Source organism: Acidovorax sp. SRB_24, from assembly GCF_012931925.1.
Genome location: NZ_MWOM01000018.1, coordinates 30259 through 75021 on the forward strand (window position 1 = coordinate 30259; position 44763 = coordinate 75021).

Genomic DNA, 44763 nt, shown 5'->3' on the forward strand with positions numbered 1-44763 from the left:
CCACTGGAACAGGTGCGTGCTTTGCGAGCGCGCATACAGCGGGTCGTAGTGCAGCGCCACCAGCTCGGCAAACAGCGGCGCCAGCGCGCGCGCGTGTGCCCAGGCCTGCCAGCGCTCGATCACCTGCGTGCCGTGCAGCTCGCGCAGCGTGCCGAGCTGGCGCGCCAACTGCTCTGGGTCGTCGCCGAGGTTGGCATAGTCGCGCAGCAAATAGTCCAGCCGCGCCGCGCTGCTCGCCTGGATCTCGATGCAGGGGCTGGCGCGCAGGCGCTGCACCAGCGGCTGCGGCACGGCCAGTCGGCCGATCTTGCTGCTTTCGGCCTCGACATAGATGGGGCGCTGCCGGTCGAGCGGCTCCAGCGCCTGCACCAGCAGGGTTTCAAACGCGGTCTGCGAGGGTTGCGCCACGCCCGGCCAGGCACCCAGCACCGAGCCGCGGTGCCGCGCGCAGGCTTCCAGGTCGAGCACCTGCGCGCCGCGCGCGGCCAGCGCCTGCAGCACGCGCGTCTTGGCGCTGCCGGTGGGGCCGCACAGTACGCGCAGGTCCAGCTGCGGCGCCATGGCCTCGATCTGGTCGATGACGTGGCGACGCCAGCCCTTGTAGCCGCCGGCGAGTTGCTGCGCGTCCCAGCCCACCAGGCGCAGCCAGGTCACCATCGAGCCGCTGCGCATGCCGCCGCGCCAGCAATAGACCAGGGGCTTCCAGGTCGCCGGGCGGTCGGCCAGCACGCCGCGCAGATGCCGCGCCAGGTTCGCCGCCACCATGGCGCCGCCCACGCGCCGCGCCTCGAATGCGCCCTGCTGCTTGTAGAGCGTGCCGACCGTGTGGCGCTCCTCGTCGTCGAGCACGGGGCAGTTGATGGCGCCGGGGATGTGGTCGAGCGCGAATTCGGCGGGTGAGCGGGCATCGATGAGGGTGTCGAAGGCGTGGCGCTCGTGCACGCGCACGGGGCTGCGGTGGCTCATGGGAGGTGGGTTCCAGTGGGTGGTTGGGAAGGGCGTGCGCAAAGGCCGCGGACGGGAGAACGAGGGCGTGGCTGGCACAATGCCCGCCACCATGACCGCATCCACACCTGTTGATTCCAAGACCATCCAGCTCACCCAGTTCGCCCATGGCGGAGGGTGCGGCTGCAAGATTGCGCCCGGCTTGCTGCGCGAGATTTTGGCACGGGCGCCGCAGGGCCTCGTACCGCCCGAGCTGCTGGTGGGCACCGAGACCGCCGACGACGCCGCCGTCTACAGCTTGAACGACCAGCAGGCGCTGGTCGCCACCACCGACTTCTTTACCCCGATCGTCGACGATCCGTACGACTTTGGCCGCATTGCCGCGACCAACGCGCTGTCGGACATCTATGCGATGGGTGGCACACCCATCATGGCGCTGGCGCTGGTCGGCATGCCCATTGCCAAGCTGCCGCCCGAGGTGATTGGCCGCGTGCTCGAAGGCGGCGCCGCCGTCTGCCGCGAGGCCGGCATCCCGATTGCCGGCGGCCACAGCATCGACGTGCTCGAACCCATCTACGGCCTGGTCGGCCTGGGCCTGGTGCACCCCGAGCGCGTGCGCCGGAACGCCGATGCCGAGGCGGGCGACGTGCTGGTGCTGGGCAAGCCGCTGGGCGTGGGCGTGCTTTCGGCCGCCCTCAAAAAGGGCGTGCTGGGCGCGGAGGGCTACGCCGAGATGCTGCGCCACACCACGCAGCTCAACCGCGTGGGCATCGCGCTGGCGCAACTCGGTGGCGTGCACGCCATGACCGACGTCACCGGCTTTGGCCTGGCGGGGCACCTGCTGGAAGTCTGCCGGGGCTCGGGCCTGTCCGCCCGCGTGGACCTGGCCCAGGTGCCCCTGATCGCCAGCGCGGTCGAATTCGCCGAGCAGGGCATGGCCACCGGCGCATCGGCCCGCAACTGGGCCGCCTATGGCGGCGAGGTGCTGTGGCCCGCCGGCGCGCCCGCATGGCAGCGCACGCTGCTGACCGACCCGCAGACCAGCGGCGGCCTGCTCGTGAGCTGCAGTGCCGATGCCTTGGACGCCGTCTTGCAAGCCTTCCGCAGCGCGGGCTTTGACAGTGCCGCCGTGGTGGGCGCCATGCAGGCGCAAGAGGCGGGGCAGGGCAGCCGCCTGGTCTGCACCTGAGTCACAGCCGTGCCTTGGGTGGATTCAGCCCTCGGCTGAGGGCGCACCGTTTTCAGAACCGGTCGCGCCCCGGCACCCGCGCCAGCACCCGCAGGTCCGGCCCCACGCGCTCCACGCCTGTGAACTCCAGTGCCTGGCCCTGCGCCAGTGCCTGCAGCGGGCCGATGTGGGCCATGCCCAGGCCCGAGCCCAGCAGCTTGGGCGCCAGGTACACCAGCAGCTCGTCCACCAGCCCCTCGCGCAGCAGCGAGCCGTTGAGCTTGTGGCCGGCCTCCACGTGCAGCTCGTTCACACCGCGCTGCGCCAGGTCGCGCAGCATGGCAGGCAAATCCACCTTGCCATGGGGACCGGGCACCGTCACCACGGTGGCGCCGCGCGCTTCGAGCGCCGATTTTTTGGCGTCATTTTGGACCGCCGCGTAGATGTAGCAAGCGCGCCCAGCTATGAAAAGCTGAGCATCCGGCGGCGTCAGCAACTGGCTGTCCACCACCGTCATATGCGGCTGGCGTGGCGTGTCCCATTCGCGCACGTCCAGGCGCGGGTTGTCTTCGAGCACCGTGCCAATGCCGGTCAGCACCGCGCAGGCGCGCGCGCGCCAGGCATGGCCATCGGCACGCGCCGCGGGCGAGGTGATCCATTGGCTGGTGCCGTTGTGCAGCGCCGTGGTGCCGTCTAGCGATGCCGCCAGTTTCATGCGCACCCAGGGCATGCCCCGCACCATGCGGCTGAAGAAACCGATGTTGAGTTCGCGCGACTCAGCGCCGCCGGGGCCAACCTCGACCTCCACGCCCGCTGCGCGCAGCCGCGCAAATCCCTGTCCGCCCACGAGCGGATTGGGATCGGCAATGGACGCCACCACCTTGCCAATGCCCGCCGCCACCAACGCATCGCAGCATGGCCCCGTGCGTCCCTGGTGCGCGCAGGGCTCCAGCGTCACATAGGCCGTGGCGCCGTTCGTATCAAAGCCCGCGGCCGCCGCGTCGCGCAGCGCCATCACCTCGGCGTGCGCGCCGCCGGCCTGCTGGGTGAAGCCCTGGCCGATCACGCGGCCATCGGGCGCCACCAGCACGCAGCCCACGCGCGGGTTGGGATTGGAAAGAAAAAGCGCCTGGGCTGCGAGCCCAAGCGCTTGGTTCATGAAGAGCGCCGTTGTTGTCATTGCGCTCGGGATGGTACCGCAGCGGTTACTTGCCCCAGCACTCGGTGACTATGGCTCCCGTGGTGACGCCTTTGGCCCCTCGCAGCCCCGTATTGGTCAGAGTGTAGTTGCCGCACTTGTCGCCCGTTTGCGCTCCCTTGGGCGTTGCCGTGAGTGTGAAGGCCGAATTCGTGTTCCCCGCAGCAAAGGCAATGTCATAACGCTTGGTGGCGTCTCCTGACCATGCCAACGCGGCTGGCAGTGTGGTGGGATAGACACCGGTGGCGGTAGCAGCCCTCTCGAGCCACTGCTGTGCCTGCAATAGTCCGGCCCGCGCATCTGCCCGATGCCCGCGCCGGATGTATTCGTTGTAGCTGGGCAAGGCAATGGCCGAGAGGATGCCGATGATGGCGACCACGATCATGACCTCTATGAGCGTAAAGCCCTGGTGTGGATGTTTCATAAAACAGTGTGCTCCTGCTAGCGGTGGGTTAGCGCAGTTGGCGCCAGCTCGGACGCATGGATTGCTCGGGCATGCGGTTCAGGGTGTCCCGGGTACCCCCACCCCCGGTGAGATCCACAATGCGATCGCGTTTTGTGATCAGAACCGGCGTACCGGTCTTCACGGGCGCCCGGGCCACTTTCATGTCGGCGGCGTTGTAGATGCCATTGTTGTCGTAGTCCACCAGTTGGACCGAGGGGAGCTTGCCATCCATGATGTTGACCAGCGTGCGGAACTGGCTGCCGGCGCTGGTGTCCACCTTCACCGGCACGCAGCTCTCGTTGATATTGTCGCTCTCGCTGTTCTTGGTGCCCGAGGGCGATTCGGTATACACCGCAAGAATATTGCTGCCATCAAAGAACTGCATGGGTTTGAGCAGGCGCTCGCCGGTAAACGGCAAGTCCAGGTACCAGCCCTTGTAGTCCTTCCAGGTTTCCTTTTTCAGCTCCTGGGTGGCATTCACGGTGGCGAAGTCGCCGGACACGGTCGTGATGGTCTGCTTGGCCAGGGGCTTGCCATCGTTGGCCATGGTGCCCAGGGGCGTGGGGGCGGGCACGCAGGTGGCGGGCGCTGTGGCGCAATCACCCGATCCTGGATGGACTTCCAGGGAGGTCTTGTCAGACTTCATGCGATAGCGCGTGTTGTCCAGCACGGAATACAGCGTTTGCACGTTCTGCGTGATGTCGGTGCGGCGGTCGTTCGCGGTGAGGTTGCGGCCAGTGCCGAAGGCAACCATCATGCCGCCGATGGATACGGTCTTGGCACTGTCGCCGGTACCCACCGTCATGGTGCGATCATTGGCGCGCACGATGGGCGGGGCCGTGATCGGTTGCACCTTGTCCCGCGTCGTGCTGGTCAGCGCGATGGGGCCGCGCGTGGTGAACAGCGGCTTGTTGTTGCCAAAGGCCACGTCCCATTTGGTCTCGTCGGTACTGGTCAGGTCGAACTTCCAGAGGTTGCCCAGGTTGTCACCTGCATAAATCACATCGGTCTTGCCATCGCCATCAAGATCCACCAGCGCGGGCGATGCTAGACCGTTGTCATTGGCATTGCCGGTGCCTACGGCATCAGTGGAGGCCGGGATGCGCTTGAGCGCCTTGTCGCCATCGAGATACTGCACGAGCAGCACCGGACGTTGATTGTTGCTGTTGTAGCCATTGCCCATCACCACCGCCCAGCGACCGTTGTTCAGGCGCGTGATCTGCGTGGCCTCTTGCAGGTTGGCAGGGTTGCGCCCCGGCTGGGCGACGATGTTGCCAATGTCTTTGTTTTCGTCCACGGCTGTGTTGCAGGAGGTTTGTGCCGCGCCCGAGAGCGCGCTGCAGTTGGGGGCGGCCTCGCTGTTGCTGCGGGTGCGATCCAGCGACACCAGATCGGACGCACTGGCGGTGCCGAAGCCGGCAGGATTGGTGACGTCCAGCACGAAGTAGCCCTTGCCACCGGCACCCAGTGCGCCCACCAGCAGGGTCTTCCAGGCGGTGCCATCGCGCACGTCGCCCGTCATTGGCGAGCCGTCGACGTAGTAGCGGTGCTGGTAGTCCTTGTCGGTCAGGCCTTTTAGCCCACCTACCACGCCACGCGGTACATAGGCGATCAACTCTTTACCGTCGGTCGCCGAGAACCCGTGCAGCATGCCGTCGTTACCACCGACGTACAGAATGGGTGTGCGGTTTTTCTGGGCCGTCACGAAGGTCGAATAGCCCATCGCGTAGTTGCCGGACGGGCGACCGGTGTACCAGATTTCGGAGTTGACCACGTCGCCCTGCCGGCTGTAGCGCACGCGCAGCGGTTTGTCTGTCGTGGTGCCTTCCAGCGAGCGGTCGCCTCGGATGTAGTTGACGATGTTTTGTCCCTGGGTCTTCAAGGGATCCTGGCTGGTGTCGCCCGAAGTTACACCGAGCAGCGCCAGCTTCTGCGCAGTGCTGTAGCCGCTAGTTCCGTTGATATTGGCCCACTTGAACGGGAGGCCTTTGCTGGTGTCGTCGCTCCAGCTCAGCACCAGCCGGTTGTCTACAGAGGCCAGTTCGTCAAGCCGATCTGCCGTGGACTTGCCTTCCCATCCGGCGATGGTGTCGGGAAAACGAATGCACTTGACAGCCGCGTCGTCCTTTGTGGGGCAGGCATATTCTTCGGGTTCAATAGCACGCGTGGCGGTAATAGAGCCACTCCAACCTCTTTTGGGACTATAGATCGATGCAAAAATGCCAGCATTGCTTTGCGAAACGTTGTAGCCGCTGGTGCTGCCGCCCCCGGCGATTTCGTCGGGCAGGGGTGCGCTTTCCTCGTTGATCTTGCCGATGATTTCGCGGAACGCGTTCTCCAATTCGGCGCCTTGTTGTATGGCGTAGAAACGGCCACGTCCATTCAAGGCCGCGTGCCAAAGATCTAGAGCATTTCTACTTTCTGTAGATGCTGTTAAGTCTGGCCAGGTTGTTGTGCCTTTTGCCAACGCTGGGAGGCTACCATCGTATCCAAAAGGCGCCATTTGCGTCGGTTTTGTAATTTGACTGTAGTCCCATTCATACGCCATCTGACTGAAACCAATCGTATAGGTGACCATGTGCGGCCACGTGGCTGGATTGTATTTTGGGTTCCAGAATTTCTTGAGTGTTACTTGATTGGTGCCGGTCCCAAAGACCTCAGTATCTGGCGCTTGATCGTAGACGAGTGATGGCTTGAGCTTGTCCGCGTCTTTCAGGGCGGTGACGGACTGAAGCGGATTGGCCCAGCTATAAAAAGCCCAGTCGGCCAACGTGGTGCCTGCGGATGTATCCCGGTATAACGCGGAATCGGTCCCGGAATAGGTGGCTTTGCCTCCTCCAATGGACAAGTTGGTCGCATTATCTCGTTTAGTGAGATCGGGGACAGCTGTGGCCGTGCCGTTCCAGCGGCCGTCGGTCATCATGATATGGTAATTGCGGCGACAACCCAGGTATTCGGTACCCTTGCTGCCAGTTCCCCCGGGATCAGTCGACCAGGGACTTTTATTATTATTTGGTGAAAGACGCATATAGCCGTCTGCCTGGCTGAACATGCGATGTGACGGCGTCCCGTTCTTTGCGCTAAGCGTGTCAACAAAGTCAAGAAAATTCTTTCGATGAGTGTTTGCTGTTGTAGCGCTTCCCTGTAGGGGTCTCATGGAGTTCACGCCCAAAGTGGCGCTGTTGACACTACTGGCGCCGGCCTTGATGTTGCCACTGGCTGAGCCTACTCCTGGTGATCCTCCATTGTTCCACATGGCTTGCCACGCCAAACGTATTTTCCCGTCTGGAATTAATTCGCTATCGTTGAAAACTTTACTTAAAGAGTATTTAAGAACATTAATTCGGCGGCTTGTGGCTGGCCAGGAGCCATTGGTAGGTGTTTTTTCTTCTGTGGCGCCAATCCAGATGGAGCAATTATTATTGGAATCGAGTTTATATGTCGTGCCAGAGCACTTGTATGGTTTGTTCTGAGTCCCACTTCCGGTTCTGACACTGTTGTCAGTTTTTATCAAAATACATTCTGTATCATCTTCGGCATTGGAGCAGAAATCCATACTCCCGGAGTCATCCACCGAAATAATGACATTCGGTGCCACGAAAGCCGATTTGGACGTGGGCAGCGGCGGTTCCTGCACTAAGTCCAGCGCCCAGGCGGGGGTCAACGCGGCACCAATGGCGATGGCCAGCAGATTCTTCTGGAAGGGTAGGTGGTTGGTGCGGGGCATGGAGTGCTCCTTGAGGGAATTCAGAAAAAAAGTAAAAATGGCTTGAAATGCTTGGGTGGCGAGTGCTGAAAGCTATCGATTGCATAGTTATTCAGCGCGGAATTTCAGTCTTTTGTCCGTTGGCGGGCATAGGTTTCCTGCAGCACGACTGTGGTACCGGGCCTGAGCCCAACGGCCATCGCTGTGATGCGGAAGACGACGTAAACATCGAGGTTCAGCGGTAATTGGCTGGTGGTGGAGTCCACGATCAGGTTGGCGCTTTTGGCTTTGTCGCTGTAGCGCATAATTTCGATCCAGTACCAGCCGCCCTGCTCAGCGGCGGTTTGGGTCAGGATCGGGTTGAGCGGGCCGGCGGTGGGAGTATTGGCTGCGCCGGTGAACTGGCCGTAGCGGGCGCCCACGGCCATGAGGTCGGATAGCGGTACTTCTCCCAGGCCCGTGTTGGCGGCAGGTTTGATGGGGGTCGCTGCTGTGGCGTAGTTCCAGAAGTCCTGCCGTCCCACGCGCCGCGCGCACAGGCCATCCTTGCAGCGCGTGGGCTCGCCCTCCAGCGCGGTAATCAGGGGGTTGATTTCGTTGGTGTCGCCCGGAAACTGCAGCTGGCTGGTGTATGCGCGGCACGGAGAGGCGGCGCATAAGGTGCCATCGGCCATTTCGCCGCGAATATCGAGCTCGGCGTCCTGCAGCAGCGCCTGGGCCGCCTCGAAGGCGCGTTGGTAGTTCGCGTCGTTGCCCACCACCATTTCGTTGAACAGCGAGGTGCGCGACGCCCACAGCGCCAGCAGCATCGAGAGCATGACGAAGACGATGACGACGAACAGTGCCACGCCACGCTGGCGCGCGGCAACGGCTGGCAAGTGTTGCCCGTGGCCGCAAAGGGCCGGGTGGTGGAGGGCAGAGGGGCGCGGAAGGTGTGGCATGGTGGAGAATTTGCGGTGTTCTGGGGCAGCACGCATCAGAGCAGCCCCTGGCTGCGCAACTGGAAGGTGTTGTGGAACAGCAGGTGCATGCGGTTCTTGCGCGGGCCGGTGAGAGTGGTCATGTCCACGCTGTCGCCCTGGCAGTCGGTGTAGCTGCTGCCGGCGGGCATGTCGATCGGCTCGCTGCCATAGAGCACCAAGCAGATCTGCACGCCCTGTACGCGACGCCATGCTGGGTCGGCAGCAGCGGGGGGCATGTCGCTTCCCTTCCTGTACTGAACCTTGGGTCCGGTGGCGTCGGTGGTTTGCACCAGGTAGGTGACCTGGAACTGCGCAACGTTTTGCGCGATCGGCTGCGCAGCGGCGCCATTGCCGCCACATCGGAGATTGCCATTCGCAAAGGTGAAGACGCTTTCGACCCGTTCGTCGGTCTTGGTATTGCCCGGGGCGCCAACACAGTTGCGCGCCAGAAAGTCGGTGCCGATGACGGAATTTGTGGCGTTGTCGGCAAAGAAAACGCTGTCTTGGTAGCGCCTGAACCCGGTGGTCACCGTATCGTCGCCACCTGCGAGGGTGTCCTGCTGCTCGAAGCTGTTTCCGCCGTCGTGTGCGTCGGCTTTGATTTCGAACACCACGGCGCCAAGCACGTCGGTGCCGGCGCCTCCAGCCGGGTCGGGGTTCAAGTACAGCGAACCAGCTTGGCGCAGTTGCTGGCCGATCACCCGCAGGATGTAGGCACCCTGTTGCTGAATGCCGCTGGCATCGCTGACGGTGCCGGAGATGCCGCGCGAGACCATCAGCGCGCCCATGGCCACCGCGACGACCAGCAGGCCGATGGCCAGGCCGACCATCAGCTCAATCAGCGTTACGCCACGTTGCCGAAGGGGTGTTGGAAGGGTTTTCATGTCGTAGAGCTCGCCAGATAAGCGCCAAACGCTATGGTTTTTGAGAGGATGGATGGCCTTCATTACGAGCAGTAAAGCGCTTTTGTGCCGCTGCCGTTGTCATAGGGCGCACAGCGGGCAGCGACCGGGATGTACTGCAAATGGCAGGTTTTGTCGGCGGGGCAGGCATTGGTGGTGTCGGTTCCCGCAGAAAAGGCGCCGTCGGCGGCCCGGAACTTGCTCGCGTCGATATCGTCGGTTTTCGTGCCTGCACGCTCGTTTTCGCGCCAGGCGATGATCACGCCGAGCTGGCGGCGGTTGGTGTCAGCGGTTTCGCCCGGAGCGAGAAAAATGCTCGCCTGCCCTCCCGGAAGGGTTTGCTGCACTGTTGTTTTCCATTGCTTCAGGTCGTACTTGGCCTGCTCTGCGGGGGTACAGGTCGTGCCGCCGCAGTTGGTGGCGGTCAGGTCGCTCCCCTTTTCGCCATAACCAGACTCGTAGTCTTTGATGCTCAGCAGCGCGTTGGGGCTCACCTTCATGCGCTCGCTCAGATCCTCGATCAGGCGAATTGCCTGTGCGCGGCGCACAGTGGTTTGCGTATCTGTCAGGGTGCGCATCTGCACGCCCAGGATGCCCAGGATGCCCAGGGCTGCAACAACGATGGCCACCAGGGATTCAATCAGGGTAATGCCGTGCTGATGGTGAAGGAAGGTGGGTTTCATGGGCTTCAGCCAGTACATGGAATGGCCTCTGGGGGAATGACTCGGATGCGTCCGCCGGAACTCATGCAGACGCCGCGTGCGGCTGGGTTGGTGGTGGATTTGTTCAGTGGAACGAGGCTGAAGCCGAGCCAGGCGCCATCTACCAGGCCCCATCGGTTGAGCTTGATGCTGGAGCCGCCACCAGTGCGGGTGATTTGCACGTTGGCGGGGGCGTCGTAGCGCTGCAGGATGGGCTCGCTGGCATTGCAGGTGCCGTTGCCATCGGTGTCTTCGCAGACGAACCAGCCGCAGTCCCAGTCCCGGGTGCCGCTTGCCGTCGTGCAGCCGTTGGTGTTGTTGGGAAGTTTCTGGATGGCCACCCGCCCACCGCGTTTGATGGCTTCAGAGCGTGCGTAATACAGGGTGGATTGCAATTGCTCAGTGGTTTGCCGCACGCGCCAGCCTTCGATGAGTGGCGTAAAGCTGGGCGCAGCCATGGTGGCCAGCACGCCGACGATGGACACTGTCACCAAAAGTTCGATCGCGGTGAAACCGCCGGCAAATGCCAGAGCGCGCGACAGGGGTGGAGTGCTGGGGCGCATGGGTTGTGGTCCTCGCGGGTTTCAAAGGCACGATTCGCTGCCCTTCTTTTGCACGATCCGCCCACCTTGTCCCGCGCACAGCCGGGTTGCGCTGGTGTCGTTGGCGCTTTTGCCTTCAGGGACGATCAAAAAGTCCATGCTGGTTGCGTCGCCGCCACCGCTGTGCGAGAGCATGCCCCAGCGGTCCAAGGTGATCGTGCCATTGCCGCCTGCCAGGGAGACAGACGCTTTGCTGGGGGCTGCGGTGACCTGCAGGTCGCATTCGTTGGGGTTGTTGGCTGGTACGCAGGCGTCCTGGCTGCCGTTGTTGTTGGCGTCGAAAAAGACCTTCCAGCCGTTGCTCCATTGGCCGGAGTCGTCGGCGATGGCGATGCTGCCGCCGCGTTTGATGGCCTCTGAACGAGCGTAATACAAGGTGGACTGGAGTTCTTCTGCGGCCTGGCGTACGCGCCAGCGTTCCATCAAAGGAGTGAAGCTCGGGGCTGCGAGAGTCGCGAGCACGGCCATGGTGGCCACAACCACCATGACTTCAATGAGGGTGAAGCCATGCGCCCGGCGGCAGACAGTAGCGCTTTGACAGGACAAAAGGAAAGACATGTAACCCATGGTAGCGGGCGAATGTCTCCGGACGCCGGAAGTGCAGACAAATGGCGCGGGCTGTCGGACCAGTGGTCGGTCCGCTGTAGTTTGCGTGCCGATTCAGCGCTGCGTATAACCCCGGCATGCCCCCGCATTGGGCAGTCCCTTGCACTCCCGGTACAAGCGCCGGTCACGCTCGGCGCTGGTTTCTTCAGACGGGCTGCGCTGGTGCTTGACTTTGACAGCGCCGTGCTTCTTGGCCGCCTTGCTGGTGGTGACGTCGGTGGTTTTCTTCTGCCGCGCGGCATGCGCGCCTTCGGACGGAGCCAGAAGGCCTAGGGCCATGCAGGCGCCCAAGACGGCGGTGCCCCAATGACAGCGCAGGATTTTGTGGCAACTGGATTGGTGCATGAGCGCTCCGTGGCTTGAGGGTTGGTGGGTAGAACGTTTCGTGCAGCATCCCATACGATGCTGCGTTGTCACTCTCTATATCCATCCTGCCATGCGCCACGCTGTAATGAACCTCGAAGAATCCCGTATCCGTGAAGTTGCCAACGCCGGCATGGGGCGCAGCGATGTGTTGGCTTTTTGGTTTGGCGAGAGCGATGAGGGCACGCCCGAGGTGGTGCGGCAGGCAGCGGTGGACTCCCTGGAGCGCGGCGAGACCTTTTATGCACACAACCTGGGCCTGCCCGAGCTGCGCGACGCCGTGGCCGCTTACACGAGCCGTCTGCATGGCCCGGTGGGTGCCGACCGCATCGCCATCACCTCGGGCGGCGTGAATGCGCTGATGCTGGCGGTGCAGGCGCTGGTGGATGCGGGCGACGAGGTGGTGGCGGTCACACCGGTGTGGCCCAACCTGACGGCGCAGCCGTGCATCATGGGTGCACGCCTGCGCTGTGTGGCGCTGCGGCCGCAGGCGGGTGGGGCCTGGACGCTGGACATGGGTGAGTTGCTCGCAGCCATCACGCCGACCACGCGGTTGCTGATCGTCAATGCGCCCAACAACCCCACGGGCTGGACGTTGACGGCTGGCGAGCAGCAGCAGATTCTGAAGCATTGCCGCCGCACCGGCACCTGGATTCTGGCCGACGAGGTGTACGAGCGCCTGTATTACGAGCCCACAGCCAACGGCTGCGCGCCGAGCTTTCTGGATGTGGCCGGGCCCGAGGACCTGCTGGTGGTGGTGCAGAGTTTTTCCAAAAGTTTCTTGATGACGGGCTGGCGCCTGGGCTGGCTGGTGATGCCGCCCGACATGACCCAGCACATGGGCAAGCTGATCGAGTTCAACACCTCGTGCACCAGCGTGTTCACGCAGCGCGCGGGCCTGGCGGCGCTGCAGCATGCGGACCAGATCACGCCGCGCGTGGTGGCGCACCTTAAAACCTGCCGCGACACGCTGGTGCCGCTGCTGCAGGCGCTGCCCGGCGTGGAAGTGGCGCCGGCGCGCGGCGGCATGTATGCGTTTTTCAGGCTGGCGGGGCAGGGTGATTCGCTGGCGGTGGCCAAGCGCCTGGTGGCCGAGGCCGGGCTGGGACTGGCGCCGGGCAACGCCTTTGGCGACGAGGCCCAGGGCTGGTTGCGCTGGTGCTTTGCCTCGCGCGACCCGCAGCGCCTAGTGGACGGAGTGCAGCGGCTCAAAAGCTGGCTCGCGTTATAATTGCAGGGTTTTGCATGGTGCAAGACGCACGCCGGTGGCCCTTCCAGCTTCTGGCGCAAGTAAAACCAGTGCCCGCCGTGCTTCGCAAGAGGCGCTAGGCCACATATCCGGAAAAACCAAATGATCGCATCCTCCATCAAGGCCGAAGTCGTCAAGGCCAACGCCCGTGCTGCCAACGATACCGGTAGCCCAGAAGTTCAAGTGGCCCTGCTCACGGCCCGCATCAACGAACTGATGCCCCACTTCAAGACGCACGCCAAGGACCACCACGGTCGCCGCGGCCTGCTGCGCATGGTGAGCCGCCGCCGCAAGCTGCTGGACTACCTCAAGAGCAAAGACGGTCAGCGTTACGTTGACCTGATTGCCAAGCTGGGTCTGCGCAAGTAAGCGTTGCCACAGCAAAAACGCCTGGGTTAGCGCGCTAGCTCAGGCGTTTTTTACTTTGCCGGTGTGCAATGCAGAGCGAAGCTGTGTCATTCCAATGGATTTCCGCGGGCGGTTTCACTGGAATGGCATCGTGTTCTGAATTGGCCGCTGGCGCCCTCTGGTAGAGCGTTACCAGCTATTAACTCAGGAGCAAACATGAGCATTTTCAACAAAGTCAGCAAGACCTTCCAATGGGGTGACAAGACCGTCATCATGGAAACGGGCGAGGTCGCGCGCCAGGCGTCGGGCGCTGTGGTCGTGAACATCGATGACACCGTGGTGCTGGCCACCGTGGTGGCCTCCAAGGGCGCCAAGCCCGGTCAGGACTTCTTTCCCCTGACGGTGGACTACATCGAGAAAACGTACGCCGCCGGCAAGATCCCCGGCAGCTTCTTCAAGCGCGAGGCCAAGCCCAGCGAGCACGAAACCCTGACCAGCCGTCTGATCGACCGCCCGATCCGCCCGCTGTTCCCCGAAGGTTTCTTCAACGAAGTGCACGTGGTCATCCACACGCTGTCGCTGAACCCCGAAGTCGACGCCGACATCGCCGCGTTGATCGCGTCGAGCGCCGCCCTGGCCATCTCCGGCATCCCGTTCAGCGGCCCCATCGGCGCTGCGCGCGTGGGCTTCATCAATGGCGAATACGTGCTCAACCCCGGCCAGACGGCGCGCAAGAGCAGCCAGATGGACCTGGTCGTCGCCGGCACCGAAGCGGCCGTGCTGATGGTCGAGTCCGAAGCGCAGCAACTGCCCGAAGACGTGATGCTGGGCGCCGTGGTGTTTGGCCACGAACAGAGCAAGATCGCCATCAACGCCATCCATGAACTGGTGCGCGATGCCGGCAAGCCCGTGTGGGACTGGAAGGCGCCCGCCAAGGACGAGGTGCTGATCGCCAAGGTGGCGGCCCTGGCCGAGGAAAAAATGCGCGCCGCCTACCAGCTGCGCAACAAGCAAGCCCGCACCCATGCGACGCGCGAAGTGACCGCCTGGACCCTGGCCGGCCTCAAGGCCGAAGGCGTGGAGTTCGACAGCGTCGCTGTCGAGAACATGCTGTTCGACATCGAGGCCAAAATCGTGCGCAGCCAGATCCTGTCGGGCGAGCCGCGCATCGACGGCCGCGACACGCGCACCGTGCGCCCCATCGAGATCCGCAATGCCTTGTTGCCCCGTGCGCACGGCTCGTCGCTGTTCACGCGCGGCGAAACCCAGGCGCTGGTGGTGACCACGCTGGGCACCGAGCGCGATGCGCAGCGCATCGACGCGCTGGCCGGCGAGTACGAAGACCGCTTCATGATGCACTACAACATGCCTCCCTTCGCCACCGGTGAAGTGGGCCGCATGGGCTCGACCAAACGCCGTGAAATCGGCCACGGTCGCCTGGCTAAGCGCGCGCTGATCGCTGTGCTGCCGAACAAGGAAGAATTCCCCTACACCATGCGCGTGGTCTCGGAAATCACCGAGTCCAACGGCTCCTCGTCGATGGCTTCGGTCTGCGGCGGCTGCCTCTCGCTGATGGATGCCGGTGTGCCGATGAAGGCGCACGTGGCGGGCATCGCCATGGGCCTGATCAAGGAAGACAACCGCTTCGCCGTGCTGACCGACATCCTGGGCGACGAGGACCACCTCGGTGACATGGACTTCAAGGTCGCGGGCACCACCGCCGGCATCACGGCACTGCAGATGGACATCAAGATCCAGGGCATCACCAAGGAGATCATGCAGGTCGCCCTGGCGCAGGCCAAGGAAGCGCGCATGCACATCCTGGGCAAGATGCAGGAAGCCATGGGCGAGGCCAACACCGAAGTCTCCAGCTTCGCACCCAAGCTCTACACCATGAAGATCAACCCCGAGAAGATCCGTGACGTGATCGGCAAGGGCGGCTCGGTGATCCGTGCGCTGACCGAAGAGACCGGCTGCCAGATCAACATTGATGAAGACGGCACCATCACCATCGCTTCGACCGATACCGCCAAGGCCGACGAAGCCAAGCGCCGCATCGCGCAGATCACCGCGGAAGTGGAAATCGGCAAGGTCTATGAAGGTCCGGTGACGAAGATCCTCGACTTCGGCGCGCTGATCAACCTGCTGCCCGGCAAGGACGGCCTGCTGCACATCAGCCAGATCGCCCACGAGCGCGTCGAGCGCGTCAGCGACTACCTGACCGAAGGTCAGATCGTCAAGGTCAAGGTGCTCGAGACCGACGAAAAGGGCCGCGTCAAGCTGTCGATGAAGGCCTTGGCCGAGCGCAGCAATGGCGGCAACGACCGCCCGGCGCCCGCCGAGCGTGCTGACCGCGGCGAGCGCCGCGAGCCGGCGCCCCGCGAAGGCGAACAGCAGCAACAGCAGGCCCTGCCGCTCGATCAGCAAGGCCAGCTCAACGGCTGATCGACTGATTTGCTATTGATATGAGAGCTACTAACGCACGCCAGTCGTGCGTTAGTGGCTTAAGTCATTCAAATCAACGAAAGCTGATCGATATGCGTGCTGTAGAAATTACCTCATTCGGCCCGCCCGACGTGCTGCGTCTGGGCGAGCGCCCTGTGCCCGTGGCCGGCGCCGGCGAGCTGCTGATCCGCGTCGCGGCCAGCGGCATCAACCGGCCCGACGTCTTGCAGCGCAAGGGCGGCTATGCGCCGCCGCCCGGCACCTCCGACCTGCCGGGCCTTGAAGTGGCCGGCGTGGTCGAGAGTGGCGATGCGGCCGCCATGGCGCAGGCGGGTCTGCGCGTGGGCGACCGCGTGTGCGCGCTGGTGGCCGGTGGCGGCTATGCCGAGTGGTGCGTTGCGCCGGTCGCGCAGTGCCTGCCGGTGCCGGCGGGCCTGAGCGACGTGGAGGCGGCCTCGCTGCCCGAGACCTTCTTCACGGTCTGGAGCAACGTGTTCGACCGCGGCCGCCTGCAGCGCGGCGAAACCCTGCTGGTGCAAGGCGGCAGCAGCGGCATCGGCGTGACCGCGATCCAGTTGGGCCGGGCGTTGGGCGCCACCGTGATCGTGACGGCGGGCAGCGATGAAAAATGCGCGGCGTGCCTCGCGCTCGGTGCGCACCATGCCATCAACTACAAAACGCAGGACTTTGTCGCCGAGGTGCAGCGCATCACCGGCGGCAAGGGCGCCGATGTGGTGCTGGACATGGTGGCCGGCAGCTATGTGGCGCGCGAGGTGGAATGCCTGGCCGAGGACGGCCGCGTGGTCATCATCGCAGTGCAGGGCGGACTGCAGAGCGAATTCAATGCGGGCTTGGTGATGCGCCGGCGCCTGACGATCACGGGTTCCACGCTGCGGCCCCGCCCGGTGGAGTTCAAGGGCGCCATCGCCCGGTCGCTGCGCGAACATGTGTGGCCGCTGCTCGCGGCAGGCGCGGTGCGGCCGGTCATCTACAGCACGTTTCCCGCGGCGCAGGCCGGTGACGCGCATGCGCTGATGGAGTCCAGCCAGCACATTGGCAAGATTGTTTTGACGTGGTGACCATGAAGAAGAAGCTGATTGCAGGCAACTGGAAGATGAACGGCAGCCTGGCCGCCAACGATGCCCTGGTGCGCGCGCTGGTGGCCGGCCTGGTGCAGCGGGGAGAGGGGTGCGACGTGGCCGTGGCAGTGCCCGCGCCTTATCTGGCGCAGGTGCAGTCGCTGGCGTCGGGTTCGCCCCTGGCGCTGGCGGCGCAGGACGTGTCGCAGCACGAGGCGGGGGCCTACACCGGCGAGGTGTCGGCCGCCATGCTGCGCGACTTTGGCGTGCGCTACGTGCTGGTGGGGCATTCCGAGCGCCGCCAGTTCCATGGCGAGACCGATGTCGATGTGGCCATGAAGGCGCAGCGCGCCTTGGCGGCAGGGGTCGCGCCCATCGTCTGCGTGGGCGAAACCCTGGCCGAGCGCGAGTCTGGCCAGACCGAGGCCGTGGTGCGGCGCCAGCTGGCGGCGGTGATCCATCTGATTGGCCACTGCATCAGCGAAGTGGTAGTGGCGTACGAGCCTGTCTGGGCCATCGGCACCGGCCAGACCGCCTCGCCCGAGCAGGCGCAGCAGGTGCATGCCGTGCTGCGCGCCCAGTTGGCGGCGGCAAGCGACAAAGCGCAACATATTCGCCTGCTCTATGGTGGCAGCATGAATGCGGCCAATGCGGCGCAGCTGCTGGCGCAGCCCGACATCGACGGTGGTCTGGTGGGCGGGGCCTCGCTCAAGGCCGACGACTTTCAGCGAATTATTGCTGCAGCCCAATAAGGGCGTGCGGTGGCAGCTATTAAATCAGGAGTAATCGAACTATGAGCATGCTAGTGAATGTAATTTTGGCGGTACAGATGTTGACCGCCCTGGGCATGATTGGCCTGATTCTGATCCAACACGGCAAGGGTGCGGACATGGGCGCAGCGTTTGGCAGCGGCAGCTCGGGCAGCCTGTTTGGCGCCAGTGGCAGTGCCAACTTTCTCTCGCGCACCACGGCGGTGCTGGCGGCGGTCTTCTTTGTCTGCACGCTGGCCTTGGCCTACTTTGGCAACGCACGTCCTGTCAGTTCGGGCAGTGTGCTGGAAGGCTCTGCCCCTGTGGCCGCGCCCGCCGTGGAAACCGGCCCTGCCGCCGCCATTCCAGGCAATGCGGCACCGGCGCCTGCCGCACCTGCTCCGGCCCAGGGCGACGCTCCCGGCAGTGCGCAGATTCCTGCGAAATAAAAGTGCGTAAATCTCTGGAGAAGCCCAAAGGCAGGGTTTTTCCGGGGTAGAATCCCTGATTGTCTGGAAAGCAAAAACCAACAGGTTCCTCAAGCCATTCAGACAACACAACAGCCGTCGTGGTGAAATTGGTAGACACGCTATCTTGAGGGGGTAGTGGCGAAAGCTGTGCGAGTTCGAGTCTCGCCGACGGCACCAAACAAAAAAGAGCTTGTCCACATGTCCCGTTCAGCGGTCATGTCGGATAAGGCTCCAGCGGTGAGCACATCCCCAAGATGAACCTCGATCAATATCTCCCCGTTCTTTTGTTTATTTTGGTCGGCATTGCCGTGGGTGTCGTGCCTTTGGCGCTGGGCTACATTTTGGGCCCCAATCGCCCGGACCCCGAAAAGAACTCTCCCTACGAGTGCGGCTTCGAGGCCTTTGAGGATGCGCGCATGAAGTTCGATGTGCGCTATTACCTGGTGGCCATCCTGTTCATTCTTTTCGACCTCGAAATTGCCTTTCTTTTTCCCTGGGCCGTGGCATTCCATGATGTCGGGGTGGTGGGTTTCGTTGCAGTGGTGATTTTCCTGACCATCCTCGTCGTGGGCTTTGTCTACGAGTGGAAAAAGGGTGCCCTGGATTGGGAATGACCGGGCTTGAGCGAGGACAGACACAATGATTGAAGGCGTGATGAAGGAAGGCTTCATCACCACGAGCTATGACTCCGTGGTGAACTGGGCCAAGACGGGGTCGCTGTGGCCTATGACCTTTGGGTTGGCCTGCTGCGCCGTCGAGATGATGCATGCGGCGGCGGCGCGCTACGACATCGGCCGTTTTGGTGCCGAGGTGTTCCGTGCCAGCCCGCGCCAGTCCGATCTGATGATTGTGGCGGGCACGCTGTGCAACAAGATGGCGCCCGCGCTGCGCAAGGTCTATGACCAGATGAGTGAGCCGCGCTGGGTGCTCTCCATGGGTTCATGCGCCAACGGCGGTGGCTACTACCACTACAGCTATTCGGTGGTGCGTGGCTGTGACCGCATCGTTCCGGTGGACGTGTATGTGCCTGGCTGCCCGCCCACGGCGGAGGCGCTGATCTACGGGATCATCCAGCTGCAGCAGAAAATCCGCCGCACCAACACCATCGCGCGCGTCTGAAGGGGTTCCATGACAGTTGTTGCCATTCACCCTGAAAAACTCAGGGATACCCTTGTGGCCGCATTGGGCGACAAGGTGCGCCAGGTGTCGGTGGCACTGGGCGAAGTGACCGTCGAGGTGCCTGCTGCGCATTATCTGGAAGCGATGCGGCAATTGCGCGATGCGCCGGGCTGCCAGTTCGAGCAACTGATCGATCTGTGCGGTCTCGACTATTCCTCATATGGCGATCGTCCGCAGGAGGGCTTGCGCTACTGCGTGGTGTCGCACCTGTTGTCGGTGAGCCTCAACCAGCGCGTGCGCGTGAAGGTGTATTGCGCCGATGACGATTTCCCGGTGGTGCCCTCGGTGACGGTTCTCTGGAACTCGGCGGCCTGGTTCGAGCGCGAGGCATTCGACCTGTACGGCATCGTGTTCGATGGGCATGGCGACCTGCGCCGCATCCTGACCGACTACGGGTTCATCGGCCACCCATTCCGCAAGGATTTTCCGCTGTCGGGCCACGTGGAGATGCGCTACGACGCCGAGCAGCGCCGTGTCATCTACGAGCCGGTAACCATCGAGCCGCGCGAAGTTACGCCGCGCATCATTCGCGAAGACAAATACGGAGGCCTGCACTGAGGCGCGGAGCGCCTTCTGTGATCCACCATGGCTGAAATCAAGAACTATTCCCTGAACCTGGGGCCGCAGCACCCGGCCGCGCACGGCGTGCTGCGCCTGGTGCTGGAGCTCGACGGCGAAGTCGTGCAGCGCGCCGACCCGCACATCGGGCTGCTGCACCGTGCGACTGAAAAGTTGGCCGAGCACAAAACCTACATCCAGTCGCTGCCTTACATGGACCGTCTCGATTACGTGTCCATGATGTGCAATGAGCATGCCTACTGCCTGGCCATCGAGAAGCTGCTGGGCCTGGAAGTGCCGCTGCGCGCGCAGTACATCCGGGTGATGTTCTCCGAGATCACGCGCCTGCTGAACCACCTGATGTGGCTCGGCTCGCACGGCAATGACTGCGGCAGCTCCACCATCCTGATCTATACCTTCCGCGAGCGCGAGGACCTTTTTGACATCTACGAGGCGGTCTCCGGCGCACGCATGCACGCCGCCTATTTCCGCCCCGGCGGTGTCTACCGCGACCTGCCCGACAGCATGCCGCAGTACAAGGCCAGCAAGGTGCGCAACGCCAAGTCGCTCGAGGCGCGCAACCAGAACCGCAAGGGTTCGTTGCTCGATTTCATCGAAGACTTCACGCGGCGCTTCCCCGCCTGCGTGGACGAGTACGAAACCCTGCTGACCGACAACCGCATCTGGAAGCAGCGCACCGTGGGCGTTGGTGTGGTGGCACCTGAGCGCGCACTCAATCTGGGCATGACCGGGCCGATGCTGCGCGGCTCCGGCATTGGCTGGGATCTGCGCAAGACCCAGCCTTACGATGTCTATGACCGCATGGACTTCGATGTCCCGGTGGGCAAGACGGGCGATTGCTACGACCGCTATCTGGTGCGCGTGAACGAGATGCGCCAGTCCAACCGCATCATCCAGCAGTGCATCCAGTGGTTGCGTGCCAACCCAGGCCCTGTCATCACCGACAACCACAAGGTGGCGCCGCCCGACCGCGAATCCATGAAGTCCAACATGGAAGAGCTGATCCACCATTTCAAGCTGTTCACCGAAGGCTTCCACGTGCCCGAGGGCGAGGCCTACGCGGCGGTCGAACACCCCAAGGGCGAGTTCGGCATCTATCTGGTGAGCGATGGTGCCAACAAGCCCTACCGCCTGAAGATCCGTGCACCTGGTTTCGCGCACCTGGCTGCCATGGACGAAATGGCCCGTGGTCACATGCTGGCCGACGTGGTGGCCATCATTGGCACCATGGATATCGTGTTCGGAGAGATTGACCGATGATTTCTGAAGCGACCCAAGCGCGCTTTGCGCGCGAAGTGGCCAAATACCCTGCGGAGCAGAAGCAGTCCGCGGTCATGGCCTGCCTGGCAATTGTCCAGGCGGAGCAGGGCTACGTGAGCGAGGAGAGCGAGGCTGCCATTGCCGAGTACCTTGGCATGCCGCAGATTGCGGTGCACGAAGTCACCACGTTCTACAACATGTACAACCAGCGGCCGGTGGGTAAGTACAAGCTGGCCGTGTGCACGAACCTGCCGTGCCTGTTGCGTGACGGCGGCAAGGCCCTGGAACACCTGGAACACAAGCTGGGCATTGCCATGGGCGAAACCACGGCAGACGGCATGTTCACCCTGCAGCAGTGCGAATGCCTTGGGGCATGCGCCGATGCGCCGGTGATGCTGGTCAACGACCGCAACATGTGCAGTTTCATGGGCAACGACAAGCTCGACCAACTGGTCGACAGCCTGCGCGCAGTGGAGGGCCAGCCATGAACACAGCAGCAGTCCTTTCCCAGTTCCAGGCCGCGGGCGTGGAAACCTGCTTCCACGACCGCCATATCGAGCCGCAAATCTACGCCGGGCTCAACGGTTCCAACTGGAGTCTCAAGGACTATGAGGCGCGCGGCGGCTACCAGGCCTTGCGCAAGATGCTGGGCCTAGGCGAAGGTGCTGAAGCCATGACGCAGGACCAGGTCATCGCCACAGTCAAGGAGTCGGGGCTGCGTGGCCGCGGCGGCGCTGGCTTTCCGACGGGTCTGAAGTGGAGCTTTATGCCGCGCCAGTTCCCGGGGCAAAAGTACCTGGTCTGCAACTCGGACGAGGGCGAGCCGGGCACCTGCAAGGACCGCGACATCCTGATGTTCAACCCGCACATCGTGATCGAGGGCATGATCATTGCCGCTTACGCGATGGGCATCAGCGTCGGCTACAACTACATCCATGGCGAGATTTTCCAGGTGTACAACCGTTTCGAGGCCGCACTCGAAGAGGCCCGCGCCGCGGGCTACCTGGGAGACGAGATTCTGGGCAGCAGCTTCAGCTTTCAGCTGCATGCCCACCACGGCTTTGGCGCCTACATCTGCGGTGAAGAAACCGCTTTGCTGGAGTCGCTCGAAGGCAAGAAGGGGCAACCGCGCTTCAAGCCGCCATTTCCGGCCAGCTTTGGCCTGTACGGCAAGCCCACCACCATCAACAACACCGAAACCTTCGCGGCCGTGCCGTGGATCATCCGCAACGGCGGCGCGTCCTACTTGGCCTGTGGCAAGCCCAACAACGGCGGCACCAAGATCTATTCGGTCAGCGGCGATGTGGAAAAACCCGGAAATTACGAAGTCCCGATGGGTACGCCTTTTGCCAAGCTGTTGGAGCTCGCAGGCGGCGTGCGCCAGGGGCGCCAGCTCAAGGCCGTGATCCCGGGTGGCTCGTCGTCGCCGGTGTTGCCTGCCGCCATCATGATGGAGTGCACGATGGACTACGACTCCATCGCCAAGGCCGGCTCCATGCTGGGCTCGGGAGCGGTCATCGTCATGGACGACAGCCGCTGCATGGTCGAGTCGCTCAAGCGCTTGTCCTACTTCTACATGCACGAGTCCTGTGGCCAGTGCACGCCCTGCCGCGAAGGCACAGGCTGGCTCTGGCGCCTGGTGGACCGGATCCACCGTGGCGAGGGCCATCCGGCGGACATGGACGTGCTCGACTCCGTCGCCAGCAACATCATGGGCCGCACCATCTGCGCCCTCGGTGATGCAGCGGCCATGCCGGTGCGCGCCATGGTCAAGCATTTCCGGCCCGAGTTCGAGGCGCTGATCCAGAAGACGAACCCTCAGACCGCAGCTTCTGCCTGATCGTGAGAAAAGCATATGGTTGAAATTGAACTTGACGGTCAGAAAGTGGAAATTGCCGAAGGCAGCATGGTCATGCATGCGGCCGAGAAGGCAGGCACCTACATTCCGCATTTTTGCTACCACAAAAAGCTTTCCATTGCGGCCAACTGCCGCATGTGTCTGGTCGATGTGGAAAAAGCCCCCAAGCCCATGCCGGCCTGCGCCACGCCCGTGACGCAGGGCATGGTCGTGCGCACCAAGAGCGACAAGGCCATCCAGGCGCAACAGTCGGTCATGGAGTTTCTGCTGATCAACCACCCGCTGGACTGCCCCATCTGCGACCAGGGTGGTGAATGCCAGCTGCAGGATCTTGCGGTAGGGTACGGCGCATCTGCTTCGCGCTACGAGGAAGAAAAGCGCGTGGTCCTGCACAAGGATGTGGGGCCGCTGATCTCCATGGAAGAGATGACGCGTTGCATCCACTGCACCCGTTGCGTGCGCTTTGGCCAAGAAGTGGCCGGCGTCATGGAGCTGGGCATGATCCACCGCGGCGAGCATTCCGAAATTACCACGGTGGCCGGCGACACGATCGATTCCGAACTCTCGGGCAACATGATCGACATTTGCCCCGTGGGTGCTTTGACCAGCAAGCCCTTCCGCTACAGCGCCCGCACCTGGGAGCTGTCGCGCCGCAAGTCGGTCAGTCCGCACGATTCCACCGGTGCGAACCTGGTGGTGCAGGTCAAGAACAACAAGGTCATGCGCGTCCTGCCGCTCGAGAACGAAGACGTCAACGAGTGCTGGATTGCCGACCGAGACCGCTTCTCCTATGAAGCGCTGAACAGCGATGAGCGCCTGCAGCGCCCCATGCTCAAGCAGGGCGGGGTCTGGAGCGAAGTCGACTGGCAGACGGCACTGGAGTACGTGGCCAACGGCCTGCAGCAGATTCGGGCCGAGCACGGTGCGGACAGCATCGGTGCGCTGGTCAGTCCCCACAGCACGCTAGAGGAACTGTTCCTCGCGAGCGCGCTGGTCCGCGCACTGGGCAGCGACAACATCGACCACCGCCTGCGCCATGCCGATTTCACCGCGCCGGAAGGCGTGCGCTGGCTGGGGCGCTCCATTGCGTCGCTGTCCACCTTGGACGCTGTGCTGGTCGTAGGCTCCAACCTGCGCAAGGACCATCCGCTGTTTGCGCAGCGCATCCGCCAGGCTGCGCGCAAGGGCTGCAGCGTGTCGTCGATTGACGCGGTGGTGCGCGACTGGGCCCTGCCCGTAGCGCACACGCTGCTTGCCACGCCAGCGGCCTGGATGCAGGCGCTGGCGGACATATCCGCCGCCATTGCCCTCGAAAAAGGCGTGCCTGCGCCAGACGCGGCCGGCAAGGCGGGCGACGTGGCCCAGTCCATCGCGCGCGCGCTGCTGCGTGGCGAGCACAAAGCCGTGCTGCTGGGCAATGCGGCCGCGCACCATGCGCATGCCACCGGTCTGTTGGCCCTGACACAGTGGATTGGGCAGCACACGGGCGCAACGGTCGGCTACCTCACGGAAGCTGCCAACACCGTGGGAGCACAGTGGATGAGCGCGCTGCCGGCACAGGGTGGGCAGAACGCAGGGCAGATGCTGGCAGGGGGCCTGCGCGGCGTGCTGCTGTTGAACACCGAGCCCGAATACGACAGTGCTGCAGGCGCTGCCGCAGCGCAGGCCTTGGGCCGTGCAGACATGGTCGTGACCCTGAGCCCCTTCAAGGCCAACATGGAGTTCAGCGACGTGCTGCTGCCGATCGCGCCGTTCACCGAAACCTCGGGCAGTTTTGTCAATGCCGAGGGCTGGCTGCAGAGCTTCCATGCCGTGGTGCGGCCACTGGGCGAAACCCGCCCTGGCTGGAAGGTGCTGCGGGTGTTGGCGAATCTGTTGGGCCTGTCGGGCTTTGATTATGAGACTTCGCAGCAGGTGCTGGCGCAGGCGACCGGCGCACCGGCGGGCGATGTGACCCGTGTGCCCGCTGCGCAACTGAACAACGCCACGCAGGCAAGCGCTCCGGTGGCATCGATGGCGCTGCCCGATCCGGTGACGGCATCCATCTACCAGCTCGACGGCATCGTGCGCCGTGCGCCCTCGTTGCAGCTCACGGCCGATGCGCGCCTGGCCCGTGAAGGAGCCGCAGCATGATCGATACGCTCTACAACGGCGGCCTGGGCCTGGTCGGGCAGACCTGGTGGACGGGCGCAGCCTGGCCCGTGCTCTGGATCCTGATCAAGATCGTCGTGGTGCTGTTGCCCCTGATGGGTGCTGTGGCCTACCTCACGCTGTGGGAACGCAAGCTCCTGGGCTTCATGCAAGTGCGCCATGGCCCCAACCGGGTCGGCCCGCTGGGCCTGCTGCAGCCGATTGCCGATGCCTTGAAACTGCTCACCAAGGAAATCATCCAGCCGACGGCGGCCAGCAAGGGGCTGTTCGTGCTCGGTCCTGTGATGGCCATCATGCCGGCCCTGGCGGCCTGGGTGGTGATTCCCTTCGGTCCGGATGTCGCGCTGACCAACGTCAATGCCGGCTTGCTGCTGATGCTGGCCATCACCTCCATCGAGGTGTATGGCGTGATCATTGCGGGTTGGGCCTCGAACTCGAAATATGCGTTCCTTGGTGCCATGCGGGCTTCGGCCCAGATGGTCAGCTATGAAATCGCCATGGGCTTTTGCTTTTTGGTGGTGGTCATGGTGTCCGGCAGCATGAACCTGACCGAGATCGTCATGGGCCAGTCGCGCGGCATGGCGGCGGGCCTCGGGCTCAACTTCCTGTCCTGGAACTGGTTGCCTTTGCTGCCGATTTTCATCGTCTACCTCATCTCCGGCGTGGCCGAGGTGAACCGCCACCCGTTCGACGTGGTGGAAGGCGAGGCGGAAATTGTGGCCGGCCACATGGTCGAGTATTCGGGGATGGGTTTTGCCATCTTCTTCCTGGCGGAATACGCCAGCATGTGGCTGGTGTCCATCCTGGCGGTGCTCATGTTCCTGGGGGGCTGGATGTCCCCCATCGATAACGCGCTGTTCAACTGGATTCCCGGCTGGATCTGGCTCGGCGTGAAGACCTTCGTAGTGGTATCCATGTTCATCTGGATCCGTGCGACCTTCCCGCGCTTTCGCTATGACCAGATCATGCGCCTGGGCTGGAAGATCTTCATTCCAGTCACCTTGGTGTGGCTGGTCATCGTCGGGGCGTGGTTGCACTCGCCATGGAACATCTGGAAATAAGCGGGGACACACGAATGGCTGCCGTTGCTGCTGCATCTTTTTCCATCAAGGACTTTTTCAAGAGCTTTTTGCTCGTGGAACTCGTCAAAGGCATGACCCTGACCGGGCGCTATGCGTTCCGGCGCAAGGTGACGGTGCAGTTCCCGGAAGAGAAAACGCCACTGTCGCCGCGTTTTCGCGGGCTGCATGCGCTGCGCCGTTATGACAACGGCGAAGAGCGCTGCATTGCTTGCAAGCTGTGCGAAGCGGTGTGCCCCGCCGTGGCCATCACCATCGAGTCGGAGCAGCGCGACGACGGCTCACGCCGCACCACGCGCTACGACATCGACCTGACGAAGTGCATTTTCTGCGGCTTCTGTGAAGAGAGCTGCCCGGTCGACTCCATCGTCGAGACGCACATCTTCGAATACCACGGCGAAAAGCGGGGTGACCTGTACTTCACCAAGGACATGCTGTTGGCCGTGGGCGACCGCTACGAAGGCGAAATCGCCGCTGCCAAGGCAGCCGACGCCAAATATCGCTGATGCAGCGCCCGCTCTAAGCCGACTTCTACAAAGAATCGATTCATGGACGCCAAGACTGGTTTTTTCTATCTGTTCTCGGTCGTGCTGCTTTATGCAGCCTTCCGGGTCATCACCGCCCGCAACCCGGTGCACGCCGTGCTGCACCTGATCCTGGCTTTTTCGCAGGCTGCTGGCGTGTGGCTGTTGCTCAAGGCCGAGTTCCTGGCCATCGTGCTCGTGCTGGTCTACCTCGGAGCGGTGATGGTGCTGTTCCTCTTCGTGGTCATGATGCTGGACATCAATGTGAACACGATACGGCAGGGTTTCTGGAAGCATTTTCCGGTGGCTGCAACCATGGGCGCGCTGATTGCACTCGAAATGGCTGCGGTCCTGATGGGCGGCTTTCGCGGCATGGACGAGCCCAAGGCGCTGGCGGCCATGGTCGATGCCGCAGGCAATGTGATTCCGTATTCGAACACGCTGGCCCTGGGCAAGCTGATGTACACGCAATACCTCTATCCGGTGGAGATTGCTGCAGTCATCCTGCTGGTAGCCATGATTTCGGCCATCGCGCTGACCCTGCGCAAGCGCAAGGACAGCAAGGCCATTGACCCCTCGTTGCAGGTGCGTGTCAAAGCTGCCGACCGTGTGCAGCTGCTCAAGATGGCGGTCACCCAGAAGGCGCAGCCACCGGTGGTTGCCGAGGCCGACGCGGGTACCGAGGAGAAGAAAGCATGACTTTGACACTGGGGCATTTCTTATCGCTGGGCGCCATGCTGTTTTCGCTGGCCGTCATCGGTATTTTTCTGAACCGCAAGAACCTGATCGTCCTGCTGATGGCCATCGAGCTGATGCTGCTGGCCGTGAACATGAACTTCGTGGCGTTCTCCCACTACCTGGGTGATATGCACGGCCAGGTGTTCGTGTTCTTCATCATGACGGTGGCGGCTGCCGAGTCGGCCATCGGGCTGGCCATCCTGGTGCTGCTGTTCCGCAACAAGTCCAACATCAATGCGGACACCCTCGACACCCTCCGCGGTTGAGCCGCCGGACATGCAAGGTTCTCCACAATGAGTCAAACCCTCTCTGCTGCAACGCTTCTGGTCGTTCCCCTGGCGCCGCTGGCTGGCGCCGTGCTGGCTGGCATTTTTGGCACCGCCTTCGGTGGCAATTGGATGGGCCGGCGCCTGTCGCACACGCTGACGATCCTGGGGGTGCTCGTCGCCTTCGTCCTGTCCGCCATGACGCTCAAGAGCGTGGCGCTGGACGGTGCGCGCTTCAATGAGACGCTCTATACCTGGATGGTGGTGGGCGGTCTCAAGATGGAGGTCGGATTTCTCATCGACAACCTGACCGCCATGATGATGTGCGTGGTGACTTTCGTGTCCCTGATGGTGCACATCTACACCATCGGCTACATGGAAGAGGACGAAGGCTACAACCGCTTTTTTTCGTACATCTCGCTGTTCACCTTCTCCATGCTGATGCTCGTCATGAGCAACAACCTGCTGCAGCTGTTCTTCGGCTGGGAGGCGGTGGGTCTGGTGTCCTACCTGCTGATCGGCTTCTGGTACACCAAGCCGTCGGCCACGTTCGCCAACATGAAGGCCTTCATGGTCAACCGCATCGGCGACTTCGGCTTCATCCTGGGCATTGGCCTGATCGCCGCCTATGCAGGCACGCTGAACTACGCAGAGGTGTTTGGCAAGGCCGGTGAACTGGGCGCGCTGGGCTTCCCCGGCACCGACTGGATGCTGGTCACCGTGATCTGCATCTGCCTGTTCATTGGCGCCATGGGCAAGAGCGCGCAGTTCCCGCTGCACGTGTGGCTGCCCGATTCCATGGAAGGCCCCACGCCCATCTCCGCGCTGATCCACGCCGCCACCATGGTGACGGCCGGTATCTTCATGGTCGCGCGCATGTCGCCGCTGTTTGAACTCAGCGATACGGCACTGAACTTCATCCTGGTCATCGGCGCCATCACCGCCTTGTTCATGGGCTTCCTGGGCATCATCCAGAACGACATCAAGCGCGTGGTGGCCTATTCCACGCTGTCGCAACTGGGCTACATGACGGTGGCGCTGGGCGCATCGGCCTACTCGGTGGCGGTGTTCCACCTGATGACGCACGCCTTCTTCAAGGCGCTGCTGTTCCTGGCCGCCGGCTCGGTCATCATCGGCATGCACCACAACCAGGACATCCGCTGGATGGGGGCCGTGCGCAAGTACATGCCTATCACCTGGATCACGTCGCTGCTGGGCTCGCTAGCCCTGATCGGCACGCCGCTCTTCTCGGGCTTTTACTCCAAGGACAGCATCATCGAGGCCGTGCATGCCAGCCAGCTCCCGGCGGCGGGTTTTGCCCACTTCGCGGTGCTCGCCGGGGTGTTCGTCACGGCGTTCTATTCCTTCCGCATGTACTTCCTGGTCTTCCATGGCAAGGAGCGCTACGACCAGAACCCGGATGCGCACCACCACGCGGCGGACGAGGAGCCCGATCCGCACCACCATCACGACGACCACAGCAAGCCGCACGAATCCCCCTGGGTGGTGACGGTGCCGCTGGTGCTGCTGGCGATTCCTTCGGTGGTGATCGGCTTCATGACGATCGAGCCCATGCTGTTCGGGGACTTCTTCAAGGACGCGATCTTTGTGGACTCCGCCAAGCACCCCGCCATGGCCGCGTTGGCAGAGTTCTTCCACGGCCCCATGGCCATGGCGCTGCACGGCTTCTCGACCGCGCCGTTCTGGCTGGCCTTAGCAGGCGTGGCGCTTTCTTACTACATGTACATGGTCAACCCGGCGCTGCCGGCCGCCATCAAGCGGGCGTTCCAGCCGGTCTACACGCTGCTGGACAACAAGTACTACTTCGACTGGATCAACGAGAACATCCTCGCGCGCGGCGCACGCGCTCTGGGCGTAGGCCTCTGGAAAGGCGGCGACCAGGCCCTCATCGATGGTGCCTTGGTCAATGGATCATGGAAACTGGTAGGGTGGGTCGCCAGTGTGGTGCGCCGCGTGCAGACGGGTTACATCTACCACTATGCGCTGGTCATGATCCTGGGAGTCTTCGTGCTCATGACGTATTTCGTCTGGCTCAACAAGTAGGGGAAAAATAAAAATGGGTTTGTTGAGTCTTGCTATCTGGACGCCGATCGCGTTCGGTGCACTGCTGCTGTTCTTCGGCCGTGAGGAGCAGGCGCGCATGGTGCGCTGGCTGGCACTGGTCGGTGCCTTGATCGGTTTTGCCGTCACGCTGCCGTTGTACGAGGGCTTTCAGCTCGGTACCGCGGCCATGCAGTTCGTTGAAAAGGCCGCGTGGATCGAGAGTTTCAATATCTTCTACCACGTTGGCGTGGACGGGATCTCGTTCTGGTTCGTGCCGCTCACGGCGTTCATCACCGTGGTCGTGGTGATTGCCTCGTGGGAGTCGATCACCGAGCGTGTGAACCAGTACATGGGCGCGTTTCTGATCCTGTCGGGATTGATGATCGGCGTGTTCAGCGCGCTCGACGGCCTGCTGTTCTACGTGTTCTTCGAGGCCACGCTGATTCCGATGTACCTCATCATCGGCATCTGGGGCGGTCCCCGCAAGATCTACGCGGCGTTCAAGTTCTTCCTGTATACGCTGCTGGGCTCGCTGCTGATGCTGGTTGCGTTCATCTACCTCTACCACCACGCCGGAGGCAGCTTCGACATCGCCACCTGGCACAAGCTGCCGCTCGACGCCGGAGCGCAGACCCTGCTGTTCTTTGCCTTTTTTGCCGCGTTTGCGGTGAAGGTGCCGATGTGGCCGGTGCATACCTGGCTGCCCGACGTGCACGTCGAGGCGCCGACGGGCGGCTCGGCCGTGCTGGCGGCCATCATGCTCAAGCTCGGGGCCTATGGTTTCTTGCGCTTTTCGCTGCCCATCGCTCCGGATGCCGCGCGCGAATGGGCCTGGCTGATGATCGCCCTGTCGCTGATCGCCGTGGTCTACGTCGGCTTGGTGGCCATGGTGCAAAAGGACATGAAGAAGCTCGTGGCCTATTCGTCCGTGGCGCACATGGGTTTCGTCACGCTGGGTTTCTTCATCTTCAACGACCTGGGCGTCTCGGGCGGCCTGGTGCAGATGATTGCCCACGGTTTCGTGTCGGGCGCCATGTTCCTGTCGATCGGCGTGCTCTACGACCGCGTGCACTCGCGGGAAATCGCCGACTACGGTGGCGTGGTCAACACCATGCCCAAGTTCGCGGCCTTTGCCCTGCTGTTCACCATGGCCAACTGCGGCCTGCCGGGCACAGCCGGGTTCGTCGGCGAGTGGATGGTGATCCTGGCGGCCGTCAAGGCCAACTTCTGGCTCGGCCTGGCCGCCGCCACGGCCCTGATCTGGGGTGCGGCCTACAGCCTGTGGATGTTCAAGCGCGTCTACCTGGGCGCGGTCGGCAATGCCAACGTGAAGGCCATGCTCGACATCGGCCGGCGCGAGTTCTTCATGCTGGCCCTGCTCGCCGTTGCCATCCTCTACATGGGCATTTACCCACGCCCCTTCACCGATGTGATGGACACCTCCGTGGCCGAGCTGCTCAAGCATGTGGCGCTGTCCAAGCTGAATTGAACCAACTGAATTGAGAGACCCGAGATGATTGACAACATCAGTTGGCTGGTGATTTACCCGGAGATCCTGCTCCTAGTCATGGCCTGCGTGATCGCGCTGGTCGACCTGGGCGTGCACAGCCCGCGGCGCACCGGTACCTATGCCCTGACCATGCTCACGCTGGCGGTGGTGGCTGTGCTGCAGGGCCTGTATGCCAGCAGCGGCAACACCTTCTATGGCTTTGGCAACATGGTCGTCAGCGACGCCATGGGCAACTGGCTCAAGTGCTTCGCCACCGTGGCCATGATGGTGACGCTGGTCTACGGCCGGCCCTACGCAGGCGACCGCGGCATGCTGCGCGGCGGTGAGCTGTTCACGCTGGCCATGCTCTCGCTGCTGGGCATGTTCGTCATGATCGGCGCCAACAACTTCCTGGTGATCTACCTGGGCCTGGAGCTGCTGACGCTGTCGAGCTATGCGCTCGTGGCGCTGCGCCGCGAAAACGCGACAGCGACCGAAGCCGCCATGAAGTACTTCGTGCTCGGTGCCATGGCCAGCGGTTTTCTGCTCTATGGCATGTCCATGCTGTACGGCGCCACCGGCTCGCTCGACATCGGTGAAGTCTTCAAGGCCGTCAATTCGGGCCAGATCCGCCACCAAGTGCTCGTGTTTGGTGTGGTCTTCATCGTGGCCGGTCTGGCGTTCAAATTTGGCGCCGTGCCCTTCCACATGTGGCTGCCCGATGTGTACCAAGGCGCGCCCACGGTCGTCACGCTGCTGATCGGCAGTGCGCCCAAGCTGGCGGCGTTCGCCATCGCCATGCGCTTGCTGGTGGACGGGCTGCTGCCCCTGGCGATCGACTGGCAGCAGATGCTGGCCGTCCTCGCCATTGCCTCGCTGCTGGTGGGCAACCTGGCTGCCATCGCACAGACCAACCTCAAGCGCATGCTGGCTTACTCGACGATCTCGCACATGGGCTTCGTGCTGCTGGGCTTGTTGTCGGGCGTCATCAACGGCAATGTGGACGCTTCGACGGTCGAGGGCGCCTACAGCTCCGCCATGTTCTACGTGGTGACCTATGTGCTGACCACGCTGGGCGCTTTCGGCGTGATCCTGCTGCTGGCCCGCGAAGGCTTCGAGAGCGAAGAAATTTCCGATATGGCCGGCCTGAACCAGCGCAGCCCGCTCTACGCCGGTGTGCTCGCCGTGTGCCTGTTCTCCATGGCCGGTCTGCCACCGCTGGTGGGTTTCTACGCCAAACTAGCGGTGCTGCAGGCGCTGATGGCCTCGGGCCAGGCCGCCTACATCGCGCTGGCGGTGTTCGCCGTGGTGCTGTCGCTGATCGGTGCCTTCTATTACCTGCGCGTCGTCAAGGTCATGTACTTTGATGCGCCACTCACGGCCACCACGGTGTCCGCCCCGTTGCAGGTGCGCGTGGTGCTGACCGTCAATGGCGCCCTGGTGCTCGCACTCGGCCTGGTGCCCGGCGGCCTGATGGCGCTGTGCGCAGACGCCATCGTGCGTTCGCTGGCCTCCTGACGCCCCGGACGGCAGGCCTGTGTCCTCCTCCGCAGCCGTCTGGCTGGTGATCCTGTCCGCATGCTTTGCGGCCAACCTGCCGTTCTTCAACCACCGGGTCCTGGCCGTAGGCCCGGTTTTGCGGCCGCGCAAAGCGCTGGCTGTGCGGCTGCTGGAGATGCTGCTGCTCTACTTCGTGGTCGGCGCTTTTGCGCTGCTGCTGGAAAAGCGGGCAGGGCAGATCGCGCCCCAGGGCTGGGAGTTCTATGCCATCACAGGAACGCTGTTCATCACGCTCGCCTTTCCCGGGTTCGTCTATCGCTACCTGGTCCGCCGCCGCGGCTGACGGCGTCCAGCGCGCCCGCGCCCGGCCATTGCCATGAAGGTGCTGGATCTGCGCTGCCAGAAAGACCATGCCTTTGAAGGCTGGTTTGGCGGCGAAGCCGATTTTCAAGACCAGTTGCAACGCGGCCTGCTGCAGTGCCCGCTGTGCGGCGATGCGCAGGTGCGCAAGGTGCTGAGTGCGCCGCGCATCCAGCGCGCGGCGCGCGACCCAGCGGGTGGGGCGGCGCAGGAGAGCGCAGTGCCGGTTGCGGCGGCTCCAGCGGCACCGGCCGCCGCCGCGTCGCTGCAGGCCGCTTGGTTGCAATGGGCGCGCAAGATCGCTGCACAGACAGAGAACGTGGGCCCGCGGTTCGCCGACGAGGCCCGGCGCATGCACTATGGCGAAGCGCCGGAGCGCGCCATCCGCGGCCAGGCCAGCCTGGCAGAGACGGTGGAACTGCTCGACGAAGGCATCGCCGTGCTGCCGCTTGCGCTGCCGGACGGCGCCACCGACACCCTGCAATAAGGGCTTGCCGCCCATGGGCCGCCGCGGGGCCAGCCCGCAAGTGCCAAATTGATAGCTGCTTGCGCTTGCCTGGTAAGGGTTTGGGCCAAATTTGATGTGTTTTTTGCGGCGCGCGCGGCGCTCAGGCCGTGAACTGCAGCGCCGCCAGGCGCGCATACACCCCGTTGAGCGCCACGAGTTGCGCGTGTGGGCCCTGTTCCACGATGCGCCCCTGGTCCAGCACGACGATGCGGTCGGCGTTTTGCACGGTGGCCAGGCGGTGCGCGATGACCAGCGTGGTGCGCTGGCCCGTGTGACGCTGCATGGCCGAGTCGAGCGCGGCCTGGACCATGCGCTCGCTCTCGGCGTCCAGCGCACTGGTGGCCTCGTCAAGCAGCAGCAGCGGCGGGTTCTTGAGCATGGCGCGCGCAATGGCGATGCGCTGGCGCTGGCCGCCCGACAGGCGCACGCCGCGCTCGCCCAGGAACGTGGCATAGCCCTCGGGCAGCGCCAGCAGGAAATCGTGCGCGAACGCCGCCTGCGCAGCGGCAAACACCTCGGCATCGCTGGCCTCGGGCCGCCCGTAGCGGATATTTTCCAGTGCGCTGGCAGAAAAAATCACCGCGTCCTGCGGCACGGTGCCAGTGTGGCTGCGCAAGGCCTCCAGCGACAGGTCACGAAGATCGACGCCGTTGAGGCAGATGCGCCCCGCGGCCGAGCCCACCACGCCTGGGTCCACGTCGTAGAAGCGCTGCAGCAGCTGGAACACCGTGGTCTTGCCTGCGCCGCTCGCGCCCACCAAGGCCACGGTTTCGCCCGGTGCCAGCTCCAGCGAGAAGTCCCGCAGCGCCGCCTGCGTGGGGCGGGAGGGGTAGTGAAAGCCCACCCGCTCGAAAGCAACCGCCAGCCCTTGGCCTGTGACTGGCAAAGGCTGTGGGCGCGCTGGCGAGGCCACGGCGGACTCGCTGGCCAGCAATTCCATTAGGCGCTCGGTGGCGCCGGCCGCGCGCAGCAGGTCGCCGTAGACCTCGCCCAGCACCGCCACCGCACCGGCCAGCAGGGCCACGTAGACCACGGTCTGCCCCAGGTGGCCGGCGCTCAGCTGGCCGGCCAGCACCGCCTCGGTGCCGCGGTACAGGCCCCACAGCAGCAGCGCGGCGTTGGCAATGATGATGAACGCCACCAGCACAGCGCGCGCGCTGGTGCGGCGCACGGCCGCCTCGAACGCGTTCTGCGTCGCCTGCGCAAAGCGCGCCGCCTCGCGCGGCTCGGCGGTGTAGCTCTGCACCACGGGCACGGCGTTGAGCACCTCGGCCGCGATGGCGCTGGAATCGGCGACGCGGTCCTGGCTGGCGCGCGAGAGGCGGCGCACGCGCCGGCCTATCCACATGCCGGGCAGCACGACCAGCAACAACATCATCAGCACGATGGCCATGATGCGGGGGTTGGTCCACACCAGCATGGCCAGTGCGCCCACCCCCATCACCGCATTGCGCAGCCCCATCGACAGCGAGGAGCCCACGACGGTCTGCACCAGCGTGGTGTCGGTGGTCAGGCGCGAGAGCACTTCGCCGCTTTGCGTGGTTTCATAAAACTGCGGGCTCTGGCGCAGCACATGGGCATAGACGGCATTGCGCAGGTCGGCCGTCACGCGCTCGCCCAGCCAGCTGACCATATAGAAGCGCGCTGCCGAAAAAACCCCCAGGGCCACGGCCACCGCGAACAGGGCGCCGAAGTGGCCGCGCAAGGCCAGCGCCTGCGCGCTGCGGTCGGCACGGGTGCCGCCCAGGCCGCCGTCGATCAGGGTGCGCAGGGCCAGCGGAAAAGCCAGCGTGGCCAGGGCGGCCAGCAGCAAAAACAGCAAGGCCAGCGCAATGCGCCCGCGGTAGGGGCGCAGAAAAGGCAGAAGCCCGCTGAGCGCACGCGGCGCGCCGGGTGCCGCAGAAGGGTGTGAAGAGGCCATCGCGGCAGTTTAGAGGCGTGCCGCCGGAAGGGCATGGCTGCGCCTTTTCGTCGCCGCAGGCGCCCAGCGTTCCGGCCTCTGGAACGGTAGGCATTAATACATAGGCGTAAGCCCCAGTCGCCGGTAAATGGCCGGGCACTTAGGATGCGTGCTACAGAAATTCCGCGGGCGCGCCTTCTTGGCACGCCCGTGCCCATCCCTACGGAGCAGCCAAGGCGCAATGAGCGACGTCATACTTGAAACCCAAAGCCTGACCAAAGAGTTCAAAGGCTTCACCGCGGTCAGCAACGTGACCCTGTCGGTGCGCCGCGGCTCCATCCACGCCCTGATCGGGCCCAATGGCGCCGGCAAGACCACGTGCTTCAACTTGCTGACCAAGTTTTTGGTGCCGACCTCGGGCCTGATCCGCTTCAACGGCCAGGACATCACGCGCGAGAAGCCCGCGGAGATCGCGCGCCGCGGCGTGATCCGCTCGTTCCAGATCTCGGCGGTGTTCCCGCACTTGACGCTGCTGGAGAACGTGCGCGTGGGCCTGCAGCGCAAGTTGGGCACCGCCTTCCATTTCTGGCAAAGCGAGCGCAGCCTGCGCCAGCTCGATGCCCGCGCCATGGAACTGCTCACCGAAGTGGGTCTGGAAGACCTGGCCGACGAACTCACCGTGAATCTGCCCTATGGCCGCAAGCGCGCCCTGGAGATCGCCACCACGCTGGCCATGGAACCCGAGCTCATGCTGCTGGACGAGCCCACGCAGGGCATGGGCCACGAAGACGTGGACCGTGTGACCCGGCTCATCAAGAAGGTGTCGGCCGGCCGCACCATCCTGATGGTGGAGCACAACATGAAGGTGGTCTCGACCATCGCCGACCGCATCACCGTGCTGCAGCGCGGCGCCGTGCTGGCCGAAGGGCCGTACGCCGAAGTATCGAGCAACCCCCAGGTCATGGAAGCGTACATGGGCACCACCGACGGCCAACTGCAGGGAGCCCACTGACATGGCGACCGCATCTTCCCAAACCCCCGCGCTGGAGCTTCAGAACCTGGAAGCCTGGTACGGCGAATCGCATGTGCTGCATGGCGTGGACATGGTGGTGCAGCCCGGCGAAGTGGTGACGCTGCTGGGCCGCAACGGCGCCGGACGCACCTCGACGCTGCGCGCCATCATGGGCCTGACCGGTGCGCGCCGCGGCTCGGTCAAGATCAACGGCGTGGAAACGATCGGCATGCCCACGCACCGCATTGCGCACCTGGGCCTGGGCTACTGCCCCGAAGAGCGCGGCATTTTCTCCAGCCTCTCGTGCGAAGAGAACCTGCTGCTGCCGCCCGTGCTCAAGACCGGCTCGGCCGGCATGTCGGTGGACGAAATCTACGCCATGTTCCCCAACCTGGCCGAGCGCCGCCACAGCCAGGGCACGCGCCTGTCGGGCGGCGAGCAGCAGATGTTGGCCGTGGCCCGCATCCTGCGCACCGGTGCCAAGCTGCTGCTGCTCGATGAAATCTCCGAAGGCCTCGCGCCGGTCATCGTGCAGGCGCTGGCGCGCATGATCACCATGCTGCGCGAGCGCGGCTACACCGTGGTCATGGTCGAGCAGAACTTCCGCTTTGCCGCACCGCTGGCCGACCGCTTCTATGTGATGGAGCACGGCCGCATCGTCGAGCGCTTCGGCGCCAGCGAGCTCGAAGAAAAAATGCCGGTGCTCAACAATCTGCTCGGCGTTTGACCGGTCGCACCGCTGCGCCCATGTTTTCGCAACCCTCTCACTACAACAGGAGACATCCATGAAAAACAAACTGACGGTTTTGGCGCTGATGCTGGGCGCCGCCGGCCTGGTCGCCCCCACCGCGCATGCGCAAGAGAAGGTCAAGATCGGTTTCATCACCGACATGTCGAGCCTGTACGCCGACGTCGAAGGTAAGAACGGCGCACTGGCGATTCAGATGGCCATCGACGATTTCGGCGGCAAGGTGCTGGGCATGCCCGTCGAACTGCTCACGGCAGACCACCAGAACAAGGCCGACATCGCCGCCTCCAAGGCGCGCGAATGGATCGACACGCAAGGCCTGACGATGTTGTTCGGCGGCACCAACTCGGGCACCGCCTTGGCCTCGGCCAAGGTCGCGGCCGAGAAGAAGCGCGTCTACGTCAACAACGGCGCAGGTTCGTCGGCGCTGACCAACGAACAGTGCACGCCCTACACCGTGCACTACGCCTACGACACCGTGGCGCTGGCGCGCGGTACGGGCTCGGCCATCGTCGACGCTGGGGGCAAGAGCTGGTTCTTCCTGACCGCCGACTACGCCTTCGGCCAAGCGCTCGAAGCCGACACCGCCGCCGCCGTCAAGGCCAAGGGTGGCACGGTGGTGGGCTCGGTGCGCCATCCGCTCAACGCCTCGGACTTCTCTTCGTTCTTGCTGCAGGCGCAAAACTCCAAGGCCCAGATCCTCGGCCTGGCCAACGCGGGTGGCGACACCATCAACGCGATCAAGGCCGCCAAGGAGTTCGGCATCGACAAGACCATGAAGATGGCAGGCCTGCTGCTGTTCATCACCGACATCCACAGCCTGGGCCTCAAGAACACCGCCGGCCTGCAGCTCACCACGAGCTGGTACTGGGACCTGAACGACGATACGCGCAAGTTCGCCAAGCGCTTCTTCGACAAGACCAAGCGCATGCCCACGTCGATCCAGGCTGCCGACTACTCGGCCACCATGAACTACCTCAAGGCCGTCGAAGCGGCCAAGAGCGTGGACGCCGACAAGGTCATGACAGCATGGCGCGGCATGAAGATGAACGACTTCTATGCGACCGGCACGCTGCGTCCGGATGGCCGCTATGTGCACGACATGTACCTGATGGAAGTCAAGAAGCCGTCGGAGTCCACCAAGCCCTGGGACTACTACAAGGTCGTCAAGAAGATTCCGGGCGAGCAGATCTTCACGACCAAAGCCGAGAGCAAGTGCGCTCTCTGGAAATAAACCGCTGACCCGACTCCTTCACTTTCTGCCGCCTTCCCATGGAAATTTTTGGTGTCTCCTTGCCGGCCATGCTCAGCCAGCTCCTTCTGGGGCTGGTCAATGGCTCGTTTTACGCAATCCTCAGCCTCGGGCTGGCCGTGATCTTCGGCCTGCTCAACGTCATCAACTTTGCGCACGGTGCGCTGTTCATGATGGGGGCCGTGGTGACCTGGATGGCCATGAATTACCTGGGCATCAACTACTGGCTGATGCTGGTGTTGGCGCCACTGGTGGTGGGGGTGTTCGGGATCTTGATCGAGCGCCTTCTGCTGCGCTGGATCTACAAGCTCGACCACCTGTACGGGCTGCTGCTCACGCTGGGCCTGACGCTGTTGATCGAGGGCGTCTTTCGCTCGGTCTACGGCGTCTCGGGCCTGGGCTACGACACGCCCGAGCTGCTCGAAGGCGCGACCAACCTGGGCTTCATGATGCTGCCCAACTACCGCGCCTGGGTCGTGGTGGCCTCGGTGGTGGTCTGCCTGGGCACCTGGTATGTGATTGAAAAGACCAAGCTGGGCGCCTACCTGCGCGCCGGCACCGAAAACCCGCGCCTGGTCGAGGCCTTCGGCATCAACGTGCCGGTCATGATCACGCTGACCTATGCCTTTGGTGCCGCGCTGGCCGCCTTTGCCGGCGTGCTGGCCGCACCGGTCTACCAGGTCTCGCCGCTGATGGGGCAAAACCTCATCATCGTGGTGTTCGCCGTCGTGGTGATCGGTGGCATGGGCTCCATCATGGGCTCGATCCTGACCGGGCTGGGGCTGGGCATCATCGAGGGGTTCACCAAGGTGTTCTATCCCGAAGCGTCGTCGACCGTGGTGTTCGTCATCATGGTCATCGTTCTCCTGATCCGCCCCGCCGGCCTGTTCGGCAAAGAAAAATAAGGGGCTGCCCACATGAATTTCAAGAAACTTTCCGCCATCGGCTACGGCCTGTTATTCGTCGGCCTGCTGGTGGCGCCGTGGCTGGGCGCCTACCCGGTGTTCGTGATGAAGCTGATGTGCTTCGCGCTGTTCGCCGCGGCCTTTAACCTGCTGCTGGGCTACACCGGCCTGCTGTCCTTCGGCCACGCCGCCTTTTTGGGGGGCTCGGCCTATGTGGCGGGCCAGTCCATGAAGGTGTGGGGCTTCACCCCCGAAGTCGGACTGCTGCTGGGCACGGCCAGCGGTGCGCTGCTGGGCCTGATCGTCGGCTTCTTCGCCATCCGCCGCGAAGGCATCTACTCCACGATGATCACGCTGGCGCTCGCGCAGATGCTGTTCTTCGTCTGCTTGCAGATGCCCTTCACCGGCGGCGAGGACGGCCTGCAAGGCGTGCCGCGCGGCAAGCTGTTCGGCCTGATCGACCTGAAGGACGACCTGGCGATGTACTACGTCGTGCTGGTCGTCGTGGTGGCGGCGTTCTTGCTGATCGTGCGCACCGTGCACTCGCCCTACGGCCAGGTGCTCAAGGCGATCAAGGAAAACGAGCCGCGCGCCATTTCGCTGGGCTACGACACCAACCGCTTCAAGCTGCTGGCGTTCGTGCTGTCGGCTGCGCTGTCGGGACTGGCCGGTTCGCTCAAGACCCTGGTGCTGGGCTTTGCCACGCTCAGCGACGTCCACTGGACGGCCTCGGGCCACGTGGTGCTGATGACGCTGGTGGGGGGCCTGGGCACCCTGTCGGGGCCGCTCGTCGGCTCGGCCGTGGTCGTGCTGCTTGAGAACAAGATCGGCGAGCTCGGCGAGCTGCTGGCCAACGTCTCGGGCATTGCGTGGTTCCACACGCTGGGCGAATCGGTCACCATCGTCACCGGGCTGATCTTCGTGATCTGCGTGCTGGCCTTCCGTCGCGGCATCATGGGCGAGCTGATCGCCTGGCTGACGCGTGTGCGCGGGGGCAAGAAGGCCTGAGGCTTCTGGTGCGTCCCGCGGCGCTCCCCCAATCAAATGCCCCGATCGGCCCCCCGGCCATCGGGGCCTTTTGTTTCTACAAGCGCAGCGCCTGCGCGTAACCCGTCATTTCCAGGTAGCCGCCGCCCACCACCTCGCCCGTGGCAGCGTGCAGCGCGCACAGGCCTTCCCAGTAGATGGCGCCGGTGGAGCCGCGGCTGTCGAGCTCCTGGTTGTCGAGCAGCGCGCGCACCTCGAAGCGCCCCGCGGGCGTGTCCACGCGCCACTGCACCGGGTAGCGCGCCGGGCCCAGCGGGCTGGCCCACCAGCGCAGCGGCGTGAACACGACCTCGGTCGCGGCAAACGCGCGCGGCGCGGCGCCGGCCGCGCGCCACGAGCCGCCCGCCCACAGCGCCGAGCCATCGGCGCGGCGCAGCCGGAAGGCGGTGAGCGCGCTGCCGTCGTGCAGGTTCATGCCGATCCAGTCCCAGCCCACCGCCTGCGGGTGCATCAGCGCCTCGCTCGCCTCGTGGTCGAGCCAGGCGCGGTTGTCGCCGGCCTGCGCCGCTGGCTCCACGGCCATGGTGCGTCCCGCCAGCGCGAGGCTGCCGCCCACCTGCAGCTGTGGCTGGCTGTAGTAGTAGCTGGCCTGCGCCGCATCCGGCCCCTTGCGCGAGAGGCCTTGCTGGCCCTGCAGCAGCACGGGCTGGGTGGTGTCGAAGTCGAGCTGCAGCGCGAAGTCGCCGGCCGTGACGCGCGCGCTGTAGCGGCTGCCCGGGCCCCGGGCGGTGCGACGCAGCGACCAGTCCTGCAGCCGGATGTCGGTGTCGGCCTCGCTCGCCTGCGCCACGCCAAAGCCGGCGCGCGCGATGCGCTGGTCGTGGTGGAGCCGGCCGGCCTGCAGGTCGGTCAGCGCGGCGTGCGCGAACAGGAGCTGGCGCGCGGCAAACGCCGATTGCATCCCTTGCGCGGCATCGACGCGCGAGCGAAAGAAGGTGACCTGAAAGCCCCAGCGCTGCCCGCCCGCGCGCGCCTGGCCGGTGATGTACCACCACTCGGTGCGCAGATCGGGGTGGCTGCCAAAGTCGCGCGGGAACTGCAGCTGGCGCGGCGGCAGCGCCCAAGCGGGCAGGGTGGACCCGGCCAGCACTGTGCCCGCAGCCCACGCCAGCCATTGCCGGCGCGAGGCGTCGGGCGGCGGGGCGTTGGCAGGGAGGAAGCGCATGGCGGCTGTCGAACGGGGGTGGGCAGGCCCTCAAGCCATGCCGGCCTGCACGCGCTGCCCCGCGGCCTCGCAGCAGCCCAGCGTCTGCGCGACCCAGTCCGCGTTGAAATAGGTCGGCAGGTAGCGCTCGCCCGCATCGCACAGCAGCGACAGGATGGAGCCCTGCTCGCCGCGCGCGCGCATCTCCTGCGCGAGCGTGAGCATGGCGGCGAAGTTGGTGCCGGTGGACGGCCCCACGCGCCGGCCCAGCAGCTGCGACAGCGCGCGCATGGCGGCCACCGAATCGGCGTCGGCCACGCCCTCCATGCGGTCGACCAGCGTGCGGATGAAGCTCGGTTCGACGCGCGGGCGGCCAATGCCTTCGATACGCGAGCCCGGCGCCGTGAGCGTGGCGTCGCCCGTGCGGTGGTAGGCGCTGAACACCGATCCGGCCGGGTCGGCCACGCAGACCTGCGTGGCGTGGCGCTGGTAGCGCACATAGCGGCCGATGGTGGCGCTGGTGCCGCCCGTGCCCGCGCCCACCACGATCCAGCGCGGCACCGGGTGGCGCTCGCGCGCCATCTGCGTGAACATGCTCTCGGCAATGTTGTTGTTGCCGCGCCAGTCGGTGGCGCGCTCGGCATAGGTGAACTGGTCCATGTAGTGTCCCCCGGTCTGCGCGGCAATCGCATGGGCCTCGTCGTAGACGGCGCTCGCGCTGTCCACCAAGTGGCAGCGCCCGCCATGGAACTCGATCTGCGCGATCTTCTCGGGCGAGGTGCTGCGCGGCATCACGGCGACGAAGGGCAGGCCCAGCAGGCGCGCGAAATAGGCCTCGCTCACCGCGGTGGAGCCGCTCGACGCCTCGACGATGGTCGAGCCCTCGCGCACCCAGCCGTTGCACAGCGCATACAGAAACAGCGAACGCGCCAGCCGGTGCTTGAGGCTGCCCGTCGGGTGGGTCGATTCGTCCTTGAGGTACAGGTCGATGCCGTGCGCGGCATAGCCGGGCAGCGCGAGCGGGATCAGGTGGGTGTCGGCGCTGCGCTGGAAATCGGCCTCGATGCGGGCGATGGCCTGGTGCAGCCAGGGACTCTGTGGGATCTGGAGGAGGGCGGCGTGGGGCATGGGGCGGATTGTGGCAGGCCTACCAGTCTTCCTTGACCGCCAGCACCGCATCGCGCCCGGCCGCCGCGCGCCCGGCCAGCCACGCCGTCAGCGTGCCGGCCGCCACCACGGCCGCGCACAGCGCGAGCAGGCGCCACAGCGGCAGGCGCAGGTCCATGCGCCAGTGGAAGCTTTGCGGGTTCACCACGTGCACCAGCACCACGGCCACCGCCAGGCCCAGCAAGAGGCCGGCGAGCGCACCCACCGCCGTCCAGGCCGCGCCTTCGCCGGCCACCACGGCCAGGATCTGGCGGCGCGTCAGGCCCAGATGCGCCAGCAGGCCGAACTCTTTGCGCCGCGCCAGCACCTGCGCGCTGAAGCTCGCGGCCACGCCGAACAGCCCGATGCCGATCGCCACCGCCTGCAGCCAGTAGGTGACGGCAAAGCTGCGGTCGAAGATGCGCAGCGAGCGCGCGCGGATCGCTTCGGACGCGGCGAACTCCAGCAGCGGCGCCGGCGCCGCGCTGGCGTTCGCCTCTGCGCCCAGCCCGTCCGCACCGCCCGCCAGCGCCGTGATGGCCCGCTCGAGCTGCGCGACATCAGCGCCGGCGCGCGGCCACAGCGCCAAGTCGTTGGCACGCGCATTGCCCGTCAGGCGCATGTAGTCCGGTGCGTCGATCACCAGAGCGCCGCTCTGGCGCGCATAGTCGCGCCACACGCCTGCTACAAACAAAGGATCTGCCTGGGCTTGTCCCACCTGCGCCAGAGCCGAAAAGGCCTTGGAAAACGCGGGCAGAGTGCGGCCCGGCGTGGCGCCCCACAGGTCGGCCAGCGCCTCGCTCGCATAGACCGCAATGTGGCCGGCAGGCACCGGCAGCGGCGGCGCCACCAGCGGCAGCGTGCGTGCCGCGTCGCCGCCCAGCGGGCGCGCGATCAGCACGACGGGCGCGCGCGCCGGATCGAGCAGCAGCGGCACAAAGCGCGTGCCCTGCACGCGTTCGACGCCGGGCAGCTCGGCGATGCGGCGCACCAGATCGGGGCCGAAGGCCGGCGCGTCGCCGGTCTGCGCGCCGGCGCTGCGCACATAGAGCGGCGCCGGCAGCACGGCGTCGAGCCAGTCCATGACCGAGCCGCGAAAGCTCGCCACCATCACCGTCAGCGCCACCGCCAGGCTGAGGCTGGCGACCACGCCGCCCACCGCCACGGCGGCGGTGCCGCGCGTGCGCCGCGCACGCTCCAGCGCCAGGAGCGGCAGCAGGCGCGGCGCGGCCAGCGGCTGCAGCGCGCGCAGCAGCAGCGCCACGCCCCAGGGCAGCAGCGCAATGCCGCCGACCAGCAGCAGGCCGATCGCGACGTACGCCGCCAATGGAATGCCAAAAACGGCCGGAGCTATTGCCAGCAAGGCGCCAGCCGCTATCAAAACCATACCGACGCGGCCGCGCGGCGCGCCGCTGCCGGTCTGCCCCAGCCCTTTGAGGGCCTGTGCCGGCGCCAGCGCCTGCGCCGCGCGCGCCGGCCACCACCCGCCGAGCACGGCCGCGCCCATGCCCAGCGCGCCGTATAGCAGCGCGGCACCCGCGCTCCACTGCAGGGGTGGCTCGGCACCGGCAAAGTAGCCACCGCCCAGGTCGCCGCCGAGCAGGCGCAGCGCGGCGGCCGCCAGCGCCGTGCCCAGCGCAATGCCGGCGGCGCTGCCCACCAGGCCCAGCAGCAGCGACTCGGCCAGCACCAGCTGCAAACGCTGGCGCGGCGTGGCGCCGAGCACGGCCAGCAGCGCGAACTGCGGCGCGCGCTGGGCCACGCTCAGCGCCAGCACCGAAAACACCAGATACGCGCCGGTGAACAGCGCCACCAGCGCCAGCACCGTGAGGTTGACGCGGTAGGCGCGCGAGAGGTTGCCCACGCTCTGAGCGGCGTCGCCGGGCTCGGCCCAGACCAGGCCGGCAGGCCAGCCGGGGGTGGCCTCGAGCGCCTGGCGGAAAGCGCTGCGCACGGTGCCCGGCCGCAGCTGCAGGTCGATGCGGCTGAGTTCGCCGCCGCGGCCCCACAGGTCTTGCGCAGCGCCGATGTCCATCACCGCCAGTGGCGCGCCGCCGGCCGCCACGCTGCCGGCCACGCGCACCGCCACGCGCTGCAGGCCCGATTGCAGTTCCAG

Annotated in this window: 42 protein-coding genes and 1 tRNA gene; 29 read left to right on the forward strand and 14 right to left on the reverse strand. The window is 64.6% G+C overall.

Annotated elements, in window-relative coordinates; all coding sequences use genetic code 11:
- Nucleotides 1–966 (reverse strand): tRNA 2-selenouridine(34) synthase MnmH (gene mnmH / locus B2J89_RS08720; RefSeq protein ID WP_169168756.1); only part of this gene is annotated, 966 nt, incomplete at its 3' end.
- A gap of 91 nt (nucleotides 967–1057) precedes the next feature.
- Between mnmH and selD the strand changes: the two genes are divergently transcribed.
- Nucleotides 1058–2134 carry a selenide, water dikinase SelD gene (gene selD, locus B2J89_RS08725; RefSeq protein WP_169168757.1) on the forward strand — a complete coding sequence of 359 codons (1077 nt, stop codon included), beginning with the start codon at nucleotides 1058–1060 and terminating at the stop codon, nucleotides 2132–2134.
- 52 nt (nucleotides 2135–2186) lie between these two features.
- Here the strand turns inward: selD and ribD are convergent, their stop codons facing one another.
- From ribD to B2J89_RS08770, 9 genes are all read right to left on the reverse strand, one after another.
- Nucleotides 2187–3293 (reverse strand): bifunctional diaminohydroxyphosphoribosylaminopyrimidine deaminase/5-amino-6-(5-phosphoribosylamino)uracil reductase RibD, encoded by a 1107-nt coding sequence (ribD, locus tag B2J89_RS08730; RefSeq protein ID WP_169168758.1) that lies wholly within the window; start codon nucleotides 3291–3293, stop codon nucleotides 2187–2189.
- 25 nt (nucleotides 3294–3318) lie between these two features.
- Nucleotides 3319–3735, reverse strand: coding sequence for a type IV pilin protein (locus B2J89_RS08735; RefSeq protein ID WP_169168759.1), 417 nt, complete (start codon nucleotides 3733–3735; stop codon nucleotides 3319–3321).
- 28 nt (nucleotides 3736–3763) lie between these two features.
- Nucleotides 3764–7483, reverse strand: coding sequence for a pilus assembly protein (locus B2J89_RS08740; RefSeq protein ID WP_205763762.1), 3720 nt, complete (start codon nucleotides 7481–7483; stop codon nucleotides 3764–3766).
- Between the two features lie 104 nt (nucleotides 7484–7587).
- On the reverse strand, nucleotides 7588–8403 hold the full coding sequence (locus B2J89_RS08745; RefSeq protein WP_169168797.1) for a PilX N-terminal domain-containing pilus assembly protein: 816 nt from the start codon (nucleotides 8401–8403) through the stop codon (nucleotides 7588–7590).
- A gap of 35 nt (nucleotides 8404–8438) precedes the next feature.
- Entirely contained in the window at nucleotides 8439–9308 is an 870-nt protein-coding gene (locus tag B2J89_RS08750; RefSeq protein ID WP_169168796.1) for a PilW family protein, read from the reverse strand.
- A gap of 62 nt (nucleotides 9309–9370) precedes the next feature.
- Complete coding sequence (pilV, locus tag B2J89_RS08755; RefSeq protein WP_240964781.1) at nucleotides 9371–10027, reverse strand: type IV pilus modification protein PilV; 657 nt, start codon at nucleotides 10025–10027, stop codon at nucleotides 9371–9373.
- Entirely contained in the window at nucleotides 10015–10590 is a 576-nt protein-coding gene (locus B2J89_RS08760) for a GspH/FimT family pseudopilin (RefSeq protein WP_169168760.1), read from the reverse strand. The genes pilV and B2J89_RS08760 overlap by 13 nt, the downstream gene beginning before the upstream one ends.
- Nucleotides 10591–10611: 21 nt before the next feature.
- Nucleotides 10612–11187 (reverse strand): GspH/FimT family pseudopilin, encoded by a 576-nt coding sequence (locus B2J89_RS08765; RefSeq protein WP_169168761.1) that lies wholly within the window; start codon nucleotides 11185–11187, stop codon nucleotides 10612–10614.
- Between the two features lie 102 nt (nucleotides 11188–11289).
- Nucleotides 11290–11514 (reverse strand): hypothetical protein, encoded by a 225-nt coding sequence (locus B2J89_RS08770; protein ID WP_169168734.1) that lies wholly within the window; start codon nucleotides 11512–11514, stop codon nucleotides 11290–11292.
- A 157-nt stretch (nucleotides 11515–11671) separates the two neighbouring features.
- On the opposite strand from B2J89_RS08770, the gene B2J89_RS08775 reads away from it, so the two are divergent.
- From B2J89_RS08775 to B2J89_RS08885, 23 genes are all read left to right on the forward strand, one after another.
- On the forward strand, nucleotides 11672–12829 hold the full coding sequence (locus B2J89_RS08775; protein WP_169168762.1) for a pyridoxal phosphate-dependent aminotransferase: 1158 nt from the start codon (nucleotides 11672–11674) through the stop codon (nucleotides 12827–12829).
- A 120-nt stretch (nucleotides 12830–12949) separates the two neighbouring features.
- Nucleotides 12950–13216: a 30S ribosomal protein S15 gene (gene rpsO / locus B2J89_RS08780; protein WP_169168763.1), complete on the forward strand. Its 267-nt coding sequence runs from the start codon at nucleotides 12950–12952 to the stop codon at nucleotides 13214–13216.
- A gap of 195 nt (nucleotides 13217–13411) precedes the next feature.
- Nucleotides 13412–15640 (forward strand): polyribonucleotide nucleotidyltransferase, encoded by a 2229-nt coding sequence (gene pnp, locus B2J89_RS08785; RefSeq protein WP_169168764.1) that lies wholly within the window; start codon nucleotides 13412–13414, stop codon nucleotides 15638–15640.
- A 92-nt stretch (nucleotides 15641–15732) separates the two neighbouring features.
- Nucleotides 15733–16719: an NAD(P)H-quinone oxidoreductase gene (locus B2J89_RS08790; protein WP_169168765.1), complete on the forward strand. Its 987-nt coding sequence runs from the start codon at nucleotides 15733–15735 to the stop codon at nucleotides 16717–16719.
- A gap of 2 nt (nucleotides 16720–16721) precedes the next feature.
- Nucleotides 16722–17471 (forward strand): triose-phosphate isomerase, encoded by a 750-nt coding sequence (gene tpiA / locus B2J89_RS08795; RefSeq protein WP_169168766.1) that lies wholly within the window; start codon nucleotides 16722–16724, stop codon nucleotides 17469–17471.
- A gap of 41 nt (nucleotides 17472–17512) precedes the next feature.
- Complete coding sequence (secG, locus tag B2J89_RS08800) at nucleotides 17513–17917, forward strand: preprotein translocase subunit SecG (protein WP_169168767.1); 405 nt, start codon at nucleotides 17513–17515, stop codon at nucleotides 17915–17917.
- 113 nt (nucleotides 17918–18030) lie between these two features.
- Nucleotides 18031–18115, forward strand: a tRNA-Leu gene (locus B2J89_RS08805).
- A 77-nt stretch (nucleotides 18116–18192) separates the two neighbouring features.
- The gene (locus B2J89_RS08810) at nucleotides 18193–18552 is read left to right on the forward strand and encodes an NADH-quinone oxidoreductase subunit A (protein ID WP_169168768.1); all 360 of its coding nucleotides are present in this window, start codon (nucleotides 18193–18195) and stop codon (nucleotides 18550–18552) included.
- A gap of 25 nt (nucleotides 18553–18577) precedes the next feature.
- Nucleotides 18578–19057, forward strand: a complete 480-nt coding sequence (locus tag B2J89_RS08815) for an NADH-quinone oxidoreductase subunit B family protein (RefSeq protein WP_007849129.1) — start codon at nucleotides 18578–18580, stop codon at nucleotides 19055–19057.
- 9 nt (nucleotides 19058–19066) lie between these two features.
- Entirely contained in the window at nucleotides 19067–19675 is a 609-nt protein-coding gene (locus tag B2J89_RS08820; RefSeq protein WP_169168769.1) for an NADH-quinone oxidoreductase subunit C, read from the forward strand.
- 27 nt (nucleotides 19676–19702) lie between these two features.
- The gene (locus B2J89_RS08825; protein WP_169168770.1) at nucleotides 19703–20956 is read left to right on the forward strand and encodes an NADH-quinone oxidoreductase subunit D; all 1254 of its coding nucleotides are present in this window, start codon (nucleotides 19703–19705) and stop codon (nucleotides 20954–20956) included.
- Nucleotides 20953–21444, forward strand: coding sequence for an NADH-quinone oxidoreductase subunit NuoE (nuoE, locus tag B2J89_RS08830; RefSeq protein ID WP_169168771.1), 492 nt, complete (start codon nucleotides 20953–20955; stop codon nucleotides 21442–21444). The genes B2J89_RS08825 and nuoE overlap by 4 nt, the downstream gene beginning before the upstream one ends.
- A complete protein-coding gene (gene nuoF, locus B2J89_RS08835) occupies nucleotides 21441–22796 on the forward strand; it encodes an NADH-quinone oxidoreductase subunit NuoF (RefSeq protein WP_169168772.1) in 1356 nt (451 codons plus the stop codon). Before nuoE ends, nuoF begins: the two co-directional genes overlap by 4 nt.
- A gap of 15 nt (nucleotides 22797–22811) precedes the next feature.
- Nucleotides 22812–24947 carry an NADH-quinone oxidoreductase subunit NuoG gene (gene nuoG / locus B2J89_RS08840; protein ID WP_169168773.1) on the forward strand — a complete coding sequence of 712 codons (2136 nt, stop codon included), beginning with the start codon at nucleotides 22812–22814 and terminating at the stop codon, nucleotides 24945–24947.
- Nucleotides 24944–26026, forward strand: a complete 1083-nt coding sequence (nuoH, locus tag B2J89_RS08845; protein ID WP_169168774.1) for an NADH-quinone oxidoreductase subunit NuoH — start codon at nucleotides 24944–24946, stop codon at nucleotides 26024–26026. The genes nuoG and nuoH overlap by 4 nt, the downstream gene beginning before the upstream one ends.
- A 14-nt stretch (nucleotides 26027–26040) precedes the next feature.
- A complete protein-coding gene (gene nuoI, locus B2J89_RS08850) occupies nucleotides 26041–26550 on the forward strand; it encodes an NADH-quinone oxidoreductase subunit NuoI (protein ID WP_169168775.1) in 510 nt (169 codons plus the stop codon).
- Between the two features lie 42 nt (nucleotides 26551–26592).
- Complete coding sequence (locus tag B2J89_RS08855; RefSeq protein WP_169168776.1) at nucleotides 26593–27267, forward strand: NADH-quinone oxidoreductase subunit J; 675 nt, start codon at nucleotides 26593–26595, stop codon at nucleotides 27265–27267.
- Nucleotides 27264–27572 carry an NADH-quinone oxidoreductase subunit NuoK gene (gene nuoK / locus B2J89_RS08860; RefSeq protein WP_169168777.1) on the forward strand — a complete coding sequence of 103 codons (309 nt, stop codon included), beginning with the start codon at nucleotides 27264–27266 and terminating at the stop codon, nucleotides 27570–27572. The genes B2J89_RS08855 and nuoK overlap by 4 nt, the downstream gene beginning before the upstream one ends.
- 27 nt (nucleotides 27573–27599) lie before the next feature.
- Nucleotides 27600–29636, forward strand: a complete 2037-nt coding sequence (gene nuoL, locus B2J89_RS08865) for an NADH-quinone oxidoreductase subunit L (protein WP_169168778.1) — start codon at nucleotides 27600–27602, stop codon at nucleotides 29634–29636.
- 13 nt (nucleotides 29637–29649) lie between these two features.
- Nucleotides 29650–31125: an NADH-quinone oxidoreductase subunit M gene (locus B2J89_RS08870; protein WP_169168779.1), complete on the forward strand. Its 1476-nt coding sequence runs from the start codon at nucleotides 29650–29652 to the stop codon at nucleotides 31123–31125.
- Nucleotides 31126–31149: 24 nt separating this feature from the next.
- Nucleotides 31150–32643, forward strand: coding sequence for an NADH-quinone oxidoreductase subunit NuoN (gene nuoN, locus B2J89_RS08875; RefSeq protein ID WP_169168780.1), 1494 nt, complete (start codon nucleotides 31150–31152; stop codon nucleotides 32641–32643).
- A gap of 19 nt (nucleotides 32644–32662) precedes the next feature.
- Nucleotides 32663–32968, forward strand: a complete 306-nt coding sequence (locus B2J89_RS08880; RefSeq protein ID WP_169168781.1) for a DUF2818 family protein — start codon at nucleotides 32663–32665, stop codon at nucleotides 32966–32968.
- A gap of 33 nt (nucleotides 32969–33001) precedes the next feature.
- Entirely contained in the window at nucleotides 33002–33472 is a 471-nt protein-coding gene (locus B2J89_RS08885; RefSeq protein WP_169168782.1) for a DUF1178 family protein, read from the forward strand.
- Between the two features lie 121 nt (nucleotides 33473–33593).
- On the opposite strand, the gene B2J89_RS08890 is transcribed toward B2J89_RS08885, so the two are convergent.
- Nucleotides 33594–35414 carry an ABC transporter transmembrane domain-containing protein gene (locus B2J89_RS08890; protein WP_169168783.1) on the reverse strand — a complete coding sequence of 607 codons (1821 nt, stop codon included), beginning with the start codon at nucleotides 35412–35414 and terminating at the stop codon, nucleotides 33594–33596.
- A gap of 220 nt (nucleotides 35415–35634) precedes the next feature.
- Here B2J89_RS08890 and B2J89_RS08895 point away from each other — a divergent pair, with 220 nt between their 5' ends.
- The 5 genes from B2J89_RS08895 to B2J89_RS08915 are packed head-to-tail and all read left to right on the forward strand — an operon-like array spanning nucleotide 35635 to nucleotide 40318.
- Nucleotides 35635–36405, forward strand: coding sequence for an ABC transporter ATP-binding protein (locus tag B2J89_RS08895; RefSeq protein WP_169168784.1), 771 nt, complete (start codon nucleotides 35635–35637; stop codon nucleotides 36403–36405).
- Between the two features lies 1 nt (nucleotide 36406).
- Nucleotides 36407–37132, forward strand: coding sequence for an ABC transporter ATP-binding protein (locus B2J89_RS08900; RefSeq protein ID WP_169168785.1), 726 nt, complete (start codon nucleotides 36407–36409; stop codon nucleotides 37130–37132).
- A gap of 58 nt (nucleotides 37133–37190) precedes the next feature.
- Nucleotides 37191–38387 (forward strand): ABC transporter substrate-binding protein, encoded by a 1197-nt coding sequence (locus B2J89_RS08905; protein ID WP_169168786.1) that lies wholly within the window; start codon nucleotides 37191–37193, stop codon nucleotides 38385–38387.
- A gap of 38 nt (nucleotides 38388–38425) precedes the next feature.
- The gene (locus tag B2J89_RS08910) at nucleotides 38426–39310 is read left to right on the forward strand and encodes a branched-chain amino acid ABC transporter permease (RefSeq protein ID WP_169168787.1); all 885 of its coding nucleotides are present in this window, start codon (nucleotides 38426–38428) and stop codon (nucleotides 39308–39310) included.
- Between the two features lie 12 nt (nucleotides 39311–39322).
- Complete coding sequence (locus B2J89_RS08915; protein WP_169168788.1) at nucleotides 39323–40318, forward strand: branched-chain amino acid ABC transporter permease; 996 nt, start codon at nucleotides 39323–39325, stop codon at nucleotides 40316–40318.
- Nucleotides 40319–40394: 76 nt separating this feature from the next.
- Here B2J89_RS08915 and B2J89_RS08920 read toward each other — a convergent pair whose 3' ends face one another.
- The 3 genes from B2J89_RS08920 to B2J89_RS08930 all read right to left on the reverse strand — a co-directional run.
- Nucleotides 40395–41522, reverse strand: coding sequence for a lipocalin-like domain-containing protein (locus B2J89_RS08920; RefSeq protein WP_169168789.1), 1128 nt, complete (start codon nucleotides 41520–41522; stop codon nucleotides 40395–40397).
- Between the two features lie 30 nt (nucleotides 41523–41552).
- Nucleotides 41553–42629, reverse strand: coding sequence for a PLP-dependent cysteine synthase family protein (locus B2J89_RS08925; RefSeq protein WP_169168790.1), 1077 nt, complete (start codon nucleotides 42627–42629; stop codon nucleotides 41553–41555).
- Nucleotides 42630–42648: 19 nt separating this feature from the next.
- On the reverse strand, nucleotides 42649–44763 hold a 2115-nt coding region (locus B2J89_RS08930), incomplete at its 5' end, for an ABC transporter permease (protein WP_169168791.1).

Coding starts and splice junctions, on each gene's coding strand:
- selD (WP_169168757.1), top strand. CDS start 1,058: ATGACCGCATCCACACCTGTTGATTCCAAGACCATCCAGCTCACCCAG.
- ribD (WP_169168758.1), bottom strand. CDS start 3,293: ATGACAACAACGGCGCTCTTCATGAACCAAGCGCTTGGGCTCGCAGCC.
- B2J89_RS08735 (WP_169168759.1), bottom strand. CDS start 3,735: ATGAAACATCCACACCAGGGCTTTACGCTCATAGAGGTCATGATCGTG.
- B2J89_RS08740 (WP_205763762.1), bottom strand. CDS start 7,483: ATGCCCCGCACCAACCACCTACCCTTCCAGAAGAATCTGCTGGCCATC.
- B2J89_RS08745 (WP_169168797.1), bottom strand. CDS start 8,403: ATGCCACACCTTCCGCGCCCCTCTGCCCTCCACCACCCGGCCCTTTGC.
- B2J89_RS08750 (WP_169168796.1), bottom strand. CDS start 9,308: ATGAAAACCCTTCCAACACCCCTTCGGCAACGTGGCGTAACGCTGATT.
- pilV (WP_240964781.1), bottom strand. CDS start 10,027: ATGTACTGGCTGAAGCCCATGAAACCCACCTTCCTTCACCATCAGCAC.
- B2J89_RS08760 (WP_169168760.1), bottom strand. CDS start 10,590: ATGCGCCCCAGCACTCCACCCCTGTCGCGCGCTCTGGCATTTGCCGGC.
- B2J89_RS08765 (WP_169168761.1), bottom strand. CDS start 11,187: ATGTCTTTCCTTTTGTCCTGTCAAAGCGCTACTGTCTGCCGCCGGGCG.
- B2J89_RS08770 (WP_169168734.1), bottom strand. CDS start 11,514: ATGGCCCTAGGCCTTCTGGCTCCGTCCGAAGGCGCGCATGCCGCGCGG.
- B2J89_RS08775 (WP_169168762.1), top strand. CDS start 11,672: ATGCGCCACGCTGTAATGAACCTCGAAGAATCCCGTATCCGTGAAGTT.
- rpsO (WP_169168763.1), top strand. CDS start 12,950: ATGATCGCATCCTCCATCAAGGCCGAAGTCGTCAAGGCCAACGCCCGT.
- pnp (WP_169168764.1), top strand. CDS start 13,412: ATGAGCATTTTCAACAAAGTCAGCAAGACCTTCCAATGGGGTGACAAG.
- B2J89_RS08790 (WP_169168765.1), top strand. CDS start 15,733: ATGCGTGCTGTAGAAATTACCTCATTCGGCCCGCCCGACGTGCTGCGT.
- tpiA (WP_169168766.1), top strand. CDS start 16,722: ATGAAGAAGAAGCTGATTGCAGGCAACTGGAAGATGAACGGCAGCCTG.
- secG (WP_169168767.1), top strand. CDS start 17,513: ATGAGCATGCTAGTGAATGTAATTTTGGCGGTACAGATGTTGACCGCC.
- B2J89_RS08810 (WP_169168768.1), top strand. CDS start 18,193: ATGAACCTCGATCAATATCTCCCCGTTCTTTTGTTTATTTTGGTCGGC.
- B2J89_RS08815 (WP_007849129.1), top strand. CDS start 18,578: ATGATTGAAGGCGTGATGAAGGAAGGCTTCATCACCACGAGCTATGAC.
- B2J89_RS08820 (WP_169168769.1), top strand. CDS start 19,067: ATGACAGTTGTTGCCATTCACCCTGAAAAACTCAGGGATACCCTTGTG.
- B2J89_RS08825 (WP_169168770.1), top strand. CDS start 19,703: ATGGCTGAAATCAAGAACTATTCCCTGAACCTGGGGCCGCAGCACCCG.
- nuoE (WP_169168771.1), top strand. CDS start 20,953: ATGATTTCTGAAGCGACCCAAGCGCGCTTTGCGCGCGAAGTGGCCAAA.
- nuoF (WP_169168772.1), top strand. CDS start 21,441: ATGAACACAGCAGCAGTCCTTTCCCAGTTCCAGGCCGCGGGCGTGGAA.
- nuoG (WP_169168773.1), top strand. CDS start 22,812: ATGGTTGAAATTGAACTTGACGGTCAGAAAGTGGAAATTGCCGAAGGC.
- nuoH (WP_169168774.1), top strand. CDS start 24,944: ATGATCGATACGCTCTACAACGGCGGCCTGGGCCTGGTCGGGCAGACC.
- nuoI (WP_169168775.1), top strand. CDS start 26,041: ATGGCTGCCGTTGCTGCTGCATCTTTTTCCATCAAGGACTTTTTCAAG.
- B2J89_RS08855 (WP_169168776.1), top strand. CDS start 26,593: ATGGACGCCAAGACTGGTTTTTTCTATCTGTTCTCGGTCGTGCTGCTT.
- nuoK (WP_169168777.1), top strand. CDS start 27,264: ATGACTTTGACACTGGGGCATTTCTTATCGCTGGGCGCCATGCTGTTT.
- nuoL (WP_169168778.1), top strand. CDS start 27,600: ATGAGTCAAACCCTCTCTGCTGCAACGCTTCTGGTCGTTCCCCTGGCG.
- B2J89_RS08870 (WP_169168779.1), top strand. CDS start 29,650: ATGGGTTTGTTGAGTCTTGCTATCTGGACGCCGATCGCGTTCGGTGCA.
- nuoN (WP_169168780.1), top strand. CDS start 31,150: ATGATTGACAACATCAGTTGGCTGGTGATTTACCCGGAGATCCTGCTC.
- B2J89_RS08885 (WP_169168782.1), top strand. CDS start 33,002: ATGAAGGTGCTGGATCTGCGCTGCCAGAAAGACCATGCCTTTGAAGGC.
- B2J89_RS08890 (WP_169168783.1), bottom strand. CDS start 35,414: ATGGCCTCTTCACACCCTTCTGCGGCACCCGGCGCGCCGCGTGCGCTC.
- B2J89_RS08895 (WP_169168784.1), top strand. CDS start 35,635: ATGAGCGACGTCATACTTGAAACCCAAAGCCTGACCAAAGAGTTCAAA.
- B2J89_RS08900 (WP_169168785.1), top strand. CDS start 36,407: ATGGCGACCGCATCTTCCCAAACCCCCGCGCTGGAGCTTCAGAACCTG.
- B2J89_RS08905 (WP_169168786.1), top strand. CDS start 37,191: ATGAAAAACAAACTGACGGTTTTGGCGCTGATGCTGGGCGCCGCCGGC.
- B2J89_RS08910 (WP_169168787.1), top strand. CDS start 38,426: ATGGAAATTTTTGGTGTCTCCTTGCCGGCCATGCTCAGCCAGCTCCTT.
- B2J89_RS08915 (WP_169168788.1), top strand. CDS start 39,323: ATGAATTTCAAGAAACTTTCCGCCATCGGCTACGGCCTGTTATTCGTC.
- B2J89_RS08920 (WP_169168789.1), bottom strand. CDS start 41,522: ATGCGCTTCCTCCCTGCCAACGCCCCGCCGCCCGACGCCTCGCGCCGG.
- B2J89_RS08925 (WP_169168790.1), bottom strand. CDS start 42,629: ATGCCCCACGCCGCCCTCCTCCAGATCCCACAGAGTCCCTGGCTGCAC.